Raw genomic sequence first — 55,356 nt, 5'->3', positions numbered from 1 at the left:
GGTTGGCCCCTACCCGATCCCGGCAGGCGACGTCATCGGTGCGCTTTTCGCGCGGCTCCGCGGAGACGTCTACTCACCTCACATCGACACCATCCTGTTTCAGATCCGGCTGCCGCGCGTTCTGGCGGCGGCTCTGGTCGGCGCCGCCCTGGCCGCCGCCGGCGCCAGCTATCAAACACTCTTCCGCAATCCGCTGGTATCGCCGGACATATTGGGCGTCTCGGCCGGTGCGGGCTTCGGCGCCGTCCTCGGCATCCTGCTGTCGCTGCCCGTGATTGCCATCCAGGGGCTGGGCTTCGTGACGGGCCTTGCAACGGTCGCCATCGTCTACGCCCTCGCCCGCACACTGCGCAGCCAGAATGAAGTCCTGGTGCTGGTGTTGGCCGGCATCGTCGTCGGCGCGCTTGCCGGTGCCGGCATCTCGCTGGTGAAGATCCTGGCCGATCCCTACAACCAGCTTCCCGCCATCACCTTCTGGCTGCTGGGCAGCCTGTCGGGCATCAAGGTCGACGATGTCTGGAGCGTCGCCCCGCTGGTGATCGTCGGACTCCTGCCACTGGCCTTGCTGCGCTGGCGGATCGGCGTCCTGTCGCTGGGTGACGACGAAGCGCGCGCGCTCGGCGTCAATGTCGGCTTCGTGCGCGGTGTCGTGATCGCCGCCGCCACGTTGATCACCGCCGCGGCCGTCTCCGTCTCGGGTGTCGTCGGCTGGATCGGCCTGATGATCCCGCACATGGTCCGCCCGCTGGTTGGTCCGCGCTACGACCGCGTGCTGCCGGCGTCCATCCTAATGGGAGCAGCGTTCCTGGTGCTGGTCGATACCCTGGCGCGCTCCGCTGCCCGCATCGAAATCCCGCTCGGCCTGCTGACGGCGCTGATTGGCGCACCGCTCTTCGTGTGGCTGCTGGCGCGCGGCCGTCGCGTGTGGAGTTGACCATGCTGCAGGCCCGCCGCCTCGCCATCGGCTACCCGCAGCGTCGCGTCGCAGAAGGAATCGATCTCGCCGTCGGCCGCGGTGAAGTGCTCTGCCTGCTGGGGCCGAACGGTGCCGGCAAGACGACGCTGTTCAAGACCCTCCTCGGTCTCATCCCAGCACTCGATGGTGAAGTCGAGATCGAGGGCAAGCCGGTTGCCAGCCTGTCACGCCAGGCGCTTGCCCGCGCCGTGGCCTATGTTCCGCAGGCGCAGGTGATGGAGTTCGCCTATACCGTCCTCGACCTGGTGCTGATGGGCCGCACGGCGCATCTCGGACCTTTCGCAGCGCCCAGCACCACCGACTACAATCGCGCACGGGCCGCGCTCGACGAACTCGGCATCCTCGATCTCTCCGACCGCGAGGCAAATCGCATCTCCGGCGGCCAGCGCCAGCTCTGCCTGGTCGCCCGCGCTTTGGCGCAAGATGCACCGCTCCTGGTGATGGACGAGCCGACGGCGAGCCTCGACCTGGGCAATCGCTTCCTGGTGCTCGATCGCGTGCGCACCTTGCGCGAGCGCGGTTTCGGTGTCGTCTTCTCGACCCACGATCCGGACCAGGCGCGCGAACTGGCAACCAGGGTTGCCGTCATCGCCGACGGCCGCCTCGCCGCCTACGGCACGTCGCACGAAACTCTGACGGGCCCTGTGCTGAGTTCCGTTTACAGCGTGCCTGTCATCGTCGAGCGCACCGAAAGCGGGCGCTACGTCGTCGGCCCGCAACGCGACTAGGACGCCGCGAGGAATTTCGCCAACGCGTCGCACTGACGTCGAATGTCGGGCACGGCGGTCGTCTCCCAGAGCACGCCGCGAATCATCGGCCCCAGGGCAAAGAGCTGCGGCGAGGCGATCCCCATCCGATCGATCAGGCGGTAATCGTCATCGACATCCAGCCCAAGGCGCAACGGCCCCGGCCGCACGAGGCCGTCGGCAAACAGCGACACTAGGAGCGGATCATCGATCCGGCTGTAGTCGAGCGCCGGCCCCGAACAGTTGACCACCCAGCCGCTGTCGACGACTTCCCGAGCCGCACTGCGCCGCCTGGCGATGCTGACGCGAACGCCGTTCGGACGGGCCACGATCTCGCGCACCCGTCCGGCCACGATTTCGAGCCGGCCGTCTCGTCGTAGGGCCGCCAACTCCTCCGCGACCTGCGGCGCCAGCCTGTGGCGGTGAACTTCCCAGTACGGCCTGACATGGCGCATGAAGCGACGGCGCTCGGCGATGGGCAGGCGGCGCCACAGGGCTTGCGTATGCGGGCGCAGCGAATCCACGACCGTGCGCCAGTCGCCACCACGGCGTTTCTCTTCCTCCGCCGCCGTCCGCAGCACATGGACCAGGTTCGCCATATCGTTCGGCAAATGGTCGAGCGAGAAAGGCGATCTGGCGGGCTGCGCCTTGCGGTGCGCCGCCGGCAGCAGACCGCGCCGCGACACCGCAACCAGACGGCCGCGATGACCTTTGGCGACGAGTTCCAACACGACATCGACCATGGTGAGGCTGGTGCCGATCAACACGACCGTGTCATCGGGCGTCACCTCCGACAGCCTGCCGGAATGCCAGGGATCGGCGACATAGTGATCGACGCAGGTTTCGTCGATGTGCTCGTCTACTGGCGAAGCGGGTGGAAAATTGCCGAGGCAAAGGATGGCCCGGTCGACGTCCAATCCCCGACCGTCCGATAACGAAAGCGCCACACCACCGTCACCGACTTGCAATCCCTGGACGTCGGCGGAAATCGTGGAGACATCGGGAGATCGGCCGAGGATATCGCGCAGATAGTTTCCGTAGAGACCGCGCGGCAGAAAGGCACCGTCCTCGACCTCGCGGCCCTTTCCTCTTAGCCAGCCAAGGAAATGCGCCGGCTCCTCGACATGGGCGCTCATGCTGGCTGCCGGCACGTTCAAGAGATGGCGATCGATCTCGGTCGCGTAGGCAACGCCACGCCCGAAAGCTCTGTTGCGGTCGAACAGGAAAATATCCACCGGCGCAGGCGATTGTCGGGCGAGCCGGGCCGCGAGCATCGAGCCCGTGAATCCCGCCCCGATGATGCCAATGCGCTTGCGACGTGCGATCAGCGGCCAGCTCCCATGGACCGTCGACGTATCCCTGCGGATATATCGCCAGAGAATACCCAGACACGCAAACGGCGCCCCGTGCAGGAGCGCCGTTCAGTACGTTACCTTCGATCAGCGCTGGCCGGCACGAGGGGGCGAGCGAGGTTTCTTCTGGGAACTCCGGCCGTTCGTCGGTCGTGCTGTGCGTTCACGCTCATGACCCGGACTGTCTTCCGGACGGTGCCCATAGACACCGTGATCGCGCACCTCTTTGCTGCGACGCTCGTCCGCCTGATCGGAGGCGCTGTAGCGGCCGTAGGCGCTTTTGACGCCCCGCCGCTCTTTGTCGTCATGAACCATGAATCCTCCATTGGGCATGATCCCATTGGAGGAAATGGCCGCTGTCGGGCTTGGTTGCCCGCTCAGGCCGCGTATTTGCTCTCGGTCAGGGCGGGCCACATGGCGTCGCGGCCGGCCTTGGCGAAGGCCTGGCCGATCTTCTCGCCCCAGAAGGCCTCGCTGCCGAAGTCGCGACGCCACACCCAGAGGCGGCGCGTGTAGTGATGCAGGATGTGCTCGTGGGTGAAGCCCATGGCGCCCATCGACTGATGCGAGAGCGCCGCGATGCGGTGCGCGAAGTCCGAGCATTGCGTCTTGGCCGCCGCGATCGAGAAGCTGCCGCCATCGGCCAGCCCGCCCTCGTCGGCATCGCGCGAGGCCGACTCGGCCGACGCGATGGTAGCCGCCACGCAGCTCGCGAGTTCCGCCAGCATGTGCTGAATCGCCTGGAAGTTCGAGATCGGCCGGCCAAACTGGACGCGCTGCTTGCAGTATTCGACTGCCGTCACCAGCACCTTGTCGGCCGCGCCCGCCATCTGCATCGTGCGCATCAGGGCGGCGAGTTCCAGCGCGCGGTCGGCACTCACGGCGGACGCTGCCGAGAATTCGACCGGCGTATTGTCGAAGACCACCGTGCCGTACGGCTCACCGGCATGGCTCGGCGTCTCCTCGACCGACGCCTCATCGCGCGCCACGACCACCAGGGTCGGCTTGCCGCCAGCATTCACGACCGACACGAACCGGTCGGCGACGCTGGCGAACGGTACACGCGTCACCTTGCCCGACAGGCGATTGCCCTGAAGCGACAAGTCGCTGCCACCAAGCGCCAGAGTTGAGGGGCCGCTCGCGGGCTTGCCGCCCGACGCAGCGACGAGAAGATTGGCAAGTGTCGTCTCGGCGAGCGGCACCGGCACGGCATGCTCGCCGGCCACACGCAGGAGCGCCAACAGGTCGGCCAGCGTGCCGCCGACACCTTCCTGGGCTTCGGGCACGGCAATCAGTGGCAGGCCCATCTCCTCGATCTCTTTCCAGAGATCGGCCGGCCATACGCCCTTCTCGACGCCGTTAACGACGTCCTTGCTGCTGCGCTCGGTGAAAAAGCGGCCGGCGGTTTCCAGCAGCATGTCGCGGGTTTCGCGGTCCATGGTCGTTCTCCTCAACGCAGTCCGAGGCCGCGGGCAACGATGCCACGCAGGACCTGGGTCGTGCCGCCCTGGATGGTGTAGCTCGGGGCCATCATCGTGGCGTACTGGGCGATATCGAGGAAATCGGCGAGATCGTCCTCGGTCGTAGCGTCGGACTCGGCCAACGTGCGGGCGATCTCGGGCAGGTCCTGCTCGTAGATCGTACCGAGATCCTTCACCAGTGACGCTTCGATCGCCGGCGACTGGCCGCCCTGCATCATGCCTGCAACGGCGGTCGACATCTGACGCAGGGTCCACAGGCGTGCGATCAGACGGCCGACGATGGCGCTCGCGCGCTTGGCCGGCTGGCGGCCCAGGACGCGGATCAATTCACGCAGCACATAGACGTTCTGCATGAAGCGCTCGGGGCCGGACCGCTCGAAGGCGAGTTCGCTCGTCACCTGCAGCCAGCCATCGCCCTCGTTGCCGATCAGGCAATCCTCGGGGATGAATGCATCGGAGAACGTGACCTCGTTCCAGTCATGCCGTCCGGCGAGATTGATGATCGGGCGGATGGTGACGCCCGGCGTCTTGAGATCGACCAGGAGCTGGCTGAGGCCCTTGTGACGGTCGCCATGCTGCCCTGACGTGCGCACCAAGGTGATGCAATAGTGATTGCGATGCGCCCCGGAGGTCCACACCTTGGTACCGTTGACGCGGAAGCCGCCGGGAACCGGCTCGGCGCGCGTACGCACGGAGGCGAGGTCCGAACCCGAGTCCGGCTCGCTCATGCCGATGCTGAAATAGCATTCACCGCGCGTAATACGCGGCAGGATCGCCTGGCGCTGCTGCTCGCTGCCGAACTTCAACAGGAGCGGACCGGACTGGCGGTCGGCGACCCAGTGCGAACCGGCCGGCGCGCTGTTGCCCAGCAATTCCTCGGTCACGACGTAGCGGTCGAGGAAGGTGCGCTCGGCGCCGCCGTATTGCTTGGGCCACGTAATGCCGAGCCAGCCCTTGGCGCCGAGCGCCCGGCTGAACTCCGGCGACGGCGTGTTCCAGCTCGCAAACCGATCCTCGGTCTGGATGCCGGGCAGTGTCTCCTTGAGGAAGGCGCGGACCTCGCCGCGCAACGCCTCGGCTTCGGCAGGCAAGTGGAACGGTGGGAATTCGAGCTTGGGGATGGACATCATCATCTCGGCGGTTGGATGCCCCTTCTCTGTCGGCTAATCCTGTGGCGCGCAACCCGGGAGTTTCGAGGGTCGAATGCCCCGCCGTCCACCTCGCCTGCCACCGCTTCTGGCGGAATTCGACGACGACGAACGCGACGCCGTACTGGCCGCCAACCGTGCTTTCTACCGCGCCTTCAACGATCGTGATGCCAATGCGATGGATCAGATCTGGGCGCTGACTGGTTCGGTGATTTGCCTTCATCCCGGGCAGGCCGCCCTTCATGACCGCACCGAGATCATGGCGAGCTGGCGCGCCATCATGAAGCACCCGGAAGCGCCGCGCGTGCGCTGCGCCGAGGAATGGGTGGTCGGCCGGCCGGGGCTGGCGTTGGTGATCTGTCGGGAAATTCTGCCCAACGGCCAGCTCATGGCGAGCAATCTCTATGTACGAACGAGCGATGGCTGGCGCATGGCGAGCCACCACTCCGGCCCGGTGCCGCCTGTCGCGACCGAACGCCCCGCGCCCACCAGTTCACTGGCCGCAACCCGCGACCGGCGCAAACTGCATTAGCCTGGAATCAGAAGGCGACAGGCCCGCCTGCGCGCAGATGCGGCCGCAGCCGCGCATAGGGAATGTCGACCGTATAAGCGCCGGCAGCGTATGGCCCGACCTCGTAGGGATTGAAGTAAAGCTGCAGCTTGCCGGCCTGCCAGCAATAGTGGCTGCCTTCGCGCAGAAGCTTGGTGAGGCTCGCGGGCTTCAAGGCATCGTCGAAACCGGGATTCTCCACAAACTGCTTCTTGAGATCCGCGGCCGTGAGAATGACGAGCTCCTTCAACCATTGATCGCCCGGCGCGAACACAGCCTCGGGGGCCACGGCCTTGCCTGAACGCAGGTCGACCAGTTTGCATGTGATGGCGCCATAGCCATGCGCCCCGCCGGTATAGCTCCAGAAGTCCAACGCCACCGTGATGGCGTCGGGGCCGGGACGATAGAGAGCGTAGCTGCCCATCGCCGACCATTCCTGCGGACGATCGACGCCGGGATCAGAAGTCGGAGTGGTTTCACGTGCCGCCTTGGCGGCATTGTCGGCATAGACCTTGTTGACCGCAGAGAAGTCGGCTGTCTTTCCGGCGAAGCGCGGATAGAGAATGTCGATCGAATAGCTGACCTTGCCGACCTTGCCCTTCTTCTCAATCGTCTGCGCCTCGACGAAGGGATAGGTACCCGTACCGGATGCCTTGAGGTCGGCAATCCGCTCCTCGTATCTCTTCTTGAGACAATAGGTCGTCATATCGGGCTCGCTGGCGCCGCAGCTACGATTGCGGCTTACGATCCAGCTCACCTGGTTCTTCTCCAGGCTCTCCTTGGCCGGCCCGGTCAGCCGCCCCAGCAACGCCGTGTAGAGGCTCGCCAATTCGCGGTCGGCTTTGGCGAGGTCTGCATCCTTGCAGACCGCACGTTCCACGACATTGGAGGCTTTCGCACAATCGAAACTGGGCCCGCTCTGCGCCTGAGCTGCCGTAGCCGTCGTCAGAGCAACGGCGAAAGAAGTCGCCAGAAACAATCTCATCGCAATCTCCTTCCAGAGTTAGCGACCGAGGGGACCGTCGGCACGCAGCAGACTCCGAATCGCATTGTAGGGCACGGCAACCGTCAACCGTCCCTGGGCCTCGGGTGCTACTGCGCCCGGCTCGAAAACCAGGTCCAGCCGGTCCGCACGATAGTGATAGGGCGTCGCTTCCTGCAGGAGCGTCTTGAGTTTGCCGGCGTCGACCGACCTGGCTTTGGCAAGTACCTGCGCCGTCAAGAAACCGAGCCAATCACCGCTGAAGACGTCGGTAGGGCCGGCGAACCGCCCTGTACGCAAATCGACCAACGCCCCTTCGATGCCGCCGCGGCTGACTTCATCACCGATCCGCGTCCATCGCGATGTCGATACCGCGACGGCGCGAGGGCCGGGATAGGAAAGCTCGAAGGTCTGCTCGTTCGACCATTCCTCGCTCGCAGCGTCGCGGCCAGCTTTGGTGTCTGGCATGACCTCGGCCGCCGATTCGCGCGCACGCCCGGCAAAGCTGCGGTTCACCGCGGAAAAATCAGCCGTTGTTCCATCGAACTGCGGCCAGGCTGCCTCGATGCGATAGAAGATGTTGCCGATTCTGTCGTGTCTGATCAGCCAATAGGTGCCGACAAAGGGATAGCTGCCCTGCCCCAACTCCTTCAGTTGGGCGATCCGCCTCTGATGGAAATCCCAGAGGCAGGTATCCATCCGCGTGGGTTCATAGATACAGGCTTCGTTGCGGGCGGCGATCCAGCGCAACTGGTCCGTGATCAAATGCTCCCTGGCCGCGCCGGACAGCCGGTTGAACAGCTGCCTGTAGATCGCTGCCATGTCGCGGTCAGCACTAACAAGATCGGCGCTGCCACAGATCGCCCTTTCGGCCAGGCTGGCGGCCTTTGCACAATCAAAGCTCGGCTTCTGCTGGGCGAATGCCGGCGACACGACAGCGAGCGCCAGGAGTGGCGCCAGCCTCCTCATGCGCGACGCCAGGCCTTGAGGCGCCGCACCGCCTCTTCCATCTCGGCGGTCGAGCCGGCGAAGGAGATGCGTAGCGTCCCCGCCCCCCGGGCGCGGTCGAAGTCGACGCCGGGCGTCGTCGCGACACCAGCCTCGCGCAACATGAGCCGGCAGAACTCTCGGCTGTCGTTGGTGAGATGCGAAACGTCGGCGTAGATGTAGAAGGCGCCCTGTGCCGGTGTCAGCCGGTCGAGTCCCGCCGCCGGCAGGCCGGCCATGAGGAGATCGCGATTGGTGCGATAGCGGCGGACATGGCCATCAAGTTCCTCACGACACTCGAAAGCAGCCAGCGCCGCGTACTGGCTGAGCGTCGGCACCGAGATGAAGAAGTTCTGTGTCAGCCGTTCGATCGGTCGCACCAGATCGGGCGGAACGACCAGCCAGCCGACGCGCCAGCCGGTCATGGAGAAGTACTTGGAGAAGCTGTTGACCACGATCGCATTGTCAGTGATCTCGACCGCCGACGCGGTTTCGCCCTCGTAGACGATACCGTGATAGATTTCGTCGGAGATCAGCCGCACGCCTTTGGCGTTGCACCAGTCCGCCAGTGCCTTGAGTTCGGCGCGGTTCACCATCGTGCCGGTCGGATTGGACGGGCTCGCTACGATCAGCCCGTCGATGCGGCCGGCCTTCTCCAATGCCTCGACCGTCGGCTGGTAGCGATCGACCGCCGACGTCGGCAGATCGACGGTCTCGAGGTTCAGTGCCGTCAGGATGTTGCGGTAGGCCGGATAGCCAGGCGCTGCGAGCGCCACACGATCGCCGACATCGAAGCTCGACAGGAAAGCCAGCGGGAAGCCGCCCGACGAACCTGTCGTGACGATCACACGGTCGGGTGAAACCTCGGCGCCATAGACGTCGCGATAGTGACGCGCGATGCGTTCGCGCAGCGCCGGTACGCCGAGAGCAGCAGCGTAGCCGATGCGATCATTGTCCAGCGCCGCATGAGCCGCCGCGAGCGCGCCCTTCGGCGCCGGTGTGCTGGGCTGTCCGACCTCGAGATGGATAACGGTATCGCCGGCGGCTTCCTTTTCGGCCGCCGCTGCCATCACGTCCATGACAATGAAAGGATCGACGCCGCCGGCGCGGCGCGAGAGCTTACCCGACATGATGATCGCCGCTTACCGGGTAACTGCGGCGAGGCCTGCCCCAGCCGGATCCGCCGCGACGCGGCATGTGCTCCCGTCCGCGCGCAGGCCAGACGGACAGGCAATCGCATTGACGAAGCCCCCCTGCCCACGCAGTTGCGCCAGCACGGAAGCCAGGGGCTTGTCTTCCTCGATAGTCCCGCGCGCCACCCAACCCACGGCTTGGGCCGCTGTCGCCGCACCGCCGCCGGCGCCTGCGAAGGTGAATTCACCGTTGCCGGGATTGGCGATGATGAGCGGGCTGACCGCAGCCGCATCGGCCGTCGGCGCGCCAAGCATGATGCCGGTATTGGGAACCATGACACGAGCGCCGAAGAGCTGTCCCATGGAGAGCGCGCAGGCCGCCGCTCCGCCTTTGCCGTCGACCGCGGCCAGCCCCGCGAAGCCATTGGAATCGACCGGTACGCCGCCGACTGGCGCGCTGCCCTTCCATCCGGCAAGGGCCGAAGCACCAGCCATCGGCGCCGGCGCGACATAGACCCGCCGACGATAGTGCGACTCACTTATCGGCGCCGTCGCCTGCGGCACGGCATTGCGCAGCGCCTCGACCGGCATGCTGCCGCCGGCCTGGGAAATCTGCTCCGAGATGGTCCGTGCGAGCTGGCCTTGGAAAAATTCAGCGCCACCACGCTGGCGGATCGCGCCCAGCGTCCCTGCAAGCTCGGCCTGGACCAGCGTGGTTCCTTCACGCGCATTGCCCAGGACCCGACGCGCCTCGTTGTCCCCAAGCATGCCGGCACCGGCCTGCATATCGCGCGACAAAGCCCGCGAGACCGGCACGCCGAAACGCGCCAGCCGCTCGGCGGGGGCAACCACTGCCTCCCAGCGCGACGAGCCATGGCGAACATGCATCAAGGTGACGGCACGCACGCCGTTCGGCACGGAGAACGATGTGCCCTTGATCGGTCCAGGAGCCGCGATCGGTGCGAAGACGAACGACTCCGCCTGCTTGGTCTTGTCGTCGTGGACGATACAGGCCCCCGACGCGCCGAGACTTGCGGCCGACGGGAGAGTCACGGCCAATGCGAAATACATGGCGACGGCGGCGTCGGTGGCATTGCCTCCATTCGCCAGGATATCGCGCCCGACCTCGGTCGCGCGGCTCTCGTCGGAGGTAGCCGCTGCGAAGGATGCGGTTGCAACAACCCGTGAAAGACCTCCCCGTCCTGGCGACAGCCCGGCTGGATTCGCGGCATTTGCGGCCCGATCCATCTCCCGGCTCGTCTCATTTGTGCCACAACCCGACAGCAAGAAGATGGCAGCCGCCGCGAAGGCGGCACTGTATAGTTGACGCGACCGCTGACCGTTTCTAGCCCTCTGCAGACCCGTGCCATCTGTGTTCAGACGCATCACTACCCTCATCTGTGTCGCCCTTCTGGCGCTGGCGCCGTTTCGTGCCGCGACAGCGCAGCAAGGTCAACGACTCAATCTCATCCGCGACGCCGAGATCGAATCCACGATCCGCACCTTCACGGTTCCGATCTGGAGAGCGGCCGGCCTCGACCCTAATGGGGTCGAGATCATGCTCGTCCAGGACAATTCACTCAACGCCTTCGTGGCCGGCGGCCAGCGCATCTTCATCAACACCGGCCTGATCATGCGCACGGAGCGGCCGAACCAGCTCATCGGCGTCATGGCCCATGAAAGCGGTCATATTGCGGGCGGCCATCTGGCCCGCATGCAGGAAGAGCTGCGCAGCCTGTCGACCTTGCAGATTTTGGAGACCATCTTGGCCGGCGGTGCCATGGCGGGCGGTGCCATCGGCGGTGGCGGCGGCGGCGTCGGTGGCCCCGCCGGTTCGGGCGGCATGGGCGGCAAGCCGATGGCGCCGGGCTCGCTGATGTCCTTCCTCAAATACACACAGACACAGGAAAGCGCGGCCGACCAGGCTGCCATCAGCTACCTGCAGCGCACAGGCCAGTCGCCGACAGGCACGATCGAATTTCTGCGCATCCTGCAGCGCGAAGAGAAGCTCGCCATCAATCGGCGCGACCCCTACCTCACCACCCATCCGCTGACACCCGAGCGAATTGCGGCCTTCGAGCAGGCAGCGAAGAATTCTTCCTACCTCAAGACCCCCGATACACCGCAGTTCGTGATGCTGCATCAGCGCATGGTTGCCAAGCTCTATGGCTTCATCGCGCCCGACCTCGCCTTGTCGCGTTATGTCGAAGGCGATCGCGCCGTGCCGGCACGCTACGCCCGTGCCATTGCGCTCTACCGCAAGGGCGCGCTGGGCTCGGCCCTGCTCACCATCGACGGGCTGTTGAAGGAATATCCCAACGACGGGTACTTCCACGAAGTCAGGGGCCAGATGCTCTATGAGAATGGGCGGGCTGCCGAATCGATTGCCTCGTATCGCCGCGCCGTGCAGCTCCTGCCGTCGGCCGCCATCGTGAAGATAGACTTCGCCCGTGCGCTGCTCGACACCAACAACGTCGAAAACGATCGCGAGGCCGTGCGCAACCTCGAACTCGCCATGCAACAGGAGTCCGACAGCTTCGAACTGTGGCGGCTCATGGCTTCGGGTTACTCGAAGCTCAACAATCCCGGCATGACTTCGCTTGCCCGCGCCGAGATGGCGTCCCTGCGCGGCCAGCGTGCCGAAGCGCAGAGCCATGCCGACACCGCCGCGCGTCAACTGCCGGCAGGCACGCCGGCATGGCAGCGCGCCCAGGATCTCAAAGCCTATATCAATAGCCGGCCGCGCAAGTAGCGCCGGCCTTGGAGACAAGACAATGCGCTCATTTCTTCTGGCCATTTCTCTCGGATTGATCGTGGTCGGCGCCCTGGTCGCCACACGTACCGGCGCCCCCGGCAGCGCGGTTTCACCCGCCGCCGCCGCGCCGAACGCATCGAGCGTCCCAGCCGACCTCGGCCAGAGCATCCGCGCCTATCTGCTCGCCAATCCCGAAGTGCTGGTCGAAGCGATGCAGGAGCTGGAGCGCAAGCAGGACACCCAGCGCGATGCCGTCGCCCAAAAGGCGATCTCCCAGCACGACGCCGCCCTGTTCGGCGACGGCGACAGCCCGATCGGCGGCAACCCCACGGGCGATGTCACAATGGTCGAGTTCAACGATTATCAGTGCCCCTACTGCAAGCGTGCCCATCAGGCGGTGAAGTCGGTCACCAGCGCCGACGGCAAGGTCAAGATCATCTACAAGGACCTGCCGATCCTGGGTGAACCCTCGCGCATCGCCGCCCTCGCCGCCCTCGCCTCCGTGAAGCAGGGTAAGCACACGGAACTGCACAACGCCCTGATGGAGTACAACGGCAAGCTCGATCGCGATCGCATTCTCGAGATCGCCACGTCGGTCGGCCTCGACATGGCCCAGCTTCAGAAGGACATGGAAGAGCCGAAGCTGAAGGAGATCATCGATCGCAACATCGCGCTCGCGAATGCGCTGGGCGTACGCGGTACGCCGGCCTTCGTGGTCGGCAAGCAGTTCGTCCCCGGTGCGATCGACGCTGCCACCCTGAAGCAGCTCATTGCCGAAGCCCGCAAGAGCAAGAGCTAGCGGGACAAGGTTGCCGTCAGGCCCAGCGCATTGACCAGATCGGCGCCGGGCCTCCCGAGATATTCCAGCTTGTCCAGCCCGAGCGCCGGCTGAGGGGTCGTGTCGAGCGTGAGCGTGCCACCCTGCTCGACAAAGCGCGCGACAGTGTCGAGCAGCTTGGTCATGTCCTGCGTGATCAGCACGCCATGTGGTTGATGACGCCTGATCTCGTTCGCGAGTTCCGCGCGTTCGGCAGCGGCGTCCTTGCCTCCGAGCTTCGCCTTGGCCTGCAGGCTGCGTTGCAGCAGCCCCTTGTCGGCGATCGTCAGCTTGGCCGCCGCAAGTGCGGCCTTGGTGCCCAGCAAAGCGTAGACTTCGCCGAAGTCGACGGCCTCCCAGAATTCCTCGTCGATATCGACGAGGCGCGCCGTGAAGGAAAGATCGGCAAGATTTGGCCCGCCCAGCTTGCAGTCGTCCACCCTCAGTTCGTGGCGGGCGCGATCGTCGACGGCGCTGCAGTCGAAATCGAGCCGCACCGCATCGAGATTCATGGCTTGCAGGACCATGCGCGTGGCCATCGCCTGGACGCTGCGCCACGAGGGCGCCAGCACGAACCCCTCGACGCGCAGCCGTGAGCGGCTGATATCGCGGCTCTCGGCGGTCGTTTCGATGGTGATCTTGCCCAGCGACAGGCCGTATTGGGTCATCAGATTGCCGCCGAAGCCCGAAAGCTCTGCAAAACCGACTGGGACGCGGCCGATCGGCATGCCCGGCTCCCAGTCGATCGACGAGGCGAGGTCGAGCGAGCGTCGCAAGTCGATCCGCGAGGCCCGCAATTCCCCCAAAGTCAGCTCCGGTGATTTCGCCCCAGTGCTTCCCGCCTTCGCCTCCTCGACGTCGAGCTTGCCGATCAGGCCTTGCACGTAGTCGGCAACGACGAGCTTGCGGGCGGCTACCGATGTCTCGTCGATGCTGATGTGGGCAAGTTCCGTCTGCTCGATCTGCTTCGCCGAGAGGGCGCGCAGCAGACGAGCCGTCAGGACCTGACTACGAAAGGGCCCGTCGTAGACCGGGTCGTAGCGCGGCAAATCGAGCCCGGTCGCGACCACTTCCTTGATCGTCCACGCACCGCCCTCGTCGGGATCGGCGAGGCGCACGTCGCTGAGATGCAGACGATCCGCCTTCAATGGATCACCCCAGTTCAAGCCGTCGAGCGGCAAGCGTCCCTGTCTGATTTCCTCGAACGGCCAGACGAGGCCTTCGACCTTCCAGCCCCCGATCTTCACACTGCCATTGAGGCTGGCAATCTTGTCGATTGCGATGCTGCGTTCGAGCAGATGGACCTTCACGCTTTCGACTTCGAGGCCATTCTGCGCCAGTCCGGCCTTGATGTGGCGGGCGGCATAGTCTTCGGCAAAGGGCACGGCGACTGCGCCTGCCCCCACGAGAATGACAAGGAGCGCGGCAACAACGACAACGGCTTTTTTCACGGTTCGGCGTCCGGCTGCTTCGAGGGTTGGGCTGCGTCGAAGGCCGGATGCTTCATGCAGGCGTCGTAGATCCGCTGGATGGTCGGATAGCGCTTCATGTCGACCTTGAACCGGGCCGCATTGAACACCTGCGGCACCAGGCACATGTCGGCCATGGTCGGCGAGTTGCCGTAGCTGAAGGTGCCGGCCTCCGGCCCCTTGCCCAACGTCGCTTCGTAAGCGTCGAAACCGGTTTCGATCCAGTGGCGCGACCAGGCGAAGGCGCTTTCCTCGGTCTGGCCGAACTTTTCGCGCAGATAGCCCATGACCCGCAGATTCTGGATCGGATGGATATCGGCGCTGACGATCAGCGAAAGCGCCCGCACCTTGGCCCGGCCGACCGGATCCCTGGGCAGCAGCGCAGGCTCGGGATGCGTCTCCTCAAGATATTCCATGATCGCCAGCGACTGGGTAAGCACGGCCCCATCGTCCAGCACGAATGCAGGCACCAGTTTCTGCGGGTTCAGGGCAACATAGTCGGGAGCCGCCTGCTCACCCTTGCGCAGATGCCGCGACGCATGCTCGACCTCGATTCCCTTGAGGTTGAGCGCAATGCGTACGCGGAACGCCGCGGACGACCGGAAATAGCCGATAAGCTTCATGACCGCCTCCCGCGGTCACTCTAGCACGGCTCAGGTCGGTGGCGTGTAGCGCACGACCTTCTGGTCGATGGCGCCGAAGATCGACTTGCCGGCACGATCGAACATTTCGATGCGGATCTGATCGCCGAACGACATGAAGGGCGTCACGGCTTTGCCGCCGTCGATCGTCTCACGGACCCTGCGCTCGGCAATGCAGGAGCAGCCCACGGCTGCATCTCGGTTCGCGACCGTGCCAGAACCAACGACCGTCCCTGCTTCAAGATGACGGGTCCGGGCCGCATGGGCGATGAGCTGCCCGAAGTCGAAAGTGAGGTCTGTGGCGGCATTCGGATGGCCGAATTCCTTGCCATTCAGGGTCGAGATCAGCGGCAGGTTGACCTTGCCGCCATCCCAGGCATCGCCCAGTTCGTCCGGCGTCACGGCGACGGGGGCGAAAGCCGTGGCGGGCTTGCCGTGGAAGAAACCGAAGCCCTTGGCCAACTCGGTCACGATGAGGTTGCGCAGCGAGACATCGTTCAAGATCGTCACGAGCTTGATGTGCTTGCGCGCTGCCTGCGCCGACACGCCCATCGGGACGTCGTCGACGATCACACCGATCTCGCCTTCGAAGTCGATGCCCCAGGCCTCGTCTGCCATCTCGATCGCATCGTTGGGGCCAGTGAAGGAGTCCGAGCCGCCCTGGTACATCAATGGGTCCGTCCAGAAGGAGGGCGGCATCTCGACGCCGCGCGCTTTGCGGACCAGCTCGACATGCACGACGTAGGCCGACCCGTCGGCCCATTGATAAGCCCTCGGCAACGGCGCCGCGAGCGCCGTCGTATCGACCGCGAACGTGCCCGGTGCCTTGTCGTTCTCGAGCTGTGCGGCCAGCGCCTGCAGCTTAGGTTCGACGGCGGCCCAGTCGTCTAGCGCCCGTTGCAGGGTCGGCGCCACATTGGCGGCGCGCACGGCCCGCGTCAGCGCGCGATTGACCACAATCAGCGTGCCATCGCGGCCGCCTTCCTTCAGCGATCCCAGCTTCATTGTTTGGATTTCCCCCTACTCTGCTGCCTGTTTGACGTCCGCCGGTCGCCAGGACTTCACATACCCTTCGAACTCGACACCGGCCGGCATGGGCGCGACATCGATGGCATCGCGCGTGTCGATCATGACGGCAACTTCGTCCGTCTCGGTCTTGCCGCCCTTGGTGGCGGCATTGAAGGCCTTGGGATGCGGCCCATGCGTGAAGCCGGTCGGATGCACCGTCATCATGCCGGGATGAATGTTGTCGCGGCTGAAGAAGCTGCCCTTGTGATAGAAGATCACTTCCTCGAAATCGTCGTTGTTGTGGAAGAATGGCAGGCGCAGTGCCTCCGGGTCGCTTTCGAGCGGCCGCGGCACGAAGGTGCAAACGACGAAGCGGCCGGCCATGAAGGTCGTGTGCGCCGACGGCGGCAGGTGGGCGCGGTGGCTCATCAGCGGCCTCAAATCGCGCCAGTTGATGCGCACCATGCTCAGATCGCCATGCCAGCCCACTGCATCGAGTGGATTGAACGGATAGGTCACCGTCGAAAGCTGGTTGCGCCGCTTCACCGACACCTTCCAGGTGCGCTCGTCCTGCTGGGCGCGGAAGGCATCGTCGATGTGCGGCGTGTCGAGTATCGCCGGATCGAAGATGGCGTGGCGTCCGACCAGTCCCTTTTCGGGCAGAGTGAAATGGTCGTTGGTCGCCTCGATCATCAATGAAACAGTGGGCTTGGCCGGCTCCAGGCGCCACATCGTGCCGCGTGGGATCACCAGGTAGTCACCCTCGCTGTAATCGAGGTGGCCATAGTCGCAGAACAGGGCGCCCTGGCCTTCGTGGACGAACAGGAGCTGGTCGCCGTCGCTGTTGCGCGCCAGCTCGGGCATCGCCTTGTCCAGCCGCCAGATGCGCATCTGCAGGTGCGCGTTGCTCATCACGAGTTCGGCGTTCCAGGGATTGACCTTGGCCGTCACGAGCTTGTTGAGATCGAGCGCACGAGGCCGGATCGGGCCGTCGAAGTCGATCCAGTCCGTCGGCTTGTGCTTGTGATGGAACTGCGCCGAAGGGCCGAAGAAGCCCTCCTTGCTGATCTCGCGCTCGTAGGTGCCTTCGGGCAACCGCACATGGGCCTGACGCGAGGCCGTGCCTTCGACCTGGCGCAGCGGGATCCAGTTCTTGGCCATGGTTTCCTCCTATGCTTTCAGCACGCCGCGGCGAATCTGGTCGAGTTCGATCGACTCGAACAGGGCGCGAAAGTTGCCTTCGCCGAAGCCTTCGTTGCCGCGGCGCTGGATGATCTCGAAGAAGATCGGCCCGATCACCGTCTGGGTGAAGATCTGCAGCAGCAGCCCGCCACCTTCGGTCGGGGCACCGTCGACCAGGATGCGGTTGCGCGCGAGCCGGTCGAGGTCTTCGCCGTGGCCCGGCAGGCGCTTGTCGATCTGCTCGTAGTAGGTGTCCGGCACCGTCTGGAACGGTACGCCTTTGGTCTTGAGCGTCTCGACAGCCTCGTAGATGTCGTGCGTGCCCAACGCGATGTGCTGGATGCCCTCGCCGTGATAGGCCGAGAGATATTCCTGGATCTGCGACTTGTCGTCGGTGCTTTCGTTGATCGGGATGCGGATCTTGCCGCACGGGCTGGTCATCGCCTTGGACTTGAGGCCGGTCAGCTTGCCTTCGATGTCGAAGTAGCGGACCTCGCGGAAATTGAAGAGCCGTTCGTAGAAGTCCGCCCACTCGTCCATGCGGCCGCGATGCACATTGTGGGTCAGGTGATCGATATAGGTGAGCCCCACACCCTTCGGGTTGCGATCGACGCCCGGCAGGTACTCGAAGTCGACGTCGTAGATCGAGCCCCGCTCGCCATAGCGGTCGACGAGATAGAGCAGCGAATCGCCGATGCCCTTGATCGCGGGGATATTGAGCTCCATAGGCCCGACCTTGCCCTCTACCCCCCAGGCGCCGAGCGACAGCGCCCGCTTGTAGGCGAAGGCCGCATTCTTCACGCGCAGCGCAATGGCGCAGACGCTGGGTCCGTGCACACGCGCGAACCCTTGGGCGAAGCTCTCCGTCTCGGCATTGACGATGAAGTTCACATCGCCCTGGCGATAGAGCGAGACATCCTTCGAGCGATGCCGCGCCACCTTGGTGAAGCCCATGCTCTCGAACAGCGCGCCCAGCGCCGCCGGATCGGGCGCGGTATATTCGACGAACTCGAAGCCGTCGGTCCCCATGGGATTGATTTCATCGATCTCCAGGACATTGCGATCGCCGATGCTCGCCATGATGACCTCCCGAGATTGACCGGTATGCTGAATTAGTTTCAAATGTAACTATTATGCCGAACGCTTTGCAAGCCCTCGAACTGGAGAATTTTCTCCCCTACCGCCTGTCCGTCCTGGCCCAGCTTGTGAGTGAATCCCTGCACGACCTCTACGCAGAGCCGTTCGGGTTGAGCGTCACGCAATGGCGGGTCATGGCCGCCCTGGGGCGCTTCGCCCCCCTCACCGCCTCTGAGGTGGGACAGCGGATCGTCATGGACAAGGTGGCGGTAAGCCGGGCGGTGGCCGGGCTCATGAAACGGGACCTGATCGAGCGGGCGACCGACCTCAACGACCGCCGGCGGGCGTCCTTGCGGCTGAGCGCCAAAGGCCGCTCCATGCACGCCCGGATCGTTCCCCTGGCCCTCGGCTACGAGGGCGAACTCTACCAGGCCCTCTCCCCGGAGGAGCGCGAAACCCTCAACGGCTTGTGTGATCGGCTGTTCGCCCACGCCAAACTGTTGAGAAAGGCGGCCTGAGGCCGCCTTGTCGGGCCGACTCCCCATGCTATAACGCCCGCCTCTTCTATGGGAGGCAGGATTGGCCGCAAAGGCCGCCCGGCGCCCACCGGCCAGCAAGCCGGTGCTGGTGCTCAACGGGCCCAATCTCAACATGCTGGGTAAGCGACAGCCGGAAATCTACGGCCGCGAAACGCTGGCCGACGTCGAAAAGGCGTGCCGCGCGGAAGCGGATCGGCTTGGCCTCGATGTCGAATTTGCCCAGAGCAATCATGAAGGCGTGCTGGTCGACCTTATTCAGGCGGCACGCGAGAAGAATGCCGGCATCGTCATCAACGCCGGCGCCTACACCCATACCTCGGTTGCCCTGCTCGACGCGCTGAATGCCGCCGAGCTGCCGGCCATCGAGGTCCACCTGTCCAACATCTACAAGCGTGAGAGCTTCCGCCATCGGTCCTACATCAGCCCGGCTGCGGTCGGCGTGATCGCGGGACTGGGCACGCAGGGGTATCTTCTCGCCCTCCAGGCGCTGGCGCGTCTGCTGGCACGCTGACAAACATCGGGAGCGCTTCTCCATGGCAAAATTCGAGATGGATACCGAGTTCGTCCGCAAGCTGGCGGAGATCCTGGAAGAGACCCATCTCGGCGAGATCGAACTGGCCGATGGTGAGCGCCGCATCCGCGTCGCCCGTCCGGCCGTGACGATGACCGCTGCTCCCGTCCAGATGGCCGCCCCTCTCGCCGCTGCGGCCGTCGCAGCTGTCGCCCCGGCAGCCGCCGGCGCCGCAGACATCGCCAAGCATTCCGGCGCCGTGAAGTCGCCGATGGTGGGCACCGCCTATCTGGCGCCCGAGCCCGGCAAGCCCAACTTCGTCGCCGTCGGCGACAAGGTGACGGCCGGCCAGACACTGCTCATCATCGAGGCGATGAAGACCTTCAATCCCATCAAGGCGCCCAAGGCCGGCACCGTGACGTCGATCCTGGTCGAGAATGCCCAGCCGGTGGAATTCGGCGAGCCGCTGATGGTCGTCGAGTAAGGGCCCCGCGGGGATGTTCGACAAGGTCCTGATCGCCAATCGCGGCGAGATTGCGCTCCGCATCCATCGCGCCTGCCGCGAGATGGGGATCCAGACGGTCGCGGTACATTCGACGGCTGACAGCGACGCCATGCATGTGCGGCTGGCCGACGAGTCGGTATGCATCGGACCGCCGCCCGCACGCGACAGCTATCTCAACATTCCCCAGATCCTGTCCGCCGCGACCATCGCCGGCGTCGATGCGATCCATCCCGGCTACGGCTTCCTGTCGGAGAATGCCCGCTTTGCCGAAGCGGTCGAGGCGCACGGCTTCACCTTCATCGGCCCGACGCCGCAGCACATCTCGATGATGGGCGACAAGATCGTGGCCAAGCAGACCGCGCACGATCTTGGCCTGCCCCTGGTGCCGGGCTCGCCCGGTCCGGTCGAATCATTGGAAGAAATCATCGCCCTTGGTGAAAAGATCGGCTGGCCGGTGCTGATCAAGGCCGTGGCCGGCGGCGGCGGACGCGGCATGAAGGTCGTGGAGAGCCCCGAAGCAGCGGCCGAAGCCTTCTCGCTGGCGCGCGCCGAAGCCAAGGCGGCCTTCAGCAACGACGCCGTCTACGTCGAGAAGTATCTCGCCCGGCCGCGCCATATCGAGATCCAGGTGCTGGGCGATGGCCTCGGCGCCGGCGTGCATTTGGGCGAGCGCGACTGCTCACTGCAGCGCCGTCACCAGAAAGTGCTGGAGGAAGCCCCCTCGCCTGCCCTCAATACCGAGCAGCGCAACAGGATCGGCGAGTTGGCCGCCGACGCCGTCCGCAAGCTCAAGTATCGCGGCGCCGGCACGTTGGAGTTCCTGTTTCAGGACGGCGAGTTCTACTTCATCGAGATGAACACACGCCTGCAGGTCGAGCATCCGATCACCGAAGCGGTGACCGGCATCGACTTGGTGCGTGAACAGATTCGCATTGCTGCCGGTGCACCGCTCGGCATGACCCAGAAGGACATCGTCATCCAGGGTCACGCCATCGAGTGCCGCATCAACGCCGAGCACCCCGAGACCTTCATCCCCTGCCCCGGCAAGATCGTCGACTATCACCCGCCGGGTGGCCTCGGTGTGCGCGTCGATTCCGGCCTCTACACCGGCTACGTCATGCCGCCCTACTACGACTCGATGGTGGCCAAGCTCATCGTCAACGGCACTTCGCGCAACGAGTGCCTGATGCGCCTGCGCCGTTCGCTCGAAGAGTTCGTGATCGGCGGCATCGATACGACGATACCGCTGCACCGTCGCATCATCGGCGAGCAGGCCTTCATCGACGGCGACTACGACATCCACTGGCTGGAGAAGCTGGTCGGCCTGAAGAAGTAGCGGCGGCATGCTGGAGATCACGCCCGACCTCCTGCTGCAGGCTTACCGTATTGGCGTTTTCCCTATGGGCGAGCGCCGCGACGATCCCAAGCTCTACTGGCTCGATCCGCGGCTGCGCGCGGTGCTTCCGCTCGATGGCTTTCACCTGCCGCATCGCCTCGCCCGTACCGTTCGAGCCGGCCACTTCGACGTGAGCGCCGATACGGCCTTCGCCGAGACCGTCCGCGCCTGCGCCGAGCCGCGGCCGGGCCATCCCGAGAGCTGGATCAACGAACCAATCGTCGACCTCTACACCGAGCTCCACCGGCGCGGCCACGCCCATAGCGTGGAGTGTCGCGTCGACGGCAAGCTGGTCGGCGGGCTCTACGGTGTCTCGGTGGGCGCGGCCTTCTTCGGCGAGAGCATGTTCTCGCGCCAGCGCGACGCCTCGAAAGTGGCGCTTGTCCACCTGGTGGCGCGCCTCATCAAAGGTGGCTTCCGCCTGCTCGACTGTCAGTTCATGACCGAGCATCTGCGGAGTTTCGGCGCCGTCGAGATCCCGCGTGACGACTTTAAGGTGCTGCTGGCCCAGGCAATCGATCGGACGGCGACGTTTCAGCGCGAGCTGGGTGGTGTCGATCCCTGCGCCATCGTGCAGGAGAGCACGCGCACATCGTAGACGCCGTGGTCGAGCGCGGAGAGAGATGGCGTCGAGGCGAACATCCAGCCGGCGAACAGCTTCTCCTCCGCCTGGCCAGGCTTGTGATCGGTGATGGTGAGATAGGCGACGGACTCCGGCGGCGCTTCCGGCACGTTCACCAAGCAATCATCGACCTTGATCTCCAGGGTGCCGAAGCGCGTCGTCTGTCCGACCGGCGCATAGAAACGCTGGGTCCGCGCCGTCACCTTGTCGAGCCCTTGCAGCTCAGCCGAGCGTGTCCCCGGCCCCTCCGGGATCGGCCGCAAGTTGGCATTGCCGGGTCGTTGCGGGACCTGAGTCTGGGTTTGAGCATAGGATGCGGGAGCAGCCGCAGCGGCACAGGCCACGATCGCGGCCGCTATGAGGAAGGTGCGCAAGCTCACTTCTTGGCGTGCGGTGGCGCGAGTCCGTCGATCAACTCGTGAAGCGCCTGCTTGATCTGGCTCGCGTCGCATCCCATCAGAACTCCGTCCTCCAGCGCGTCGGCGCAGAGGGTTTCGATCTCCTGGATGTTCTGATTGAGGACTTTGATCTTTTCGAGGCACGAGACCGGCTTGCCATCCGGTTGCCGCCACACCGGCGGTGCCTTGGGGGCATGAGCATTCATCATTTGCTCCCTGCGCTTCCGAACATGAATTTGGCGATCAGTTCGGTGAGTGGGATCGAATCCTGCGTATGGTTGATCTCGCCGCCGGCGCGAATCATCGTCTTGTCGTTGCCGGGCTCGAGCACCACCACGACACCGCCCAGCAGCGATTCACTCACGATCTTGGCGTTGGTGTCGGACGGCAGGTTGACGTTGGACGAGACCGCGAGCCGTACGACGGCCTGGTAGGTCTTGGGATCGAGATTGAAACCCGTGACGGCGCCGACCTTGACCCCGCTCAACGTTACATCGGCGCCGCGCTTCAACCCATCGATACGCCCGAAGCGGGCGATGACTTCATAGCCATCCGGACCGCTGCGATCCGATTTTGCAAAGGCATAGAAGACGAAGACGCCGGCCACCACGAGGACCAACGCACCTATGATCGTCTCGACGATATTGCGGCCCACCCTCGTCTCCTTCGCTGCCGCTCTCGTCAACCTGGACGCCATGCCTCGTAAGGCGGCTTCGGCTTCTCACCACTGGAGAGCGTATGGCCGGGCGGCCGGTAAGCATGGTCGGTACCAGTAAGGTTCGGCAGATGCTCCTTCTGCCACGGCTTGCGCGACGCATCACTGGCAGACGGGATGGCATCGGTCGTGTGGTGCAGCCAGCCATGCCATTCGGGCGGAACGCGCGAGGCTTCGGCAACGCCGTTGTAGATCACCCAGCGCTTGCGCCGCAGGCCCGGAATGGTGCGCTTGTCGAGGTAGTAACGATTGCCCTCGCCATCCGTGCCGACGAGTTCGCCACGCATCTTGGTGAAGAGCCAGGTGCCGATAGTCATGGACCAACCACGTTGTCGTAAGTGACCGCGCCGCTTGTACGCGGGCGCTTCATCGCGTGCAACGCGACGTGATCGAGACATGATTCGCATCGTTCGTCGTCATGCGAATCGCGTAACTCAGTCACCTGTTGCGCGCTTGCATCATCTAGTATCATCAACATGGTGGTCTACAAAATATAGTTGCGCACACAAGATTTTGTAATTTACTATCATCGCGTGCCCATATGTGCGTGTTCGAAAGTGATCGAACATTGCCCGCGACAGGGATTGAACGACGGGAATTGGGCACGGGGGATCGTCGATGCGCTTCGAGCGTCGGTACACGCAAGCAGGAAAATCGCCATTCGAAGGGATGGCGTTTCGTGCTGCCGATTCCGAAATTCGCAATCCCGACGGATCGATCGTCTTCCAGCTCAAGGATGTCGACGTACCGGCCGAGTGGTCGCAAGTGGCGGCCGATGTCCTGGCGCAGAAGTATTTCCGCCGCGCCGGAGTGCCCGCGCGCATGGTGCGCGTTGCCGAGGCCGATGTACCGGAATGGTTGTGGCGTTCGGTAGCCGACGAATCTGCCCTCGCCGAACTGCCCGCAGCCGAACGCTACGGCAGCGAGATGAGCGCGCGGCAGGTATTCCACCGGATGGCCGGTGCCTGGACCTACTGGGGATGGAAAGGCGGCTACTTCGACAGCGAAGACGATGCACGCGCCTTCTACGATGAACATTGCCACATGCTGGCGGCGCAGGTTTGCGCGCCCAACTCGCCGCAGTGGTTCAACACCGGCTTGCATTGGGCCTATGGCATCGATGGTCCCGGCCAGGGTCACTGGTATGTCGACCATCGCGACGGCCAGACCTACCTGTCGGACTCTTCTTATGAGCGGCCACAGCCGCACGCCTGCTTTATCCAGAGCGTCTCCGACGATCTGGTGAGCGAAGGCGGCATCATGGACCTCTGGGTCCGCGAGGCGCGTCTCTTCAAGTATGGCTCCGGCACCGGCTCCAACTTCTCCAAGGTGCGCGGCAGCGACGAGCGTTTGTCGGGCGGCGGCAAGTCGTCCGGCCTGATGTCGTTCCTCAAGATCGGCGACCGCGCGGCCGGCGCCATCAAGTCGGGCGGTACGACCCGGCGCGCGGCCAAGATGGTGACGGTCGATATCGATCACCCCGATATCGAGGACTTCATCGCCTGGAAGATGCTCGAGGAGCAGAAGGTGGCCGCCCTGGTCGCCGGCTCCCGTCTGGCCAACCGCCACCTCAACGCCGTCATGCAGGCTTGCCTCGACAGCGGCATGGCTGGCGATGGCGCTTTCGATCCGCGACAGAACCCGAAGCTGCGGCGCGAGATCGTCGCTGCCCGCCAGGCCGAACTGCCGGAAAACTACATCCAGCGGGTCATCCAGTTCGCGCGTCAGGGCTATCGGCACATCGAATTCCCGACGTTCGATGCGGATTGGGAATCGGAAGCCTATGCCTCTGTCTCCGGTCAAAACGCCAACAACTCGGTGCGGGTAACCGATACGTTCCTGCGCGCGGTCGAGGCTGACCGGCAATGGGCGCTGACCGAGCGCACCACCGGCAATGTCTGCCGGACAGTCGGCGCGCGGGCCCTGTGGGACCAGATCGCCGAAGCCGCCTGGCACTCGGCCGACCCCGGCCTGCAATACGACACCACGATCAACGACTGGCACACCTGCCCGGAATCGGGGCGCATCAACGCCTCCAATCCGTGCTCGGAGTACATGTTCCTAGACGACACGGCCTGCAACCTCGCCTCGCTGAACCTCATGCGGTTCCGCCGGCAAGACGGCTCAGTCGATGTCGGCGCCCTCGAGCATGCCAGCCGCCTGTGGACAGTCGTGCTCGAAATCTCGGTGATGATGGCGCAGTACCCATCTCGCCGGATCGCCGAACTCTCTTTTGAGTACCGCACCCTGGGCCTGGGCTACGCCAATCTCGGCGCCCTGCTGATGGCGTCGGGTCTCGGTTACGACAGCGCCAAGGGTCGCGCCATCGCCGGCGCCCTGACCGCGATCATGACCGGCACTGCCTATGCGACTTCGGCGGAAATGGCGGGTCTGATGGGCGCGTTCCCCGGCTTCGCCGCCAATCGCGAGGCGATGCTGCGGGTCATCCGCAACCACCGCCGCGCTGCCGAAGGCGCCCGCGGCGGTTACGAAGCGCTTTCCACCCTGCCGATTGCGCTCGACGCCGCCAATTGCTCGGACGAACGGTTGATCGTCGCGGCCCGTCATGCCTGGGACCGGGCGCTGGAACTCGGCGAACGGCACGGTTTCCGCAACGCCCAGGTCTCGGTGATCGCGCCAACCGGCACGATCGGCCTGGTGATGGATTGCGACACCACTGGCATCGAGCCCGACTTCTCGCTCGTAAAGTTCAAGAAACTGTCCGGCGGCGGCTATTTCAAGATCATCAACCAGACCGTCCCCCTGGCGCTGCGCACCTTGGGTTATGGCGCGGCCGCAATTGATCGCATCGTTGCCCATGCAGTGGGCCATGGATCGCTCGAAGCAGCGCCGGCCATCAACCATCAGAGCCTTGCGGCACGCGGTTTCGATGCCACGACGCTGAAGCGCGTCGACCAGGCGATCGCCACCGCCTTCGACATCCGCTTCGCCTTCAACCGCTACACTCTGGGCGACGCCTTCTGCCGCGACGTGCTCGGCCTCGACGACGTCGCACTCGCCGACAGCAGCCTCGACATCCTTGCGAGCCTCGGCTTCTCCAAGAGCGATATCGCTGCCGCGAACATCCACGCGTGCGGGACGATGAGCATCGAAGGCGCTGTCGATCTTCGTCGCGAGCATCTTTCTGTGTTCGATTGTGCGAATCCCTGTGGACGAGATGGCAAGCGCTGCTTGTCTGCAGAGAGTCACATACGCATGATGGCTGCAGCCCAGCCGTTCGTATCGGGCGCCATCTCCAAGACCATCAACATGCCAAACGCAGCTACGGTCGAGGATTGCCGCAAGGCCTATGAGATGTCGTGGAAGCTCGGATTGAAGGCCAACGCGCTCTATCGCGATGGTTCGAAACTCTCGCAGCCGCTGTCCGCCATGGTTCTCGGCGACGATCTCGCCGCTAACGACGATCTCGCCGACATGCCGCCGATTGCGCGGGCACCGATCATTGCCGAGCGGATCGTGGAACGCATCGTCGAACGCGAAGTTCGCGCCGGCCGCGAGCGGCTGCCGCAGCGCCGCAAGGGATATACGCAGAAAGCCATCGTCGGCGGGCACAAGGTCTACCTGCGCACGGGCGAATACGAGGATGGCCGGGTCGGTGAGATCTTCGTCGACATGCACAAGGAAGGCGCGGCGTTCCGCAGCCTGATGAACAACTTCGCCATCGCGATCTCAATCGGCCTGCAGTACGGCGTCCCCCTCGAGGAGTTCGTGGAGGCCTACACCTTCACGCGCTTCGAGCCGTCAGGCCTGGTCGAAGGTAACGACGCCATCAAGATGTCGACCTCGGTCCTCGACTACATCTTCCGTGAGCTCGCGATCTCCTATCTCGGGCGCAACGATCTCTCGCATGTCGAGCAGGCCGATCTTCAGCCGGACGGCGTCGGCCGCGGCGAGATCCAGGGCGAGCTGCCGGTTCCGGGCACCGATGCTGCCGAAGCAGCCGCCGCCGCAGTGAGCCGCATCGCCAGCGTCGGCTACATGCGCAGCAACCTTTACGTATTGAATGGCCGGACGGCCGGCAATGTCGCGATCGCCAACGAAGCGATCGCGGCCGGCCCCCTGCCCAACGGACTGACGGACGGCCCAGCCGTCGCTACGGCGCACATCGCCAAGGCGGCCGTCGTCGGCGTCGCGCGCGGAGAAGCATCCTCCTCGCCCTCGGGTCTCGCCTTCGAGGCGAAGCTCAAGGGTTACGAAGGGGATGCCTGTCCGGAATGCGGCAACTTCACGATGGTCCGCAACGGGACGTGCCTCAAATGCACGGCCTGCGGCGGTACTACCGGATGCAGTTGAGCATGCGTGGCGTAGCGTACCCGCGTACCCCGGGGGCCTCACGGTTGGGGACCTCATAGCTAACCATAGGAGACAGTTATGGCTGCTAAGAAGAAGGCTGCTAAGAAGAAGGCTGCTAAGAAGAAGAAGCAGTAAATAGGAAAGGGCGTAGGCCAAAGTTTACTTTGGCCCCTCTAACCAACGCCTTTCGGCTTCCGTGTGGGCGCCCCTCAAGGGGCCCCACCGGAAGCCACCTTACAGAAGACGAGCAATAAGCCGATCCGACGCTCTGGCTTGCCAGGGCGGAAAGGCGAAACTAGCTAAAGCGTCCGGCGACTTCGGTCTGCCGGACTTTTTTCTTTGCGGCTTCATCGGATTCCGTTCGCAAGCCAGCCAAGAAAAACTGCGAGATCTCTTCGCCCTTTTCCTGGCACGATTCACGCTATGCTGTAGGCATGCCGGATGACACCCCGACCATCGGCCTGCGCATTGTCGATTCGCTGGCCGCCGTCGATGCCGCCCAGTGGGATGCCTGCGCACTGGCACCCGGCTCGGCCGGCAATCCCTTCCTCAGTTACGGGTTCCTGAAGGCGCTCGAGGACTCCAAGTCGGTCGGTCGACGCACCGGCTGGCAGCCTCAGTATCTCCTGGCCGAAGCGGCCGACGGCACCTTGCAAGGCGCAGCGCCGCTTTATGTGAAAGGCCATTCCCAGGGCGAATATGTGTTCGACCATGGCTGGGCACAGGCCCTGGAGCGCGCCGGCGGACGCTATTACCCGAAGCTGCAGGTCGCAGTGCCCTTCACGCCGGTACCCGGTCCACGGCTCTTCGCCCGGCCCGGCCCCTATGCCGAGGCGGTGCGCGACGCGATGATCGACATGCTGGCCAAGGTCGCCGGCGACAACAATATCAGCTCGGTCCATGTCACCTTTTGCACCGAGGCCGACTGGAAGCGCTTCGGCGCGCGCGGCTGGCTGCTGAGACTCGGCCAGCAGTATCATTGGCACAACGACGGCTACCGCACCTTCGACGATTTCCTGGGTGCCCTGGCGTCACGCAAGCGCAAGGCCATCCGCAAGGAACGCGAACAGGTACGACGCGAGGGCCTGACCGTCCGGGCGCTGTGCGGCGACGAGATTTCCCCTGAGCATTGGGATACTTTCTTCGCCTTCTACATGGACACCGGCGGCCGCAAGTGGGGGTCGCCCTACCTCACCCGCTCCTTCTTCGACATTCTAGGCGCCACCATGGCCGACAAGGTCGTGCTGGTGATGGCCGAGGCCGACGGCCGGCCAGTCGGTGGCGCGCTCAACCTCAAGGGTGACGACACGCTCTACGGCCGCTACTGGGGCTGCCTGGAAAGCCACGCCTTCCTGCACTTCGAAGCCTGTTACTACCAGGCGATCGACTATGCGATCACCCACGGCCTGGCACGCGTCGAGGCCGGCGCCCAAGGCGACCACAAGATCCAGCGTGGCTATTTACCGGTGCCGACCTTCTCCGCCCACTGGATCGTCGATCCCGGCTTCCGCCGTGCCATCGACGATTATCTCAAGCGCGAGCGTCCTGCTGTCGAGCAGGAGATCGAAGGTCTGATGCAGTATTCGCCGTTCAGGAAAGAAAACGAGGGCTGACGACCTACTTGGTCATCAGCACCCCGATGAAGAAGATCACGAAGAAAAGCAGCTGCTCGGTAAGTCCGAGCGGCGCCTGCCAGCCGATCTTGTCGACGAGGAACAACGCCACCCAGAACACCGCGGTGGCGAGCACCGCGGCGCGGAGGGCGATCCAGAGAGGCCGAAAAGCGTTCACTCGGCCAGAACGGGTTCTTGGCTAGCCGGCGGCAGCGCTCCGCGCTCCGGTGGCAGGAAGGTGAAGGCGAGCTTGGTGGCATCGCCCTCGCCTTCGGTATCGACCCGCACCGTGCCGCCGTCGGAGAGCCTGCCGAACAGCACCTCTTCGGCCAGCGGCTTCTTCACGTACTCCTGGATGACGCGGGCGAGCGGCCGGGCGCCGAACAGCTTGTCGTAGCCCTTCTCCGCCAGCCAATTGCGCGCCTTGTCGTTCAGCTCGATGAACACCTTGCGGTCGGCAAGCTGGACCTCGAGCTCGGCCACGAACTTGTCCACCACCTTGCCCATCGACTCGGGGCCGAGGCTCGCGAACTTGATGATCGCGTCGAGACGGTTGCGGAACTCCGGCGCGAACAGCCGGTTGATCGCTTCGTCGTCCTCGTCGTGCCGCTGTTCACGGCCGAAGCCCAGCGCGGGCTTGGCGATGTCGGCGGCGCCGGCATTGGTCGTCATGCAGAGGATGACATTGCGGAAGTCGACCGTCCGGCCGTTGTGGTCGGTCAGCTTGCCGTAGTCCATCACCTGCAACAGGACGTTGAACACGTCCGGATGCGCCTTCTCGATTTCGTCGAACAGCACGACGCAGTGCGGATGCTGGTTCACCTTGTCGGTGAGCAGGCCGCCCTGATCGAAGCCGACATAGCCCGGAGGCGCACCGATCAGGCGCGAAACGCTGTGGCGCTCCATGTACTCCGACATGTCGAAGCGGATGACCTCGAGGCCGAGCAGGCGCGCGAGCTGGCGTGTCACCTCGGTCTTGCCGACGCCGGTCGGGCCGGCCAGCAGGTAGCTGCCGATCGGCTTCTCCGGCGACCTCAGGCCGGCGCGGGCCAGCTTGATCGACGCCGAGAGCTGGTCGATCGCGCGGTCCTGGCCGAACACGACGGTCTTGAGGTCACGGTCGATGTTGCGCAGCAGCTCGGTGTCGTCCTTCGACACGCTCTTGGGCGGGATGCGCGCGATCTTGGCGACGATTTCCTCGATGTCCGGCACTTCGATCGTGGTCTTGCGCAGGTCCGGGGTGCGCAGCATCTGCGCCGCACCGACTTCGTCGATCACGTCGATCGCCTTGTCCGGCAGCTTGCGGTCGTGGATGTAGCGCGCCGAGAGCTCGACGGCGGCCTTGATGGCGTCGTCGGTGTAGCTCACGTGGTGATGCTTCTCGTAGACCGGCTTCAGCCCCTTCATAATCTCGACGGCGTCGCCGATCGAAGGCTCCGGCACGTCGATCTTCTGGAAGCGGCGAACCAGGGCGCGATCCTTCTCGAAGTAGTTGCGGTACTCCTTGTAGGTCGTCGAGCCGATGCAGCGCAGGTCGCCCGACTGCAGCGAGGGCTTCAGCAGGTTCGACGCATCCATCGAGCCGCCGGAGGTGGCGCCGGCGCCGATGATCGTGTGGATCTCGTCGATGAACAGCACCGAGTTCGGCTTCTTCTTCAGCTCCGAGAGGACGGCCTTCAGCCGCTCCTCGAAGTCACCGCGATAACGCGTGCCGGCCAACAGCGCACCCATGTCGAGCGCGTAGATCACCGATTCCTTCAGGACATCGGGCACTTCGCCATCGATGATCTTGCGCGCCAGTCCCTCGGCGATCGCCGTCTTGCCGACGCCGGGCTCACCGACATAGAGCGGATTGTTCTTGGTGCGGCGGCACAGGACCTGGATGGTGCGCTCGACCTCGTGCTCGCGGCCGATCAGTGGATCGACGCGACCGTCGCGGGCCTTCTGGTTGAGATCGACGCAATAGGCGGCCAGTGCCTCGTTGCCCTGCTTGGCGCTGGGCTCGGCACCATTCTCCTCTTCCGAACCAGAGACACGACGCGCGCGGGCCCGGCCCGGTACCTTGGCCTTGCCGTGGCTGATGTAGTCGACGGCATCGAGCCGGGTCATACCCTGATTCTCGAGGAACGACACGGCGTGGCTGTCGCGTTCGGAGAACAGCGCCACCAGCACATTAGCGCCGGTCACTTCCTTACGACCCGACGACTGCACATGGACTGCGGCGCGCTGGACCACCCGCTGGAAGCCTGCCGTGGGCAGCGGCTCGCTGGGCGTCTGGGTAATGATGCCCTTCAGGCGATTGTCGACGAAGGTTTCGAGATCGTGGCGCAGGCGGTCGATATCGACGCCGCACGCCTTGAGCACGGGGATCGCATCCTCGTCCTCCGTCATCGCCAGCAGCAGATGCTCGAGCGTCGCGTACTCGTGGCGGCGCTCGCCAGCGAGGCCGAAAGCGCGATGCAGGGACTTCTCGAGGTTCTTGGACAGCATGGACATCGAACCACCTCGGCAGAAAAACGAACTACTCTCCGGTCGCTACTCTTTCTCCAACGTGCACTGGAGAGGGTGCTGGTTCTTGCGGGCGTAATCCACCGTCTGAGTCACCTTGGTCTCGGCGATCTCGTAGGTGTAGACGCCGCACACGCCCACACCCTTCTGGTGGACGTGAAGCATGATCTGCGTGGCTTCATCTCGATTCTTCTGAAAGATGTTCTGCAGAACGTCGACGACGAACTCCATCGGAGTGTAATCGTCGTTCAGCATCAACACCTTGTACATCGACGGCTTCTTGGTGCGCGTCCGGGTGAGCGTTAGGGCGCCAGTACGACCATCATCACCGCCTTGCCCATCGTCACGGCGCGGCGGCTCTTGCGGCGGACCACCGGGAGGCTCGTTCGGGCCGCCCAACCGCCATTCGCCTGCACTACGCACAAAGTCCATCGTTCCGATCAAACTCCAAATCCAAGCCACACATGAATTATATAGGCAGCGCTGGCGATTCCGCTACCTCGGCCGCAGACCATCCTTCCCCACCACCAGCATCCAGCGATCTGCCCGGGCGCGCTCGATCGGCGCGTTCATGTCGCGTCGCAGTTCGGCCGGCTCCAGTTTGCGTGGCGGATTTACCGGAATCTTCACCGTGTCCCACGAGAAGAGCTTGGCGGAAAATTTCACGTTCACAAAGCCATCGGTCGGGTAGTGGTAAGCCTGAAAACCCCACACGCCGTTGCGACAGGATGCGATCGTCCACCAGAAATCGTTGTCCGGCAGGCGGAGCCCGTCGGGCGGTGGGCCGAAGCCGCGGCTGGCGTCGAGCAAGCTGGTCAACTCGCGGGTTTCGCCGGCGTTCAGCAGGCGCTGACCGCGCTTCATGCTCCAGGGTGCAAAAATATCAGACGGGTCGGATAGCAACATGTTTGTGATACCCGTGGTCACCGTGCCCTGCCCGGTCAGCACACCGATATCGAGGCCGGCCGTCCCGTCCGGCTGCAGGTAAACTTCGTAGGCGCGAACCTGTTCTTCCCACAGGGCATTGTAGATCAGCCGCAGCCGGTTACGGCCGCCCGGCGCACATTCCTTGCGGATGTCGTTGGCGGCGACATAATCGAACCAATGGAAGCTGCGGACGATGGGCTTGTCGACGTTGCGATCCGCCCGCTGCGCCCAGGCCGACGGGGCAGCAGTAAGGGTCAAGGCCGTCAACGCCAAGAAAATAGCCTTCATCGCTGCCTCCAGATGGGGACTTGCACTTTCCGGTCCAACTTTGGCACTACGGCGGCGGCTGGATCGTTGCATAACCGCGTGATCTTTAGTAATCTTACAACAATTGCTCATAAGCTATTGGCTGGGCACAAAAATCAGATTTGAGCGTATGGCATATTCGCGATGACCTTCCCCTTCAGGCGAATCGCGGTCAGCCTTTCCTGGCTTGCCGTGGGTGTTGTTTTTGTCGGCGTCACCGTGGCGCCGGCGCCCGCCGACGCGCAGACGACATCGGTCAAACGCGCCGGTTCGCCAGTCAAAGCCAAGGCCCGCTCCAAGGCAAAACGAGTAACGCCTGCTGCGTCGTCGTGGGTGCCCAATCCGGCCGTCAGCGGCCGTGATGCCTATCTGATCGTCGATGCCCAGAGCGGCCGCGAGTTGGCCTCCGACCGGCCGGACGAGCTGCGCTATCCGGCCTCGCTTACCAAGATGATGACGATCTACCTCACCTTCTCGGCCCTCGACTCGGGCCGGCTGTCGCTGGGGGATTCGTTGCCGGTGTCGGTCAATGCGCTGAACGCGCCGCCCACCAAGATGGGTATGACACCCGGCGGCACGGTGAACGTGCGCGACGCCGTGATGGCCCTGGTGACTCGCTCCGCCAACGACGCCGCTGTCCTGCTGGCCGAGGGCATGGCCGGCAGCGAGGAAGCCTTCGCCCGAGCCATGACGCAGAAGGCGCGTCAGCTTGGCATGACGTCGACGGTATTCCGCAATGCCTCGGGTCTGCCCAACCGCGAGCAGGTGACGACGGCCCGCGATCTCAGCCAGCTCGCCAACGCGCTCCTGCGCGACTACCCCCACTACTATGCGATCTTCTCCGTGCAGAGCTACGCCTACCGCGGCCGCACGCTTGCAAACCACAATCGCATGCTCGGCAGCTACGACGGCGCCGACGGTCTCAAGACCGGCTACACCAACGCCTCTGGCTTCAACTTGGTGATGTCGGCCGTGCGCGACAATCGCCGGCTGATCGGCGTGGTCATGGGCGGCGACAGCGCTGCCCAGCGCGACCGGCAGATGGCCGCCCTCATGGATCGCGGCTTCTCCATCGCCCAGTCCATGCAGCTCTCGGCCTGGACGGCCCAGCGCAAGCCGCCGTCGGCCCGGTACACCGCCGCCCAGTTCGATCCGGGTGCCAGTTTCGCCGAGGCCTATCGTCCGCCGGCGGCAGTCGCCAAGGCCGATGCACCGAGTTCCCAGAGGCCGCCCGTTACGCCGAAGTACGCCGGCTTCGTCGCCCCGGCTCCGGCAACGCCCGCCACTGTGCCCGCCACCGCTGCAGTCCCTGCTCCCAACGATACGCCGGCACTCGGCAGCTGGGTGATTCAGGTCGGCTCCTTCAACGATCCGCAGGCCGCCCAGCTCGCCCTGGCGCGCGCCACGTCCCAGCTCCCCGCCTCGGCCAAATCGGCCGCCGCCATGGTCGATGAAGTCCAGATGGCGAATCGCACGTTCCATCGCGCCCGGCTCGGCAACCTCTCGCAGGACCAGGCCGTCGACGGCTGCAAGCAGCTCGAGAAGAAGAAGATCTACTGCTCGGCGCTGCAGATCACGGCGTGGAATACCCCAGGCGCTCGTTGAGCGCTTTGCGCAGCCAGTTCACGAACGGCCGTTTGTGACGGCGCTGCCATAGCGCCAGGTCCCAAGGATCGCCACTCGGCTGCAGCCGAGTCTGGATCGGCTCGAATACCGATACGGTCGTCAAGGCGCCGCCGACCTTCACCCGCAACGGCGCAATGCGATAGCCCGGCCCCTCGTAGCCTGCGAGCCGGGCTACGTCGCGGCGGCTGAGACCGCCAACGATAGCGCCGGCAACCTCCTCGCACGGATCGGGGATCACCACCGGATAGGTGGCATCCTTGGCTCGGCGGCGCGCATGGCCCAACAGGCTCGCCGCAAGAAAGGCCTGCGGCGGCAGGCGACGCCCCAGCACGATCGCGGTGACGTCGCGATCGAGCAAGGTGCCGTAGAAGAAGAAACGCATCAGTGATGGCCAGCGCCACCCGCCTCGACATCGTCGGGCAGTTCAACGCCACTGGCGGCCAGCGCAGCCTTCAGCTCATCCTTCAGCCGATCCAGGCCCGCATTATCGGCCGCCTCGCAGCGCGCCACGAGGACGGGCTGGGTGTTCGATGCGCGGAGCAGCCACCAGCCGTCCTTGGTGCTGACCCGCACGCCGTCGATGTCGGAGAACTTGGCGCCCTCCTTCTGCAGGCGCGCCTTCACCTTCTCGACCACGCCGAACTTCTGGTCGTCCGGGCAGTCGAAGCGCAGTTCGGGCGTGTTGACCGGCTGGGGCAACCCGTCACGCATCTCGGCCAGGCTCTCTTTGGCGTTGGCCACGACATTCAGAAGCCGCAATCCGCAATAGAGCGCATCGTCGAAGCCGTAGAAGGTATCGGCGAAGAACACATGGCCGCTCATCTCACCTGCGAGTGGCGAGCCGATCTCCGCCATCTTGCTCTTGATCAGCGAATGGCCGGTCTTGAACATCATCGGCTTGCCGCCAGCCTTGGCGATCTCGTCGAACAGCACCTGGCTCGCCTTCACATCGGCGATGATGGTGGCGCCCGGATTGCTCTTCAGGACGTCGCGTGCCCACAGGACCAGAAGCTGGTCGCCCCACAGGATGCGGCCCTTGCCGTCGACCGCACCGATGCGATCGCCGTCACCGTCGAACGCGATGCCGAGGTCGCAGCCGTGCTTCTTCACCTCGGCGATAAGCTGCTCCAGGTTCTTCGGCACGGTCGGGTCGGGATGGTGCGCTGGGAAAGTGCCGTCGACCTTCTCGTTCAGCACGAAATGCTCGCCCGGCAGCTTGTCGACGACGGCGCGGATCGAAACGCCGACGGCGCCGTTGCCGATGTCCCAGGCGACCTTGAGCTTCTTGCCAGGCTTCACGTCGCGCAGCAGGCGCGCGGCATAGTCCGCCAGGATGTCCTTCTTCTCGACCTTGCCCTGCCCGGTTTCCCAGTCGCCCTTACCGGCCATCGCTCCCAGCGTCTGGATGTCGGCGCCAAAGAACGACTTCTTGCCCATCATCATCTTGAAGCCATTGTAGTCTGGCGGATTGTGCGAGCCCGTGATCTGGATGCCGCCATCGGCGCTGAGATGATAGACAGCGAAATAGAGCATCGGTGTCGCCGCAACGCCGATATTTACGACGTCGACACCGGCAGCCGTCAGCCCCTCGATGCAGGCCGCCGCCAGCTCGGGCGAACTCAGCCGGCCATCATAGCCCAGCGCCACGCGCTTGCCGCCCTTGCGCTTGACGAGGGTGCCGAAGGTTCGGCCGATCGCACGCGCATCTGCGGCATGAACGGTGCTGCCCACGACGCCGCGGATGTCGTACTCGCGCAGGATGCTGGCCTCGAACTTGTGCGCCGTCTGGCTCATGCAGGAACTCCGGGGTTGTACGTTGATGTCTAATTGCGGGGCGCGGGCCGGCCGACGCCTTCATAGGCGAAGCCCATCCCTCGCATTTCTTCGGGGTTGAACGCGTTACGCAGGTCGACGATGCGTGGTTGGCGCATCAGCTCCTTGAGGCGGCGCGGATCGAGACCGCGGAACTCGTGCCATTCGGTGATCAGCACCAGGACGTCGGCCCCATTGGCCACCTCATAGGCCGTCTTGGCAAATTCGATGTTCTTCAACAGACGGCCCGCCTCAGTCATCCCCTCCGGATCGAAGGCCACGATCGTCGCGCCGGCGGCTTGCAGAGCCGGCACGATGTCGAGCGACGGCGCGTCGCGCATGTCGTCGGTGTCGGGCTTGAAGGTCAGGCCGAGCACGCCGACCCGCAGCCCTTTCACCGAGCCACCGCAGAAATCAATGACCTTGTCGGCCATCCGCTTCTTGCGCGCGTCGTTCACCGCGATCACCTGCTCGACGATCGTCTGCGGGGCATCGACCTCGCGTGCCGTATAGGCGAGCGCCAGCGTGTCCTTGGGGAAGCACGAGCCACCGAAACCTGGCCCCGGATGCAGGAACTTCCGGCCGATGCGGCCGTCGAGACCGATGCCGCGGGCGACATCGTGAACGTCGGCGCCGACCTTCTCGCAAAGGTCGGCAATCTCGTTGATGAAAGTGATCTTGGTCGCGAGGAAGGCGTTGCCCGCGTACTTGGTGACCTCGGCCGTCTCGATGTTGGTGAACACCATCGGCGTCTGGATCAGATTCAGTGGCCGGTAGATCGCCGACATCACCTCGCGTGCTCGCGCACTCTCCACGCCGATCACGACGCGGTCGGGCTTCATGAAATCCTCGATCGCCGCGCCCTCGCGCAGGAACTCCGGATTAGACACCACGTCGAACTCCGCCCCGGGCCGGGCCTCGTGAATGATGCGGGCCACCTCACGGCCGGTGCCGACCGGCACCGTCGATTTGGTGACGACCACCGCATAGCCCTGCAGGGCGTCGGCGATCTCGGCCGCGGCGGCATAGACATAGCTCAGGTCGGCATGGCCGTCGCCGCGCCGGGTTGGTGTGCCGACAGCGATGAAGACGGCATCGGCGTCCGCCACCGCGTCGCGGAGGCTCGTACCGAAGGACAGCCGGCCGGACCGCGCATTGTCCGCCACCAGCTTGTCGAGTCCCGGTTCGTAGATCGGGATCTCGCCCTTACGCAGCCGCTCGATCTTGGCGGCTTCCTTGTCGACGCAGATGACGTCGTGGCCGAACTGGGCGAAGCAGGCACCGGACACCAGTCCGACATAGCCCGAACCGATCATCGCGATGCGCATGGCGTCAGCCCTTCATCAACCGTTCGATGAGGGCGCGACTCTCGGCCTTTGTGTCTTCGCGGTCGAGCGAGATCGCGACGTTGGCTTCGAGGAAGCCGAGGCGGCTGCCGCAATCGTAGCGTCGGCCGGTGTAGCGCATCGCGTGGAACGGTTCGTTGCCGATCATCTTGGCCATCGCATCAGTGAGCTGGATCTCGCCGCCGGCGCCCGTCTCATGCTGGTCGAGATGGTCGAACACTTCCGGCAAAAGCACGTAGCGACCGATCAGCGCCAAGGTCGAGGGCGCGTCTTCGGGCTTGGGCTTTTCGACCATGCCCGTGATCTCGGCGAGACCGTCCTTCTCGTCCTTCACCGCCGCAATGCCATAGCTCTTGGTCTGCTTCCGCGGGACGTCCATCACGGCGACGACGCTGCCACCGGTCTTGTCGTGCGCGGCAGCGAGCTGGCCAATGCAGCTTGGCGTGTCGAGCGTCAGCTCGTCGGGCAGCAGCACCGCGAAGGGCTCGCGTCCGATCCAGTGGCGGGCACACCAGACGGCATGGCCCAGACCCAGTGGCTTCTGCTGGCGCGTGAAGATCGCGTTTCCGGGCTTGATGGTGGCAGCCTGTGTCTGCTTCAGCTCCGGCGCCTTCTTGCGCTGCTGCAGCGTCATCTCGAGTTCGTAGGCGTGATCGAAATGATCTTCCAGGGCGCCCTTGTTACGACCCGAGACGAAGACGAACTCGTCGATCCCGGCCTGCAGGCACTCCTCGACCGCATACTGGATCAGCGGCCGGTCGACCACGGTCAGCATTTCCTTGGGCATGGCCTTGGTCGCAGGCAGAAATCGGGTTCCCAAACCCGCGACGGGCAGAACGGCTTTACGGATACGCTGAACCATGCTCACCAACCTCGTTGAACGGGTGGATTATATTGATGAATCAATGCTTTGATAGGATTGCCGGGTGACAATCCGGGGGTCGGGCTAGATGCCACCCAGAGCCGCCGCTGGCAAGATTAACCGCCAAGCAGGACGTCCTTGGCTCGATTGATCCGCGCTGCGAGATCGGCCGTGCCACCGACGTCGGGATGCATGCGCTGGATCAGGCGACGGTGCGCCGCGCGGATCTCATCCGCTGTCGCCCCTTCCGCCAGACCGAGAACCGCCATCGCCTCTTCGCGCGTCATGTCGGTACGCGGTCCGCGCGGCGGCGGCTGTTGCTGAGTATTGCGCCAGTTCGCGCCCAAACGACGATCGAGATAGGCTTCCAGCACCCTGAGAGAATCGGCGTCTGCAGAGCACTCCGCCCGCAAATCGAGAAGCTCCGCATCGGATAGTGCATCGAGTGTGCGCCCGGCGAAGCGACCCGACAGGATCGTGCCGCCGACATCACCACTGCCATGGTCAATCCAGGCTTGAAGAAAAGCTGTACGCACTTCCGTGCGTTGGCCATTGCCCGGTGAACTGAAGCCACCCGAGGAACGGTGCCGCACGGCGCGCGCGATCAATGCTGTGATGACGATGCCGGCAAGGCCAAGAAGTTCGGGCAACAGGCCGGGCAGGAAACGCAATCCGAAGATCAGCAACGCACCGACACCGATGCCGCCCAACACCACCAGCACGACGCGCAGCGTTCGCGCCAGAGCCGACGGCTTTGCCCGCAGGACCCAGGCAAGGCCTAACGCCATCACCGCGAGAACGACCAGCGCCAGAAGGACGGCTGGCATACCTACTGTCGCAGGGGCGCCGGCGTCTGCGGAGCCGGTGCCGCCGGTGTCTGCGGCTGCGTCTGTCCCTGGGACTCCGCCCGCTCGCGCTGGATTTGCCGCCAACGCTCGACGTTGCGCTGATGTTCGTAGAGCGTCAGCGCGAAGGCATGCCCACCCTGGCCATCGGCGACGAAGAAGAGCGAACGGTCGCGCGCCAACGGATTGGTCGCCGCCACGATCGAGGCGCGGCCGGGGTTGCAGATCGGCCCGCGCGGCAGGCCGTTGATCACGTAGGTGTTGTAGGACGTGTTGGACGTCAGATCGGCGCGCGTCAGCTCGCGATTGAACGCGACCTTGCCATCGGTCAGGCCGTAGATCGTGGTCGGGTCGCTCTCGAGCTTCATGCGGCGGCGCAGCCGGTTGATGAAGACCGCGGCCACTTTGGTACGCTCAGCCGGTACCGCCGTTTCCTTCTCGATCATCGACGCGAGGATCAGCGCGTCACGCTTGTTGGCCAGAGGCAGGCCGGCCGCTCGCTTACGCCACGCCTCGTCGAGCGTCTTCTCCATCGCCTCTTTCATGCGCATCAGGAGACCGTCGCGTGTATCGTCGCGCGAATAGAAATAGGTCTCCGGCAGGAGATCGCCCTCCTTGAGGTCGAGCGTGATCTCACCCGCCAACGCCTCGGTCTTGCGTACGAGGTCGATCACCTCGGCCGTCGTCATACCTTCAGGCACGGTGAGGCGGCGCTGCACGACCTTGCCCGACTGCAGCAGCTCGACCAGCGTCTGCATGGAGGTGTGGGCCGGCACTTCGTATTCGCCCGCCTTGATGGGCTTGGGCGACGGATCGATCATCAACGCCACGCGGAACAGCCGCGGATGGGAAATGACGCCCTCTTCCTGCAGCAGCTTCGACATGGTGGTGGGCCCCGCGCCTCGCGGGATCACGACGTTCTTGGTCTTCTCGAGTGGCCCCTCGGCAGTAAGGATCGTGTGGCCGAGATAAAGCCCGCCGCCCATCACCGTGACGAGCAGCGCGACAAAGAAGAGGACCCAACGAAAATAGCTGAGCAAACTCAGCTCCCGGTGGTCAAACGGGACCGACGATCAAGGAGGCGTTGGTGCCGCCAAATCCAAACGAATTGCTGAGCGCGTAACGAACCTTGCGCTGCTTGGCTTGCTTGGGCACCAGGTCGATGTCGCAACCTTCGTCGGGCTCGTCGAGGTTGAGGGTCGGCGGAACGGCCTGCTCGTTGATCGACTTGATCGCGTAGATCGCCTCGATCGCGCCGGCAGCTCCCAGCAGATGTCCCGTCGCCGACTTGGTCGACGACATAGAGAGTTTGTAAGCGTCCTCGCCGAACGCCCGCTTCACGGCGCCGAGTTCGATGACGTCGGCCATCGTCGAGGTGCCGTGTGCGTTCACATAGTCGATCTGGTCGGTGCCGAGCTTGGCGCGCTTCAGCGCCGCCTTCATGGCACGCATCGCGCCGTCGCCATCCTCGGACGGTGCGGTGATGTGGTGGGCATCACCAGACAGGCCGTAGCCTATGATCTCCGCATAGATCTTCGCGCCACGCTTCTTGGCGTGCTCATATTCTTCGAGCACCACGCAGCCCGCACCCTCGCCCATGACGAAGCCGTCGCGCCGCTTGTCCCACGGCCGCGAGGCCTGGGTCGGCGTATCGTTGAAATCGGTCGACAGCGCCTTGCAGGCATTGAAACCTGCCATGCCGATGCGGCAGATCGCAGCTTCGGCCCCACCGGCCACCATGACGTCGGCATCCTCGAGCTGGATCAACCGAGCCGCATCGCCCAGTGCATGGGCACCGGTGGCGCAGGCCGTGACCACGGAATGGTTCGGGCCCTTGAAGCCGTACTTGATCGAGACCTGGCCGGAGACGAGGTTGATCAGTGCCGAAGGAATGAAGAACGGGCTGACGCGCCGCGGTCCACGCTCCTTCAACACCAGCGACGTCTCGTAGATCGTCTGCAAGCCGCCGATGCCGGAGCCGATCATGACGCCGGTTCGGGTCATGCCCTCTTCGTCCTGCGGCTTCCAGCCGGAGTCCTCGACCGCCTGCTCGGCGGCCGCCAGACCGAAGATGATGAACTTGTCGAGCTTCCGCTGGTCCTTGGGCGCGATATAGGCGTCGGCATTGAAGTGGCCGTTCGCCTTCTCGCCCAAAGGCACCTCGCCCGCGATCTTGGTCGCGAGATCGGAGGTGTCGAACGCCTGGATGGCCCGGATGCCAGACTCCGCCGCCATCAGGCGACGCCAGTTCGTGTCGACGCCGTCACCCAACGGCGTCACCATACCCATGCCAGTTACAACGACTCGCCTCATCTTCCGCCTTCCTAGTTGCAGGAACTGGCGAAGATCAGGACTTCGCGTTGCCTTTGATGAAGCCGATCGCGTCGCCGACGGTCTGGATCTTCTCCGCCGCGTCGTCGGGGATCTCGATGCCGAACTCTTCCTCGAACGCCATCACCAGCTCGACCGTGTCGAGGCTGTCCGCGCCGAGATCGTCGATGAACTTGGCGTCTTCCTTGACCTGCGCGGCCTCGACGCCGAGATGCTCCACGACGATCTTCTTAACGCGCTCGGCAATATCGCTCATTTTCTTGTCCTTCCCGTCTATTCTGAAATCCCGGTCGCCGAAGGGGTTGGCGAAGTCCGGGCTCTTAACATAGCTCCACGGCCATTGGCTAGAATCGAAAAGCCCACAGAATCAGGCACTTGAAGGGCTGTCCCAAGGACCTCCCCTCAGATCATCGCCATCCCGCCGTTGATGTGCAGGGTCTGGCCGGTGACATAGGCCGCTTCGTCGCTTGCGAGATAAACAACGCCGGAAGCGATTTCCTCCGGCGTGCCCAGGCGATCCGCCGGCACGCGGCCGAGGATCGTTTTCTTCTGGTCGTCGGTCAGCGCGTCGGTCATCGGCGTAGCGATGAAACCGGGCGCTACGCAGTTCACCGTGATCCCGCGCGAGGCCAGCTCCTGCGCCAGCGACTTCGACATGCCGATCAGGCCCGCCTTGGCGGCCGCATAGTTCGCTTGGCCGGGATTGCCGGTCACGCCGACGATCGAGGTGATATTGATGACGCGGCCGAAGCGGCGCTTCATCATGCCGCGCATCGCCGCCCGCGTGAGGCGGAATGTGCCGGTCAGGTTCACCTGCAGCACCTTCTCCCACTCGTCGTCCTTCATGCGCATCGAGATGTTGTCGCGCGTGATGCCGGCGTTATTCACCAGGATGTCGAGCTTGCCCATCGCTGCCTCGGCCTCCTTGGCCAGACGGTCGATGTCAGCGGCATCGTCCATCTTCGCTGCGACGACATGGGCGCGCTCTCCGAGCGTGGCCTTGAGCTGCTCCAGCGCATCGGCGCGCGTGCCGGACAGGGTGACGGTCGCGCCCTGCTTGTGCAGGGCCTTGGCGATTGCACCACCGATGCCGCCAGAGGCACCGGTGACAAGGGCTGCCTTGCCGCTGAGATCGAACATGGCGCTACTCCTCAGGCGGTTTTCAGGAAGGCTTCGATGTCGGCCGGCGTGTTGAGCGCCAGGCCCGTCATATCCTTGTCGATGCGCTTGACCAGGCCCGACAGGACCTTGCCGGTGCCGCACTCGACCAGCATGTCGACGCCCTTCGTCTTCATGTACTGCACGCCTTCGCGCCAGCGCACCAGCCCCGTCACCTGCTCCACCAGCCGCTGCTTGATCGCACCGGGATCGCTGATTTCAGCGGCCAGCACATTGGCCACCAGCGGTACCCGTGGCGGCATCAGTGCGACGCCTTCGAGCGCCGCTTTCATCGCGTCGGCGGCCGGCTGCATCAGCGGGCAATGGAAGGGCGCGCTCACCGGCAGCATCATGCCGCGCTTGCAGCCCTTGGCCTTGGCCGCCTCGATCGTGCGCTCGACGGCTTCCTTGTGGCCGCTGACCACGACCTGGCCGCCGCCATTGTCATTGGCCACGGCGACGATCTGGCCTTGGGCTGCTTCCTTGCAGGCTTCCTGGGCCGGCTCGAGCTCGATGCCCAGCAGGGCCGCCATGGCGCCAACGCCAACCGGCACGGCTTTCTGCATCGACTGGCCGCGCAGCTTGAGAAGCCGCGCAGCGTCTGCGAGTTGCAGTGCGCCAGCCGCGGCAAGGGCCGAGTATTCGCCGAGCGAATGGCCGGCGACGTAATCCGCCAGAGACGGTAGTGGCTTACCGCCATCCTTTTCGAGGATCCGCGCAACCGCCACGCTCACGGCCATCAAAGCCGGCTGGGCGTTCTCGGTCAGGGTCAGGTCGCTTTCGGGCCCTTCCCGCATCAGCTTCGACAGGTTCTGGCCCAGCGCCTCGTCGACCTCGCCGAACACGTCGCGGGCGGTGGCGAAGGCCCCTGCGAGGTCGGCGCCCATGCCGACGGCCTGAGATCCCTGGCCTGGAAAGACGAAAGCCCGACTCATACGCGTTTTCCCCCTTTGTTCGACGCGAATTGCGGGCAGTCATACCGGCGCCCCTGACGCAGTCAAGCTGCGCCGGGATTGCTTGATTTCGGGCCGTGGGCCTGTATAACCGCCGCTCTTCGGGGCCTAAATCGGCCCTGATCTCCTTGCCGGCTCGAGCATCCGCCCTTTCGGGGCAAATGCAGGGAGCCGGCTAGATCCGGTCGGTTCGCTGAACTCCGGGTCACTAACAGCCATAAGGAGCCAAAACGACATGGCACTCTACGAGAACGTCTTCATTGCGCGTCAGGATGTCCCGACGACGCAGGTGGAGGCATTGACCACCCAGTTCGCCGAACTGGTCACCGGCCTGGGCGGCACCGTCTCCAAGAAGGAGTACTGGGGCCTGCGCTCGCTGACCTACCGCATCAAGAAGAACCGCAAGGGCCACTACACCCTGCTCAACATCGACGCCCCGTCGGCGGCGGTGAAGGAGCTGGAGCGCACGATGTCGATCAACGAAGACATCATCCGCTTCATCACGGTTCGCGTCGACGAACTCGAGGAAGGCCCCTCGGCGGTCATGCAGCGCAGCGCCGAGAAGTCGGACCGTCCGGGCGGCGATCGTGGCGATCGCTGGGGTGACCGTCCGCCTCGCCGCGAGCGTCCGCGATTCGGTGACGAAGGCGCAGCCCCCGTCGCAGCCCCAGCAGGAGAAGAAGAATGAGCGCGCAACGTCGCCCCTTCACCCGTCGCCGCAAGAGCTGCCCGTTCTCGGGCGCCAATGCGCCGAAGATCGACTACAAGGACGTGCGCCTTCTGCAGCGTTTCGTCTCCGAACGCGGCAAGATCGTTCCGAGCCGCATCTCAGCGGTTTCGTCCAAGAAGCAGCGTGAGCTCGCCCAGGCGATCAAGCGCGCCCGCTTCCTGGCGCTCCTGCCCTACATCATCGCCTAACCAGGAGACGCAATCATGCCGATGAACGTCATCCTGCTGGAGCGCGTGCCGAAGCTCGGCCAGATGGGCGACGTTGTGAAGGTGAAGCCCGGCTTCGCCCGCAACTTCCTCCTGCCGCAGAAGAAGGCCCTGCGCGCCACCAAGGACAACATCACCTACTTCGAATCGCAGCGTAAGACTCTCGAGGCCCAGAACCTCGAGCGTCGTTCGGAAGCCGAAGCCGTCGGCGCGAAGATGAGCGACCTCAAGGTCACTCTGATCCGCCAGGCATCGGAAGCCCTGCAGCTCTACGGTTCGGTCACCTCGCGCGACATCGCCGACGGCGCCGCCACCGAGGGCGTCAAGCTCCAGCGCAGCCAGATCGAGCTCGACAAGCCGATCAAGACGCTGGGCGCACACAAGATCAAGGTGCACCTCCATCCGGAGGTCACGGTCGAGATCACCACGATCGTCGCCCGTTCGCCCGACGAGGCCGAGTTCCTCGCCAAGGGTGGCACGCTGGTCGCAGAAACCGAACGTGCGGCGATGGAAGCGGCTGAAGCCGCTCGCCGCGCCTCCGAGCAGGCTGCCGCGCTGTTCGAAGCCAAGGCTGCCGAAGCCGCCGAAGGCGAAGCTGCCGAGGCTCCGGCCGAGGCCGAGGAAGCGCCGGCCGACCAGAAGTAGCCCGCGTGCCCCCGGGCACCGTGCATCTCTTCGAACGCATGCCATCGCACCGCGATGGCATGCGTTTTCTTTTGTGGCGCCGGATGATTAAGGTTCTGTCGTGATCTGGCGACTGGGCGCTCTCAGTGTTGCTGCCCTCGTGGCGATGCCCCTGCTCGGCATCACCTCCAGCCTGTTCACCTGGCAGGGCGATCTCTGGCATCACCTCGCCGCGACCCAGCTTTCCGATATCGTCGCCAACACGATTGTCCTGCTGTTGGGTGTCGGCGTTGGCAGCGTCGTCATCGGCACCGGCACGGCCTGGCTGGTCACGATGTGCCGTTTCCCCGGCAGCGGCATACTGCAATGGGTTTTGCTGCTGCCGCTGGTGCTGCCGACCTACATCATCGGCTACGCCTATGCCGACCTCCTGGCCTTCGCCGGCCCGATCCAGACGGCGCTGCGCGACGCCATGGGCTGGAGCCGTGCCGACTACTGGTTCCCTGATCTCGGCTCCGCAAGCGGCGTGGCTTTCCTCTTCACGCTGGTGCTCTACCCCTACGTCTATCTCGCGGCACGCGCGGCCTTCCTGTCGCAATCACCGGCGCTGCTGGAGGCGAGCCGCATCCTGGGCCATGGCCCGTGGCGAACTTTCTTCCGTATTGGACTGCCGCTCGCCCGCCCCGCCGTCGCCGCCGGCGCGGCGCTGGCCCTGCTCGAAGCGCTCGCCGATTTCGGCACCGTCCAATATTACGGCGTCCAGACTTTCACGACCGCGATCTACCGGACCTGGTACGGCATGGGAAATCGCGAAGGCGCGGCGCAAATCTCCCTGGCGCTGATCGCGATCGCGGCCGTTCTGATCCTTCTGGAGCGTCGCTCGCGCGGCCGGGCGCGTTTCACCATCGCCTCCAACCTGCGCCATCACGCCGAGCCGGCGGTCTTGTCGGCTGGTGCCGGTCTGCTGGCCGTGGTCGCCTGCACCCTGCCAGTACTGCTGGGCTTCGTGCTGCCGACGCTGCATCTTGCCGGCCTCGCCCTGACCTCAGGCGCCACGATCGCCGACGAACGCTTCGTCGGCGATGCCATCAACAGCCTCGTGCTCGCCACGCTCGCCGCCATCATCATCGTCGCCATGGCGCTGTTCCTGAGCTACGCCGGCCGCCTCGTGCGCCGGCGCTCGCTCAACCGGACGATCGAGTTCGCGTCGCTGGGCTATGCGATCCCCGGCGCCGTCATCGCGGTCGGCGTGCTGCTGCCTCTGGCGGCAGCCGATCACGGCATCGACCGAGTGGCGCAAAGCCTCTTCGGACTGCCGGTCGGCCTGTTGCTGAGCGGCACGGCGTTCGCCCTGCTGACAGCCTACACGGTGCGTTTCCTGGCAGTTGGTCTGGCCAATGTCGCGCCCGGGCTGGCGGCGATCGATCCGGCTATGGATGCCAGTGCGCGCGTGCTCGGCGCCCGGCCGCGCCAGGTGCTGCGCTTCATCCACATGCCGATGCTGCGCGGCCCCTTGCTCACGGCCGCGATCATCGCCTTCGTCGAGGTTCTGAAAGAGTTGCCAGCGACCTTGCTGATCCGGCCGTTCAACTTCGACACGCTGGCGGTCGGTGTCTTCCGCTTCGCCTCCGACGAGCGCCTGGCTCAGGCAGCCGTCGGAGCGATCCTGATTGTCACCGTCTCGCTCGTCCCGGTGATCTTGCTCAGCCGCGCCGTCGCGGCAACAGCCAGGCTTACTTCCAGCCCGCCCGGTCCATGATCTTCAGCGCTTCAGCGTTGTTCTGCGCGAAGACGCGAGCGTTGAGCTGATCTTCCTTGAAGGTGCCCAGCGACTTCAGCTCGGGCGACAGCTCGACACTGGCAACCACCGGGAACTCCGAATTGCCCTCGGCGAAGTACCGCTGCGCCTGCGGCGACACCAGGTACTCCAGGAACTTCACGGCGGCTTCCTTGTTCGGCGCGTACTTGGCCACGGCGCCGCCGCTGATGTTCACGTGCGTGCCGCGGTTCGCCTGGTTGGGGAACACGATGCCGACCTTCGCGGCAACCTCGCGATCCTCCGGCTTCTTCGAGCGCATGAGGTTCACGTAGTAATAGGTGTTCGCCACCGCGATCTCGGCCTCGCCGGCGGCGACGCCCTTGATCTGGTCGGTATCACCGCCGCGCGGCGGACGCGCCAGGTTGCCCGCAACCGCCTTGGCCCAGGCTTCGGTCTTCTCCAGGCCGTCGGCGGCCAGGATCGAGCCGACCAGCGATTGATTGTAGATATGGCCTGAGGGCCGGATCAGGATCTTGCCCTTCCACTTGGCGTTGGCCAGGTCCTCGTAGGTCTTGGGCGCGTCGGCGGCCGTCACCTTCTCCTTGTTGTAGAAGATGACACGGGCGCGCTTGGAGAAGCCGAACCAGCTGTTGTCCGGATCACGCAGGTGCGCGGGCACCGCCTTGGTCAGCACTGCCGAATTCACGGATTGCAGCAGCCCCATCTCGCGGGCGCGCTCGATGCGGCCGGCGTCGGTCGTGATAAGGACGTCACAGGGGCTCTTGTCCCCTTCCGCCTTGAGGCGCTGGACGAGCGGGTCGGGCTCGGCATCGACACGGTTGATCTTGATGCCGGTCAGATCCGCAAAATTGCCGTAGAGGGCCTCGTCCGTGTTGTAGTGACGAGCCGAATAGAGGTTCAGCGTTCCGCCTTGCGCGTCGGCCCGTCGGGCAATGAACAGGCCGGCACCTAGCGCGAGACCAGTCTTCATCAATGCGCGTCGCTTCACGTCTTCCTCCACTGCGAGTGAATATCAGTCCGATATCACTCGCTATGCAGGACTGCAAATCAATTGCAAGTTAACCTCTGGCCGTCCCTAGGTATTTTTGCACTCTCCCCCTTTGCCTTGAAAAAGCCATTCGGATTAACATTTCACCCAAGAACGACGTGGAGTTACGGGACGAGCTTGCGGCCACCCCACAGCTCGTTGCCCCGGGGGAAAGACGATGCTGCTTGCAAAGGTCCTTGCCCGTGTAGTGGGCGAAGGCCAGTTGACCATCATCGATGAGGCCGGTCGGCCCCATCGCATCACCGGGAGCAAGCCCGGCCCTGAAGTCACCCTGCGCATTCGCGACTGGTGGACAGGCGTTCGCATTGCCGTGCGGCCCCGCCTGGCGCTGGGCGAAGCCTACATGGACGGCCGGATCACGGTCGAACAGGGCGACCTCTATGATCTGCTGGACCTGCTCGGCCGCAATATCGCCGCCCTTGAGGCAACGCCGATGGTGCGCTGGTCCTATACCCTGCAGCGGTGCTTCCGCGCGCTCGAGCAGTACAATCCGATCGGCAAGGCGCAGAAGAACGTCGCGCACCACTACGACCTCAACGACCAGCTCTATGACTTCTTCCTCGATCGTGACCGGCAGTATTCGTGTGCCTACTTCAAGACCGGCAATGAGCCACTCGAAACGGCACAAGAAGACAAGAAACGGCACATCGCCGCGAAAATGCTCCTGAAGCCCGGTCAGCGCGTCCTCGATATTGGCTCGGGCTGGGGCGGCATGGCCCTCTACCTCGCCCGCGAATTCGGGGTCGATGTGACAGGCGTCACCCTCTCCACCGAACAGCACACGGTGTCGAGCCGGCGCGCCCTCGAGGGCGGCGTCGCCGACCGGGTGCACTTCAAGCTGCTCGATTATCGCCAGGAGCCCGAGCGCTATGACCGTATCGTCTCGGTCGGCATGTTCGAGCATGTCGGCGCGGCACACTATCTCGAATACTTCACCAAGGTGAAGGAGCTGCTGGCCGACGACGGCATCATGGTGCTGCACGCGATCGGGCGCATGGAGCCGCCGGGCGGCACCAACACCTGGCTGAAGAAATATATCTTCCCCGGCGGCTATACGCCCGCTCTGTCGGAAGTCTTCACCGCGATCGAGAAGGTTGGCCTCTGGGTCACCGACGTCGAGGTGCTGCGGCTCCACTATGCAGAGACCCTGCGGCATTGGCGGAAACGCTTCCTGGCCAACCGTGAGGAGATCAAGAAGCTCGCCGGCTACGACGATCGCTTCTGTCGCATGTGGGAATTTTATCTGGCCGGCTGCGAAGTCGCCTTCCGGCATATGAACCAAATGGTCTTTCAGATGCAGATCGCGCGCCGACAGGACGCGACGCCGCTGACGCGCGACTACATGGTCGAAGCCGAACGCACGGAGGGTGCGACACGGTCAATCGCGGCGGAATGACGTTGCACTAGGGTTGTCCCCACCTTTCAGGCTATCCTGACGAGGCCATCGCATTAGTGGTGGTCGCAGTCCCCTCTCGTGACTAACAAAGGCTCTCCATGGAGCCCCTGAAAGACACCTCGAACGTCACCCGTCTGCCTGGCGCGGAAGACATCCGGCTGCGCGAGCCGCCGCACAATTTCGAAGCGGAGCAGGCTCTGCTCGGCGCCATTCTGGTGAACAACGCCGCCTACCAGCGCGTCGCGGAGTTCCTGAAGGCCGAACATTTCGCCGATCCGCTGCACGGCAAGCTCTTCGATGCGCTGTCGCGCCTGATCGAACGTGGCCAGGTGGTGAGCGCCATCACCTTGAAAACCTATGTCGAGCAGGACGAGGCCATGAAGGATGCCGGCGGCGCGGCCTATCTCGCCCGCCTCGCCGCCGCCTCGGTGCATGTGATTGACGCCGGCGCCTTCGGCCGCGCCGTGCACGATCTCTACCTGCGCCGGCAGCTCATCGACCTCGGCGAAAGCGTGGTGAACGGCGCCTTCTCGGGCGATGTCGATGAAACCGCGCTGCAGCAGGTCGAAGCTGCCGAGAAGAAACTCTACGACCTCGCGACCAGCGGCCAAACCGAGGGCGGCTTCAAGCCGTTCCGGATGGCCTTGACCGAGGCCACCGTCGCGGCCGAGGCGGCTTATCATCGGGTCGGCCAGCTCACCGGTGTGTCTTCAGGCCTCTTCCAGCTCGATCAGCTCCTGGGTGGTTTGCACAAGTCCGATCTGCTCATCCTGGCGGGCCGTCCGTCGATGGGAAAGACGGCGTTGGCGACCAACATCGCGTTCAACGCCGCCAAGGCCTATCGCGAGGAAATCGTCGACGGAAAGCCGAACGCCGTAGATGGTGCGGTCGTCGGCTTCTTCTCTCTCGAAATGTCGTCCGAGCAGCTCGCGACCCGCATGCTCGCCGAGCAGGCGGAAATCTCGTCGGAGAAGATCCGCAAAGGCGAGCTGATCAGCAGCGACTTCGACAAGGTCCTGTCGGTCAGCCATGAACTCGAGCATCTCAACTTCTTCATCGACGACACGCCGGCGCTCTCCATCGCGGCCTTGCGTACCCGCGCGCGCCGTCTGAAGCGCACGCACGGCCTCGGTTTGCTGATCGTCGATTATCTCCAACTCCTCAACCCGTCGGGCAAGTCGCGGCAGGAAAACCGTGTGCAGGAGGTCTCGGAGATCACGCGAGGTCTCAAGACGCTGGCCAAGGAGCTGAACGTGCCGGTCATCGCCCTTAGCCAGCTCAGCCGTGCAGTCGAGCAGCGCGAGGACAAGCGTCCGCAGCTCGCCGACCTTCGTGAATCGGGCTCGATCGAGCAGGACGCCGACGTCGTCATGTTCGTCTATCGTGAGGAATATTATCTCACCCGCTCCGAGCCGAGTCGCCGTGGCGAGGAAAGCGACCAGAAGTTCAACGAGCGTCACGATGCCTGGAAGCAGCGCTGCGAGCAGACCTACGGCAAGGCCGAGGTGATCGTGGCCAAGCAGCGCCACGGTCCTACCGGCATCGTCCAGCTCTCCTTCGAAGGCCAGTTCACCAAGTTCGGCAACCTGCCGGCCTATGAGGACCGGCCCGACTCACCGGCCTTCTAGGACGGGCTGGCATGTCCTTTCCCGACGACGAGCGCGCGCGCCGGGCTGGCGCCGTCCTCACCATCGACGTGGGCGCCATCGCCGCCAACTGGCGCGGTCTGCGCGATGCCGGGCGCGCCGCCGGCCGGCCGGTCGACTGCGCCGGCGTGCTCAAGGCCGATGCCTATGGCTGTGGCGCCACCGTCGTGGGACCACGTCTGGCGGCCGAGGGGTGCCGGCAGTTCTTCGTCGCCCATATCGACGAGGGCATCGCGTTGCGCCGCGTTCTGCCCGAGCATCCGATCTATGTGCTGAACGGCCTGCTCGCCGGGACAGAACCCGACTTTGTCGAGCACGGGCTGACGCCGGTGCTGAACCACCTGGGTCAGCTCAATGCCTGGCGCGCCGCCGCCCAACGCTACCAGCGGCCGCTGGACGCCGTCGTTCATCTCGACACCGGCATGCATCGGCTGGGCTTCGGCGCCGAGGATGCGCAGGTCCTGATCAACGAACGCGGCCGCCTGCGCGGGCTCCGGCTGGCGCTGATCATCAGCCATCTCGTGGCTTCCGAGGAGCCCACAAACCCGATCAACGGCGAGCAGCTTTCGCGCTTCCGGTCGTTCGTGCGGGCCATGCCGGGCGCGCCGACCTCGCTCGCCAATTCCTCCGGCATCTTCCTCGGCCCGGACTATCACTTCGACCTGCTTCGTCCGGGCGCGGCGCTCTATGGCATCAATCCCCTGCCCGGCCGGTCCAATCCGATGCTAAGCGTGGTTACCTTGCAGGCACGCATCCTGCAGACGCGCAACATCGATGCTTTCCAGACCGTGGGCTATGGCGGGGCCTGGCGGTCAGCCCGCCAGAGCCGGATTGCCACGATTGCGCTGGGGTATGCGGACGGCTATTTCCGTAACCTCGTCAACCGCACGCATGTGCATATCGCCGGATACAATGTGCCCGTCGTCGGCCGAATCTCCATGGATCTCGTGACCATCGACGTGACCGACGTGCCGGAGGCTGCCTGTCAGACCGGCGCTACCGTTGAAGTTTTGGGGCCGCACCTGACGCCAGATGACCTCGCCGACCACGCCCGCACCAACGCCTACGAGGTGATGACTGCTCTTGGGCGGCGCTACCACCGGGCCTATGTCGACAGCTATGTTGACGATCCGGCCGAACCGGAACCGCCCGGAGAGGCTGCGTGAGCGTTCCCTTGCTCACTGTCCTCGGCCGCATGACGCTGGCCTTCCTGGAGGCCATCGGTTCGGTTTCGGCTTTTGCTTTCCATGCCATCCGGCAGGCGGTGCAGCCCCCCTGGTACCGCCAGCAGATCCTGCGGCAGATCATGGAGATCGGTTACTACTCGCTGCCCGTCGTTGGCCTGACTGCGATCTTCACCGGTATGGTGCTGGCGCTGCAGAGCTACACGGGCTTTGCCCGCTTCTCTGCCGAAAGCGCGATCCCCAACGTCGTCGTGGTGTCGCTGACACGCGAGTTGGGGCCGGTCCTCGCCGGCCTTATGGTCGCTGGCCGAGTCGGCGCGGCGATGGCGGCCGAGATCGGCACGATGCGCGTCACCGAGCAGATCGACGCGCTCACCACGCTCTCGACTGATCCGTTCAAGTACCTCGTCGTGCCGCGCCTGATCGCCGGTATCATCACCCTGCCCGTTCTGGTTCTGGTCGCCGATATCATCGGCATCCTGGGCGGTTTTCTGGTCGGCGTGTACAAACTCGACTTCAACGATGCGGCCTATCTCCGGAACACGCTCGATTTCCTGCAGTTTCAGGATGTGTTCTCCGGCCTCGTGAAGGCGGCCGTCTTCGGTTTCCTGATCACGCTCATGGGCTGCTACCACGGCTACACGTCGAAGGGCGGTGCCCAGGGCGTGGGCATGGCCACCACCAACGCCGTGGTCTCCGCCTCGATCCTGATCCTGACGTTCAACTATTTCATCACTGAAGCCTTCTTCGCCCGCTGACCGGCACATTCATGGCTTCCCCCAAAATCTCGTTGCACGGAGTCACCAAGGCCTTCGGGCCCAAGAAGGTGTTGCAGGGCATCGATCTCGAGATCGCGGCCGGCGAGTCTATGGTGGTGATCGGCGGTTCGGGCACCGGAAAATCGGTCCTGCTGAAGTGTATCCTGGGCCTCATGGAACCCAACGCCGGCTCGATCCAGGTCGATGGTGAGGAGACGACAGACCTTGGCAGACACGAGCGGGCGCGGGTCATGCGCAAGTTCGGCGTGCTGTTCCAGGGCGGCGCCCTGTTCGACTCGCTGCGTGTCTGGGAAAATGTCGCCTTCGGCCCCATCCAGAGCGACGGCATGCCGGTCGACGAGGCGCGCGAGGTCGCTGCCGCCAAGCTGGGTGCCGTTGGCCTTGGCCCCGAGATCGGCGAACTCTTCCCGTCGGAGCTCTCGGGCGGCATGCAGAAGCGCGTGGCCCTCGCGCGCGCCATCGCCCGCGAGCCGGAGATCATCTTCTTCGATGAACCGACCACTGGCCTCGACCCGATCATGGCCGACGTCATCAATGACCTGATCGTGAAGTGTGTCCACGACCTCGGCGCGACCGCCATCTCGATCACCCACGATATGGCCAGCGCCCGCAAGATCGGCCATCGCGTCGGCATGCTGCATGAAGGCAAGCTGATCTGGCAGGGTCCGGTCGGTGAGATCGACCGGTCGGGCAACGCCCATGTCGATCAGTTCATCCACGGCCGCGCAGAAGGCCCGATTCGTATGCAAGTCAGGAAGCTCTGACATGGACGATCGCCAGCCCAGCCTCGAAGTGGCCCGGCGCTGGTTCGCCGAAGACCTGCGTACGACCTGCCATCTCACCGATGCGCGCGTCGTGGAGGCTTTCGCCACCGTCCCGCGTGAGGCTTTCGTCGGCCCGGGCCCGTGGCGCCTCTTCCACTTCGCCGATGGTTACTGGAGCACCCGGGACGCAGATCCACGCCGGCTTTATCACAATGTGCTGGTGGCGCTCGACGAGAGCCGTGGGCTCAACATCGGTGAGCCGGCGTTGTGGGCACGCCACTTCGACCGTCTTGGCGTACCGGACGGCGCGCGCGTGCTGCAGCTCGGCGCAGGCTCAGGCTACTACACAGCGATCCTTGCAGAACTGGTTGGACCGACAGGCAGAGTGGACGCGGTCGAAATCGACGGACCGCTCGCCGAGCTTGCGCAACGCAATCTCTCGACATGGCCGAACGCTCATGTCCGCCTGGGCGATGCGAGCCAACCGGTCGATGGTCAATGGGATGTCATCGTGGCCTTCGCCGGGGCCACCACGCCACACGGCTGGTGGCTCGAGGCACTGGCCGACGGGGGCCGGATGCTGCTGCCGATGACAGCTGAGCGCCGGCGTGGCGGCTTCATGCTGCGCCTGGACCGTCGAGGGGACGGTCTTGCCGCACGTTCTGCCGGTTGGGTCGCCTTCTATCCCTGCGCCGGGGCGCGCAGCCCCGAAGACGCTGAAGCGATCGGCCAGGCCATTTCCGATCCCGTCGGACAGCAGGCCGTTCGCAGTCTCCGGCGCGATCTACACCAGCCCGACGAGACGTGCTGGCTGCACCGCGATGGTTGGTGCCTCTCCAAGCGTGAGCTGCACTGATGGCGCGGCCGCTCAAACGTTTCGTCTGCCAATCTTGCGGCGCCGTCACCAGCAAGTGGAGCGGTCGCTGCGAGTCCTGCGGCGAGTGGAACACCATCGTCGAGGAAGCAGCGCCCGCGCCCGGCCCTGCCGGCGGTGGGTTGGCGCGTGGCGGCAAGGGACGTTCGCTCGAATTCGCTGGCCTGCGTGGCGCGACGCCTCAACCGCCGCGCTACCTGAGCGGCATCTCCGAGTTCGACCGCGTCTGCGGCGGCGGCCTGGTCACGGGCTCTGCGCTGCTGATCGGCGGCGATCCAGGCATCGGCAAGTCGACCTTGCTGTTGCAGGTGGCCGCGGCTCTTGCCCGCAAGAATACCGCCTGCGCCTATATTTCCGGCGAAGAGGCGCTCGATCAGGTACGACTGCGCGCCGAACGGCTGGGCCTGGCCGACGCGCCGGTCCAGCTCACGGCGGCGACTTCGGTCCGCGATATCGTTGCGAGCCTGGAGCGTCCCGATGCGCCGCGGGTCGCCGTGATCGACTCGATCCAGACCATGTGGCTCGACACGGTCGACAGTACGCCCGGCACGGTGACGCAAGTGCGCTCCTCGGCCCAGGCCCTGGTCGAACTGGCCAAGCGGCGCGGCATCGCTGTGCTGCTGGTCGGCCACGTCACCAAGGACGGCGCCATCGCCGGCCCGCGCGTGCTCGAGCACATGGTCGACACGGTGCTCTATTTCGAGGGCGAGCGCGGCCATCAGTTCCGCATCCTG

At 64.6% G+C, this 55,356-nt stretch carries 56 protein-coding genes (1 of these 56 only partly in view); 24 read left to right on the top strand and 32 right to left on the bottom strand.

Features of this window, described 5'->3' with window-relative positions; translation table 11 throughout:
- Both EPO50_RS17390 and EPO50_RS17385 read left to right on the top strand, forming a co-directional pair.
- Window positions 1-934 carry the 3' portion of an iron ABC transporter permease gene (locus tag EPO50_RS17390; protein WP_296346262.1) on the top strand. Its footprint begins 68 nt before the window's first position, so the window shows 934 of its 1,002 coding nt (coding positions 69-1,002); the start codon falls outside the window, past its left edge; the stop codon is at window positions 932-934.
- A 2-nt stretch (window positions 935-936) separates the two neighbouring features.
- Window positions 937-1,704, top strand: coding sequence for an ABC transporter ATP-binding protein (locus EPO50_RS17385; RefSeq protein ID WP_296346261.1), 768 nt, complete (start codon window positions 937-939; stop codon window positions 1,702-1,704).
- Here EPO50_RS17385 and EPO50_RS17380 read toward each other — a convergent pair.
- From EPO50_RS17380 to EPO50_RS17365, 4 genes are all read right to left on the bottom strand, one after another.
- Window positions 1,701-3,020 (bottom strand): FAD/NAD(P)-binding protein, encoded by a 1,320-nt coding sequence (locus tag EPO50_RS17380; RefSeq protein WP_296346284.1) that lies wholly within the window; start codon window positions 3,018-3,020, stop codon window positions 1,701-1,703. The two genes, EPO50_RS17385 and EPO50_RS17380, sit on opposite strands and share 4 nt — an antisense overlap.
- 141 nt (window positions 3,021-3,161) lie before the next feature.
- Entirely contained in the window at window positions 3,162-3,389 is a 228-nt protein-coding gene (locus tag EPO50_RS17375; protein WP_296346260.1) for a hypothetical protein, read from the bottom strand.
- 62 nt (window positions 3,390-3,451) lie between these two features.
- On the bottom strand, window positions 3,452-4,513 hold the full coding sequence (locus EPO50_RS17370; RefSeq protein ID WP_296346259.1) for an acyl-CoA dehydrogenase family protein: 1,062 nt from the start codon (window positions 4,511-4,513) through the stop codon (window positions 3,452-3,454).
- An 11-nt stretch (window positions 4,514-4,524) separates the two neighbouring features.
- A complete protein-coding gene (locus tag EPO50_RS17365; protein ID WP_296346258.1) occupies window positions 4,525-5,688 on the bottom strand; it encodes an acyl-CoA dehydrogenase family protein in 1,164 nt (387 codons plus the stop codon).
- 70 nt (window positions 5,689-5,758) lie between these two features.
- Between EPO50_RS17365 and EPO50_RS17360 the strand changes: the two genes are divergently transcribed.
- Window positions 5,759-6,235 (top strand): nuclear transport factor 2 family protein, encoded by a 477-nt coding sequence (locus EPO50_RS17360; RefSeq protein ID WP_296346257.1) that lies wholly within the window; start codon window positions 5,759-5,761, stop codon window positions 6,233-6,235.
- 7 nt (window positions 6,236-6,242) lie between these two features.
- Here the strand turns inward: EPO50_RS17360 and EPO50_RS17355 are convergent, their stop codons facing one another.
- Genes EPO50_RS17355 through EPO50_RS17340 form a run of 4 tightly spaced genes read right to left on the bottom strand, consistent with a single transcriptional unit; the run spans window position 6,243 to window position 10,603 of the window.
- Entirely contained in the window at window positions 6,243-7,238 is a 996-nt protein-coding gene (locus EPO50_RS17355; RefSeq protein WP_296346256.1) for a lysozyme inhibitor LprI family protein, read from the bottom strand.
- A gap of 18 nt (window positions 7,239-7,256) precedes the next feature.
- The gene (locus tag EPO50_RS17350; RefSeq protein ID WP_296346255.1) at window positions 7,257-8,204 is read right to left on the bottom strand and encodes a lysozyme inhibitor LprI family protein; all 948 of its coding nucleotides are present in this window, start codon (window positions 8,202-8,204) and stop codon (window positions 7,257-7,259) included.
- Window positions 8,201-9,352 (bottom strand): pyridoxal phosphate-dependent aminotransferase, encoded by a 1,152-nt coding sequence (locus EPO50_RS17345; RefSeq protein WP_296346254.1) that lies wholly within the window; start codon window positions 9,350-9,352, stop codon window positions 8,201-8,203. The genes EPO50_RS17350 and EPO50_RS17345 overlap by 4 nt, the downstream gene beginning before the upstream one ends.
- A gap of 12 nt (window positions 9,353-9,364) precedes the next feature.
- Window positions 9,365-10,603: a gamma-glutamyltransferase gene (locus EPO50_RS17340; RefSeq protein WP_296346253.1), complete on the bottom strand. Its 1,239-nt coding sequence runs from the start codon at window positions 10,601-10,603 to the stop codon at window positions 9,365-9,367.
- 124 nt (window positions 10,604-10,727) lie between these two features.
- Here EPO50_RS17340 and EPO50_RS17335 point away from each other — a divergent pair, with 124 nt between their 5' ends.
- Both EPO50_RS17335 and EPO50_RS17330 read left to right on the top strand, forming a co-directional pair.
- Window positions 10,728-12,107, top strand: coding sequence for a M48 family metalloprotease (locus tag EPO50_RS17335; protein ID WP_296346252.1), 1,380 nt, complete (start codon window positions 10,728-10,730; stop codon window positions 12,105-12,107).
- A 22-nt stretch (window positions 12,108-12,129) separates the two neighbouring features.
- Window positions 12,130-12,909 carry a DsbA family protein gene (locus EPO50_RS17330; RefSeq protein ID WP_296346251.1) on the top strand — a complete coding sequence of 260 codons (780 nt, stop codon included), beginning with the start codon at window positions 12,130-12,132 and terminating at the stop codon, window positions 12,907-12,909.
- On the opposite strand, the gene EPO50_RS17325 is transcribed toward EPO50_RS17330, so the two are convergent.
- From EPO50_RS17325 to hppD, 5 genes are read right to left on the bottom strand one after another with little or no spacing between them, the layout of a single operon-like run.
- Window positions 12,906-14,378 (bottom strand): hypothetical protein, encoded by a 1,473-nt coding sequence (locus EPO50_RS17325; RefSeq protein ID WP_296346250.1) that lies wholly within the window; start codon window positions 14,376-14,378, stop codon window positions 12,906-12,908. The two genes, EPO50_RS17330 and EPO50_RS17325, sit on opposite strands and share 4 nt — an antisense overlap.
- The gene (gene maiA / locus EPO50_RS17320) at window positions 14,375-15,019 is read right to left on the bottom strand and encodes a maleylacetoacetate isomerase (RefSeq protein ID WP_296346249.1); all 645 of its coding nucleotides are present in this window, start codon (window positions 15,017-15,019) and stop codon (window positions 14,375-14,377) included. The genes EPO50_RS17325 and maiA overlap by 4 nt, the downstream gene beginning before the upstream one ends.
- A gap of 30 nt (window positions 15,020-15,049) precedes the next feature.
- Window positions 15,050-16,042 (bottom strand): fumarylacetoacetate hydrolase family protein, encoded by a 993-nt coding sequence (locus tag EPO50_RS17315; protein WP_296346248.1) that lies wholly within the window; start codon window positions 16,040-16,042, stop codon window positions 15,050-15,052.
- Window positions 16,043-16,057: 15 nt separating this feature from the next.
- A complete protein-coding gene (locus tag EPO50_RS17310) occupies window positions 16,058-17,206 on the bottom strand; it encodes a homogentisate 1,2-dioxygenase (protein WP_296346247.1) in 1,149 nt (382 codons plus the stop codon).
- A 9-nt stretch (window positions 17,207-17,215) separates the two neighbouring features.
- Window positions 17,216-18,307 (bottom strand): 4-hydroxyphenylpyruvate dioxygenase, encoded by a 1,092-nt coding sequence (hppD, locus tag EPO50_RS17305; RefSeq protein WP_296346246.1) that lies wholly within the window; start codon window positions 18,305-18,307, stop codon window positions 17,216-17,218.
- Between the two features lie 53 nt (window positions 18,308-18,360).
- Between hppD and EPO50_RS17300 the strand changes: the two genes are divergently transcribed.
- From EPO50_RS17300 to aat, 5 genes are all read left to right on the top strand, one after another.
- The gene (locus EPO50_RS17300) at window positions 18,361-18,822 is read left to right on the top strand and encodes a MarR family transcriptional regulator (RefSeq protein ID WP_296346245.1); all 462 of its coding nucleotides are present in this window, start codon (window positions 18,361-18,363) and stop codon (window positions 18,820-18,822) included.
- Between the two features lie 61 nt (window positions 18,823-18,883).
- Window positions 18,884-19,354, top strand: a complete 471-nt coding sequence (aroQ, locus tag EPO50_RS17295; RefSeq protein WP_296346244.1) for a type II 3-dehydroquinate dehydratase — start codon at window positions 18,884-18,886, stop codon at window positions 19,352-19,354.
- 22 nt (window positions 19,355-19,376) lie between these two features.
- Window positions 19,377-19,838, top strand: coding sequence for an acetyl-CoA carboxylase biotin carboxyl carrier protein (gene accB, locus EPO50_RS17290; RefSeq protein ID WP_296346243.1), 462 nt, complete (start codon window positions 19,377-19,379; stop codon window positions 19,836-19,838).
- A gap of 13 nt (window positions 19,839-19,851) precedes the next feature.
- Window positions 19,852-21,195: an acetyl-CoA carboxylase biotin carboxylase subunit gene (gene accC, locus EPO50_RS17285; RefSeq protein ID WP_296346241.1), complete on the top strand. Its 1,344-nt coding sequence runs from the start codon at window positions 19,852-19,854 to the stop codon at window positions 21,193-21,195.
- 7 nt (window positions 21,196-21,202) lie between these two features.
- Entirely contained in the window at window positions 21,203-21,853 is a 651-nt protein-coding gene (aat, locus tag EPO50_RS17280; protein ID WP_367268050.1) for a leucyl/phenylalanyl-tRNA--protein transferase, read from the top strand.
- On the opposite strand, the gene EPO50_RS17275 is transcribed toward aat, so the two are convergent.
- Genes EPO50_RS17275 through EPO50_RS17260 form a run of 4 tightly spaced genes read right to left on the bottom strand, consistent with a single transcriptional unit; the run spans window position 21,790 to window position 23,307 of the window.
- Window positions 21,790-22,257: a DUF2155 domain-containing protein gene (locus tag EPO50_RS17275; RefSeq protein WP_296346239.1), complete on the bottom strand. Its 468-nt coding sequence runs from the start codon at window positions 22,255-22,257 to the stop codon at window positions 21,790-21,792. The genes aat and EPO50_RS17275 overlap by 64 nt on opposite strands.
- Entirely contained in the window at window positions 22,254-22,481 is a 228-nt protein-coding gene (locus EPO50_RS17270) for a hypothetical protein (RefSeq protein WP_020695533.1), read from the bottom strand. The genes EPO50_RS17275 and EPO50_RS17270 overlap by 4 nt, the downstream gene beginning before the upstream one ends.
- Window positions 22,481-22,930, bottom strand: coding sequence for an outer membrane lipid asymmetry maintenance protein MlaD (gene mlaD, locus EPO50_RS17265; RefSeq protein WP_296346237.1), 450 nt, complete (start codon window positions 22,928-22,930; stop codon window positions 22,481-22,483). Before mlaD ends, EPO50_RS17270 begins: the two co-directional genes overlap by 1 nt.
- A gap of 26 nt (window positions 22,931-22,956) precedes the next feature.
- The gene (locus EPO50_RS17260; RefSeq protein ID WP_296346235.1) at window positions 22,957-23,307 is read right to left on the bottom strand and encodes an NADH:ubiquinone oxidoreductase subunit NDUFA12; all 351 of its coding nucleotides are present in this window, start codon (window positions 23,305-23,307) and stop codon (window positions 22,957-22,959) included.
- Window positions 23,308-23,608: 301 nt separating this feature from the next.
- Here EPO50_RS17260 and EPO50_RS17255 point away from each other — a divergent pair, with 301 nt between their 5' ends.
- Both EPO50_RS17255 and EPO50_RS17250 read left to right on the top strand, forming a co-directional pair.
- Window positions 23,609-27,304, top strand: coding sequence for a vitamin B12-dependent ribonucleotide reductase (locus EPO50_RS17255; RefSeq protein ID WP_296346234.1), 3,696 nt, complete (start codon window positions 23,609-23,611; stop codon window positions 27,302-27,304).
- Window positions 27,305-27,738: 434 nt separating this feature from the next.
- Window positions 27,739-28,917: a GNAT family N-acetyltransferase gene (locus EPO50_RS17250; RefSeq protein WP_296346232.1), complete on the top strand. Its 1,179-nt coding sequence runs from the start codon at window positions 27,739-27,741 to the stop codon at window positions 28,915-28,917.
- Window positions 28,918-28,921: 4 nt separating this feature from the next.
- Here the strand turns inward: EPO50_RS17250 and EPO50_RS17245 are convergent, their stop codons facing one another.
- The 4 genes from EPO50_RS17245 to EPO50_RS17230 form a co-directional block, all read right to left on the bottom strand.
- Window positions 28,922-29,095: a hypothetical protein gene (locus tag EPO50_RS17245; RefSeq protein ID WP_020695521.1), complete on the bottom strand. Its 174-nt coding sequence runs from the start codon at window positions 29,093-29,095 to the stop codon at window positions 28,922-28,924.
- Window positions 29,092-31,413, bottom strand: a complete 2,322-nt coding sequence (clpA, locus tag EPO50_RS17240; RefSeq protein WP_296346229.1) for an ATP-dependent Clp protease ATP-binding subunit ClpA — start codon at window positions 31,411-31,413, stop codon at window positions 29,092-29,094. The genes EPO50_RS17245 and clpA overlap by 4 nt, the downstream gene beginning before the upstream one ends.
- A 39-nt stretch (window positions 31,414-31,452) precedes the next feature.
- Window positions 31,453-31,857: an ATP-dependent Clp protease adapter ClpS gene (gene clpS / locus EPO50_RS17235; protein WP_296346227.1), complete on the bottom strand. Its 405-nt coding sequence runs from the start codon at window positions 31,855-31,857 to the stop codon at window positions 31,453-31,455.
- Between the two features lie 63 nt (window positions 31,858-31,920).
- A complete protein-coding gene (locus tag EPO50_RS17230; RefSeq protein ID WP_296346225.1) occupies window positions 31,921-32,640 on the bottom strand; it encodes a hypothetical protein in 720 nt (239 codons plus the stop codon).
- Window positions 32,641-32,802: 162 nt separating this feature from the next.
- Here EPO50_RS17230 and EPO50_RS17225 point away from each other — a divergent pair, with 162 nt between their 5' ends.
- Window positions 32,803-34,263, top strand: a complete 1,461-nt coding sequence (locus tag EPO50_RS17225; protein ID WP_296346223.1) for a D-alanyl-D-alanine carboxypeptidase family protein — start codon at window positions 32,803-32,805, stop codon at window positions 34,261-34,263.
- On the opposite strand, the gene EPO50_RS17220 is transcribed toward EPO50_RS17225, so the two are convergent.
- The 10 genes from EPO50_RS17220 to fabD all read right to left on the bottom strand — a co-directional run bounded on the left by EPO50_RS17220 (window position 34,232) and on the right by fabD (window position 43,573).
- Window positions 34,232-34,666, bottom strand: coding sequence for a gamma-glutamylcyclotransferase family protein (locus tag EPO50_RS17220; protein ID WP_296346221.1), 435 nt, complete (start codon window positions 34,664-34,666; stop codon window positions 34,232-34,234). The genes EPO50_RS17225 and EPO50_RS17220 overlap by 32 nt on opposite strands.
- A complete protein-coding gene (pgmG, locus tag EPO50_RS17215) occupies window positions 34,666-36,078 on the bottom strand; it encodes a phosphoglucomutase/phosphomannomutase PgmG (RefSeq protein WP_296346219.1) in 1,413 nt (470 codons plus the stop codon). The genes EPO50_RS17220 and pgmG overlap by 1 nt, the downstream gene beginning before the upstream one ends.
- Before the next feature lie 29 nt (window positions 36,079-36,107).
- Window positions 36,108-37,424 carry a UDP-glucose/GDP-mannose dehydrogenase family protein gene (locus EPO50_RS17210; RefSeq protein WP_296346217.1) on the bottom strand — a complete coding sequence of 439 codons (1,317 nt, stop codon included), beginning with the start codon at window positions 37,422-37,424 and terminating at the stop codon, window positions 36,108-36,110.
- 4 nt (window positions 37,425-37,428) lie between these two features.
- Window positions 37,429-38,304 (bottom strand): UTP--glucose-1-phosphate uridylyltransferase GalU, encoded by an 876-nt coding sequence (gene galU, locus EPO50_RS17205; protein WP_296346214.1) that lies wholly within the window; start codon window positions 38,302-38,304, stop codon window positions 37,429-37,431.
- Window positions 38,305-38,420: 116 nt separating this feature from the next.
- Window positions 38,421-39,131, bottom strand: a complete 711-nt coding sequence (locus EPO50_RS17200; protein ID WP_296346213.1) for a molecular chaperone DnaJ — start codon at window positions 39,129-39,131, stop codon at window positions 38,421-38,423.
- A gap of 2 nt (window positions 39,132-39,133) precedes the next feature.
- Window positions 39,134-40,189, bottom strand: a complete 1,056-nt coding sequence (gene mltG, locus EPO50_RS17195; protein WP_296346211.1) for an endolytic transglycosylase MltG — start codon at window positions 40,187-40,189, stop codon at window positions 39,134-39,136.
- 16 nt (window positions 40,190-40,205) lie between these two features.
- A complete protein-coding gene (gene fabF, locus EPO50_RS17190; RefSeq protein WP_296346209.1) occupies window positions 40,206-41,462 on the bottom strand; it encodes a beta-ketoacyl-ACP synthase II in 1,257 nt (418 codons plus the stop codon).
- 34 nt (window positions 41,463-41,496) lie between these two features.
- A complete protein-coding gene (locus EPO50_RS17185) occupies window positions 41,497-41,736 on the bottom strand; it encodes an acyl carrier protein (RefSeq protein WP_020695509.1) in 240 nt (79 codons plus the stop codon).
- 146 nt (window positions 41,737-41,882) lie between these two features.
- Window positions 41,883-42,620 carry a 3-oxoacyl-[acyl-carrier-protein] reductase gene (gene fabG / locus EPO50_RS17180; protein ID WP_296346207.1) on the bottom strand — a complete coding sequence of 246 codons (738 nt, stop codon included), beginning with the start codon at window positions 42,618-42,620 and terminating at the stop codon, window positions 41,883-41,885.
- Between the two features lie 11 nt (window positions 42,621-42,631).
- Window positions 42,632-43,573 (bottom strand): ACP S-malonyltransferase, encoded by a 942-nt coding sequence (fabD, locus tag EPO50_RS17175; protein ID WP_296346205.1) that lies wholly within the window; start codon window positions 43,571-43,573, stop codon window positions 42,632-42,634.
- 253 nt (window positions 43,574-43,826) lie between these two features.
- Between fabD and rpsF the strand changes: the two genes are divergently transcribed.
- The 4 genes from rpsF (at window position 43,827) to EPO50_RS17155 (ending at window position 46,910) form a co-directional block, all read left to right on the top strand.
- Window positions 43,827-44,279, top strand: coding sequence for a 30S ribosomal protein S6 (gene rpsF, locus EPO50_RS17170; RefSeq protein WP_296346204.1), 453 nt, complete (start codon window positions 43,827-43,829; stop codon window positions 44,277-44,279).
- Entirely contained in the window at window positions 44,276-44,509 is a 234-nt protein-coding gene (rpsR, locus tag EPO50_RS17165) for a 30S ribosomal protein S18 (protein WP_296346202.1), read from the top strand. The genes rpsF and rpsR overlap by 4 nt, the downstream gene beginning before the upstream one ends.
- A 15-nt stretch (window positions 44,510-44,524) precedes the next feature.
- Window positions 44,525-45,172 (top strand): 50S ribosomal protein L9, encoded by a 648-nt coding sequence (gene rplI / locus EPO50_RS17160; protein WP_367268049.1) that lies wholly within the window; start codon window positions 44,525-44,527, stop codon window positions 45,170-45,172.
- Between the two features lie 100 nt (window positions 45,173-45,272).
- Entirely contained in the window at window positions 45,273-46,910 is a 1,638-nt protein-coding gene (locus EPO50_RS17155; protein ID WP_296346200.1) for an iron ABC transporter permease, read from the top strand.
- Here the strand turns inward: EPO50_RS17155 and EPO50_RS17150 are convergent.
- On the bottom strand, window positions 46,885-47,919 hold the full coding sequence (locus EPO50_RS17150) for a Fe(3+) ABC transporter substrate-binding protein (protein ID WP_296346198.1): 1,035 nt from the start codon (window positions 47,917-47,919) through the stop codon (window positions 46,885-46,887). The two genes, EPO50_RS17155 and EPO50_RS17150, sit on opposite strands and share 26 nt — an antisense overlap.
- 217 nt (window positions 47,920-48,136) lie before the next feature.
- Between EPO50_RS17150 and EPO50_RS17145 the strand changes: the two genes are divergently transcribed.
- The 7 genes from EPO50_RS17145 to EPO50_RS17115 form a co-directional block, all read left to right on the top strand.
- Complete coding sequence (locus EPO50_RS17145; RefSeq protein ID WP_296346197.1) at window positions 48,137-49,375, top strand: cyclopropane-fatty-acyl-phospholipid synthase family protein; 1,239 nt, start codon at window positions 48,137-48,139, stop codon at window positions 49,373-49,375.
- Window positions 49,376-49,473: 98 nt separating this feature from the next.
- Window positions 49,474-51,003, top strand: a complete 1,530-nt coding sequence (locus EPO50_RS17140) for a replicative DNA helicase (RefSeq protein WP_296346194.1) — start codon at window positions 49,474-49,476, stop codon at window positions 51,001-51,003.
- 11 nt (window positions 51,004-51,014) lie between these two features.
- A complete protein-coding gene (gene alr / locus EPO50_RS17135; protein ID WP_296346192.1) occupies window positions 51,015-52,187 on the top strand; it encodes an alanine racemase in 1,173 nt (390 codons plus the stop codon).
- On the top strand, window positions 52,184-52,963 hold the full coding sequence (locus tag EPO50_RS17130; protein ID WP_296346190.1) for an ABC transporter permease: 780 nt from the start codon (window positions 52,184-52,186) through the stop codon (window positions 52,961-52,963). The genes alr and EPO50_RS17130 overlap by 4 nt, the downstream gene beginning before the upstream one ends.
- Before the next feature lie 11 nt (window positions 52,964-52,974).
- A complete protein-coding gene (locus EPO50_RS17125; protein WP_296346188.1) occupies window positions 52,975-53,748 on the top strand; it encodes an ABC transporter ATP-binding protein in 774 nt (257 codons plus the stop codon).
- Between the two features lies 1 nt (window position 53,749).
- Window positions 53,750-54,604, top strand: a complete 855-nt coding sequence (locus EPO50_RS17120; protein WP_296346187.1) for a methyltransferase domain-containing protein — start codon at window positions 53,750-53,752, stop codon at window positions 54,602-54,604.
- Window positions 54,604-55,356 (top strand): ATPase domain-containing protein (locus EPO50_RS17115; RefSeq protein WP_296346185.1); only part of this gene is annotated, 753 nt, incomplete at its 3' end. The genes EPO50_RS17120 and EPO50_RS17115, both read left to right, overlap by 1 nt.

Origin of the sequence: Reyranella sp., assembly GCF_004297405.1 — a bacterium.
GTDB lineage: Bacteria > Pseudomonadota > Alphaproteobacteria > Reyranellales > Reyranellaceae > Reyranella.
This window is presented reverse-complemented; position numbering and strand designations above follow the sequence as displayed.

What these genes read in the sequence shown, in the direction of transcription:
- EPO50_RS17385 (WP_296346261.1), top strand. Translation starts at nt 937, where the DNA reads ATGCTGCAGGCCCGCCGCCTCGCCATCGGCTACCCGCAGCGTCGCGTC.
- EPO50_RS17375 (WP_296346260.1), bottom strand. Translation starts at nt 3,389, where the DNA reads ATGGTTCATGACGACAAAGAGCGGCGGGGCGTCAAAAGCGCCTACGGC.
- EPO50_RS17370 (WP_296346259.1), bottom strand. Translation starts at nt 4,513, where the DNA reads ATGGACCGCGAAACCCGCGACATGCTGCTGGAAACCGCCGGCCGCTTT.
- EPO50_RS17365 (WP_296346258.1), bottom strand. Translation starts at nt 5,688, where the DNA reads ATGATGATGTCCATCCCCAAGCTCGAATTCCCACCGTTCCACTTGCCT.
- EPO50_RS17360 (WP_296346257.1), top strand. Translation starts at nt 5,759, where the DNA reads ATGCCCCGCCGTCCACCTCGCCTGCCACCGCTTCTGGCGGAATTCGAC.
- EPO50_RS17355 (WP_296346256.1), bottom strand. Translation starts at nt 7,238, where the DNA reads ATGAGATTGTTTCTGGCGACTTCTTTCGCCGTTGCTCTGACGACGGCT.
- EPO50_RS17350 (WP_296346255.1), bottom strand. Translation starts at nt 8,204, where the DNA reads ATGAGGAGGCTGGCGCCACTCCTGGCGCTCGCTGTCGTGTCGCCGGCA.
- EPO50_RS17345 (WP_296346254.1), bottom strand. Translation starts at nt 9,352, where the DNA reads ATGTCGGGTAAGCTCTCGCGCCGCGCCGGCGGCGTCGATCCTTTCATT.
- EPO50_RS17340 (WP_296346253.1), bottom strand. Translation starts at nt 10,603, where the DNA reads ATGGATCGGGCCGCAAATGCCGCGAATCCAGCCGGGCTGTCGCCAGGA.
- EPO50_RS17330 (WP_296346251.1), top strand. Translation starts at nt 12,130, where the DNA reads ATGCGCTCATTTCTTCTGGCCATTTCTCTCGGATTGATCGTGGTCGGC.
- maiA (WP_296346249.1), bottom strand. Translation starts at nt 15,019, where the DNA reads ATGAAGCTTATCGGCTATTTCCGGTCGTCCGCGGCGTTCCGCGTACGC.
- EPO50_RS17315 (WP_296346248.1), bottom strand. Translation starts at nt 16,042, where the DNA reads ATGAAGCTGGGATCGCTGAAGGAAGGCGGCCGCGATGGCACGCTGATT.
- EPO50_RS17310 (WP_296346247.1), bottom strand. Translation starts at nt 17,206, where the DNA reads ATGGCCAAGAACTGGATCCCGCTGCGCCAGGTCGAAGGCACGGCCTCG.
- hppD (WP_296346246.1), bottom strand. Translation starts at nt 18,307, where the DNA reads ATGGCGAGCATCGGCGATCGCAATGTCCTGGAGATCGATGAAATCAAT.
- EPO50_RS17300 (WP_296346245.1), top strand. Translation starts at nt 18,361, where the DNA reads ATGCCGAACGCTTTGCAAGCCCTCGAACTGGAGAATTTTCTCCCCTAC.
- accB (WP_296346243.1), top strand. Translation starts at nt 19,377, where the DNA reads ATGGCAAAATTCGAGATGGATACCGAGTTCGTCCGCAAGCTGGCGGAG.
- accC (WP_296346241.1), top strand. Translation starts at nt 19,852, where the DNA reads ATGTTCGACAAGGTCCTGATCGCCAATCGCGGCGAGATTGCGCTCCGC.
- aat (WP_367268050.1), top strand. Translation starts at nt 21,203, where the DNA reads ATGCTGGAGATCACGCCCGACCTCCTGCTGCAGGCTTACCGTATTGGC.
- EPO50_RS17270 (WP_020695533.1), bottom strand. Translation starts at nt 22,481, where the DNA reads ATGAATGCTCATGCCCCCAAGGCACCGCCGGTGTGGCGGCAACCGGAT.
- EPO50_RS17260 (WP_296346235.1), bottom strand. Translation starts at nt 23,307, where the DNA reads ATGACTATCGGCACCTGGCTCTTCACCAAGATGCGTGGCGAACTCGTC.
- EPO50_RS17255 (WP_296346234.1), top strand. Translation starts at nt 23,609, where the DNA reads ATGCGCTTCGAGCGTCGGTACACGCAAGCAGGAAAATCGCCATTCGAA.
- EPO50_RS17250 (WP_296346232.1), top strand. Translation starts at nt 27,739, where the DNA reads ATGCCGGATGACACCCCGACCATCGGCCTGCGCATTGTCGATTCGCTG.
- clpA (WP_296346229.1), bottom strand. Translation starts at nt 31,413, where the DNA reads ATGTCCATGCTGTCCAAGAACCTCGAGAAGTCCCTGCATCGCGCTTTC.
- clpS (WP_296346227.1), bottom strand. Translation starts at nt 31,857, where the DNA reads ATGGACTTTGTGCGTAGTGCAGGCGAATGGCGGTTGGGCGGCCCGAAC.
- EPO50_RS17230 (WP_296346225.1), bottom strand. Translation starts at nt 32,640, where the DNA reads ATGAAGGCTATTTTCTTGGCGTTGACGGCCTTGACCCTTACTGCTGCC.
- EPO50_RS17225 (WP_296346223.1), top strand. Translation starts at nt 32,803, where the DNA reads ATGACCTTCCCCTTCAGGCGAATCGCGGTCAGCCTTTCCTGGCTTGCC.
- EPO50_RS17220 (WP_296346221.1), bottom strand. Translation starts at nt 34,666, where the DNA reads ATGCGTTTCTTCTTCTACGGCACCTTGCTCGATCGCGACGTCACCGCG.
- pgmG (WP_296346219.1), bottom strand. Translation starts at nt 36,078, where the DNA reads ATGAGCCAGACGGCGCACAAGTTCGAGGCCAGCATCCTGCGCGAGTAC.
- EPO50_RS17210 (WP_296346217.1), bottom strand. Translation starts at nt 37,424, where the DNA reads ATGCGCATCGCGATGATCGGTTCGGGCTATGTCGGACTGGTGTCCGGT.
- galU (WP_296346214.1), bottom strand. Translation starts at nt 38,304, where the DNA reads ATGGTTCAGCGTATCCGTAAAGCCGTTCTGCCCGTCGCGGGTTTGGGA.
- EPO50_RS17200 (WP_296346213.1), bottom strand. Translation starts at nt 39,131, where the DNA reads ATGCCAGCCGTCCTTCTGGCGCTGGTCGTTCTCGCGGTGATGGCGTTA.
- fabF (WP_296346209.1), bottom strand. Translation starts at nt 41,462, where the DNA reads ATGAGGCGAGTCGTTGTAACTGGCATGGGTATGGTGACGCCGTTGGGT.
- EPO50_RS17185 (WP_020695509.1), bottom strand. Translation starts at nt 41,736, where the DNA reads ATGAGCGATATTGCCGAGCGCGTTAAGAAGATCGTCGTGGAGCATCTC.
- fabG (WP_296346207.1), bottom strand. Translation starts at nt 42,620, where the DNA reads ATGTTCGATCTCAGCGGCAAGGCAGCCCTTGTCACCGGTGCCTCTGGC.
- fabD (WP_296346205.1), bottom strand. Translation starts at nt 43,573, where the DNA reads ATGAGTCGGGCTTTCGTCTTTCCAGGCCAGGGATCTCAGGCCGTCGGC.
- rpsF (WP_296346204.1), top strand. Translation starts at nt 43,827, where the DNA reads ATGGCACTCTACGAGAACGTCTTCATTGCGCGTCAGGATGTCCCGACG.
- rpsR (WP_296346202.1), top strand. Translation starts at nt 44,276, where the DNA reads ATGAGCGCGCAACGTCGCCCCTTCACCCGTCGCCGCAAGAGCTGCCCG.
- rplI (WP_367268049.1), top strand. Translation starts at nt 44,525, where the DNA reads ATGCCGATGAACGTCATCCTGCTGGAGCGCGTGCCGAAGCTCGGCCAG.
- EPO50_RS17145 (WP_296346197.1), top strand. Translation starts at nt 48,137, where the DNA reads ATGCTGCTTGCAAAGGTCCTTGCCCGTGTAGTGGGCGAAGGCCAGTTG.
- EPO50_RS17140 (WP_296346194.1), top strand. Translation starts at nt 49,474, where the DNA reads ATGGAGCCCCTGAAAGACACCTCGAACGTCACCCGTCTGCCTGGCGCG.
- alr (WP_296346192.1), top strand. Translation starts at nt 51,015, where the DNA reads ATGTCCTTTCCCGACGACGAGCGCGCGCGCCGGGCTGGCGCCGTCCTC.
- EPO50_RS17125 (WP_296346188.1), top strand. Translation starts at nt 52,975, where the DNA reads ATGGCTTCCCCCAAAATCTCGTTGCACGGAGTCACCAAGGCCTTCGGG.
- EPO50_RS17120 (WP_296346187.1), top strand. Translation starts at nt 53,750, where the DNA reads ATGGACGATCGCCAGCCCAGCCTCGAAGTGGCCCGGCGCTGGTTCGCC.